The sequence below is a fragment of the Dyella sp. KRB-257 genome, assembly GCF_049445995.1.
Lineage (GTDB): Bacteria > Pseudomonadota > Gammaproteobacteria > Xanthomonadales > Rhodanobacteraceae > Dyella_A.
The window spans coordinates 56278-111548 of sequence record NZ_JBMSDZ010000002.1 but is presented as its reverse complement, the minus strand read 5'-3'; the positions used below and the strand labels follow the sequence as shown (position 1 = coordinate 111548).

The 55271-nt window shown below is 69.8% G+C and carries 55 protein-coding genes and 1 pseudogene (2 of these 56 only partly in view); 30 read left to right on the top strand and 26 right to left on the bottom strand.

Annotated elements, in window-relative coordinates:
• Both ACO2Q2_RS01975 and ACO2Q2_RS01970 read left to right on the top strand, forming a co-directional pair.
• On the top strand, positions 1–612 hold the final stretch of the coding sequence (locus ACO2Q2_RS01975) for an ATP-binding protein (protein ID WP_423254093.1). It extends 666 nt beyond the left edge of the window; 612 of the gene's 1278 nt are visible here — the last part of the coding sequence; its start codon lies off the left edge, out of view; it ends in the stop codon at positions 610–612.
• 70 nt (positions 613–682) lie between these two features.
• The gene (locus ACO2Q2_RS01970) at positions 683–1270 is read left to right on the top strand and encodes a response regulator transcription factor (RefSeq protein ID WP_423254092.1); all 588 of its coding nucleotides are present in this window, start codon (positions 683–685) and stop codon (positions 1268–1270) included.
• A 10-nt stretch (positions 1271–1280) separates the two neighbouring features.
• Here ACO2Q2_RS01970 and ACO2Q2_RS01965 read toward each other — a convergent pair whose 3' ends face one another.
• The 3 genes from ACO2Q2_RS01965 to ACO2Q2_RS01955 form a co-directional block, all read right to left on the bottom strand.
• Positions 1281–2330, bottom strand: coding sequence for an isoaspartyl peptidase/L-asparaginase family protein (locus ACO2Q2_RS01965; RefSeq protein WP_423254240.1), 1050 nt, complete (start codon positions 2328–2330; stop codon positions 1281–1283).
• Positions 2331–2395: 65 nt separating this feature from the next.
• On the bottom strand, positions 2396–3973 hold the full coding sequence (locus tag ACO2Q2_RS01960) for a M56 family metallopeptidase (protein WP_423254091.1): 1578 nt from the start codon (positions 3971–3973) through the stop codon (positions 2396–2398).
• Positions 3966–4328: a BlaI/MecI/CopY family transcriptional regulator gene (locus ACO2Q2_RS01955; protein WP_423254090.1), complete on the bottom strand. Its 363-nt coding sequence runs from the start codon at positions 4326–4328 to the stop codon at positions 3966–3968. The genes ACO2Q2_RS01960 and ACO2Q2_RS01955 overlap by 8 nt, the downstream gene beginning before the upstream one ends.
• A gap of 225 nt (positions 4329–4553) precedes the next feature.
• Between ACO2Q2_RS01955 and ACO2Q2_RS01950 the strand changes: the two are divergent.
• Together ACO2Q2_RS01950 and ACO2Q2_RS01945 are read left to right on the top strand one after the other, a co-directional pair.
• Positions 4554–5189 (top strand): annotated as a pseudogene (locus ACO2Q2_RS01950) (CoA transferase subunit A); the annotation flags it as partial.
• Positions 5190–5282: 93 nt separating this feature from the next.
• The gene (locus tag ACO2Q2_RS01945) at positions 5283–5912 is read left to right on the top strand and encodes a 3-oxoacid CoA-transferase subunit B (protein WP_423254239.1); all 630 of its coding nucleotides are present in this window, start codon (positions 5283–5285) and stop codon (positions 5910–5912) included.
• Positions 5913–5967: 55 nt separating this feature from the next.
• On the opposite strand, the gene ACO2Q2_RS01940 is transcribed toward ACO2Q2_RS01945, so the two are convergent.
• The 3 genes from ACO2Q2_RS01940 to ACO2Q2_RS01930 form a co-directional block, all read right to left on the bottom strand.
• On the bottom strand, positions 5968–6969 hold the full coding sequence (locus ACO2Q2_RS01940) for a sensor histidine kinase (protein WP_423254089.1): 1002 nt from the start codon (positions 6967–6969) through the stop codon (positions 5968–5970).
• A gap of 29 nt (positions 6970–6998) precedes the next feature.
• Positions 6999–7730, bottom strand: coding sequence for a response regulator transcription factor (locus ACO2Q2_RS01935; protein ID WP_423254088.1), 732 nt, complete (start codon positions 7728–7730; stop codon positions 6999–7001).
• 121 nt (positions 7731–7851) lie between these two features.
• On the bottom strand, positions 7852–8478 hold the full coding sequence (locus ACO2Q2_RS01930; RefSeq protein ID WP_423254087.1) for an arylesterase: 627 nt from the start codon (positions 8476–8478) through the stop codon (positions 7852–7854).
• Between ACO2Q2_RS01930 and ACO2Q2_RS01925 the strand changes: the two genes are divergently transcribed.
• From ACO2Q2_RS01925 to ACO2Q2_RS01910, 4 genes are all read left to right on the top strand, one after another.
• On the top strand, positions 8477–9178 hold the full coding sequence (locus ACO2Q2_RS01925; RefSeq protein ID WP_423254086.1) for an ABC transporter ATP-binding protein: 702 nt from the start codon (positions 8477–8479) through the stop codon (positions 9176–9178). The genes ACO2Q2_RS01930 and ACO2Q2_RS01925 overlap by 2 nt on opposite strands.
• Positions 9175–11658, top strand: a complete 2484-nt coding sequence (locus ACO2Q2_RS01920; RefSeq protein ID WP_423254085.1) for an ABC transporter permease — start codon at positions 9175–9177, stop codon at positions 11656–11658. The genes ACO2Q2_RS01925 and ACO2Q2_RS01920 overlap by 4 nt, the downstream gene beginning before the upstream one ends.
• A 66-nt stretch (positions 11659–11724) precedes the next feature.
• Positions 11725–11901, top strand: a complete 177-nt coding sequence (locus ACO2Q2_RS01915) for a hypothetical protein (protein ID WP_423254084.1) — start codon at positions 11725–11727, stop codon at positions 11899–11901.
• A complete protein-coding gene (locus tag ACO2Q2_RS01910; protein ID WP_423254083.1) occupies positions 11895–13034 on the top strand; it encodes an SLC13 family permease in 1140 nt (379 codons plus the stop codon). Before ACO2Q2_RS01915 ends, ACO2Q2_RS01910 begins: the two co-directional genes overlap by 7 nt.
• Positions 13035–13298: 264 nt before the next feature.
• Here ACO2Q2_RS01910 and ACO2Q2_RS01905 read toward each other — a convergent pair whose 3' ends face one another.
• The 3 genes from ACO2Q2_RS01905 to ACO2Q2_RS01895 form a co-directional block, all read right to left on the bottom strand.
• Complete coding sequence (locus ACO2Q2_RS01905) at positions 13299–13856, bottom strand: DUF4097 family beta strand repeat-containing protein (RefSeq protein ID WP_423254082.1); 558 nt, start codon at positions 13854–13856, stop codon at positions 13299–13301.
• A gap of 89 nt (positions 13857–13945) precedes the next feature.
• On the bottom strand, positions 13946–15760 hold the full coding sequence (recQ, locus tag ACO2Q2_RS01900) for a DNA helicase RecQ (protein WP_423254081.1): 1815 nt from the start codon (positions 15758–15760) through the stop codon (positions 13946–13948).
• Between the two features lie 74 nt (positions 15761–15834).
• Positions 15835–16197, bottom strand: coding sequence for an MGMT family protein (locus ACO2Q2_RS01895; RefSeq protein WP_423254080.1), 363 nt, complete (start codon positions 16195–16197; stop codon positions 15835–15837).
• A gap of 52 nt (positions 16198–16249) precedes the next feature.
• On the opposite strand from ACO2Q2_RS01895, the gene ACO2Q2_RS01890 reads away from it, so the two are divergent.
• Entirely contained in the window at positions 16250–16654 is a 405-nt protein-coding gene (locus ACO2Q2_RS01890) for a hypothetical protein (RefSeq protein ID WP_423254079.1), read from the top strand.
• Between the two features lie 63 nt (positions 16655–16717).
• A complete protein-coding gene (locus ACO2Q2_RS01885) occupies positions 16718–18055 on the top strand; it encodes a hemolysin family protein (RefSeq protein ID WP_423254078.1) in 1338 nt (445 codons plus the stop codon).
• A gap of 176 nt (positions 18056–18231) precedes the next feature.
• Here ACO2Q2_RS01885 and ACO2Q2_RS01880 read toward each other — a convergent pair whose 3' ends face one another.
• Positions 18232–19002, bottom strand: a complete 771-nt coding sequence (locus ACO2Q2_RS01880) for an RNA methyltransferase (RefSeq protein ID WP_423254077.1) — start codon at positions 19000–19002, stop codon at positions 18232–18234.
• A 167-nt stretch (positions 19003–19169) separates the two neighbouring features.
• Here ACO2Q2_RS01880 and ACO2Q2_RS01875 point away from each other — a divergent pair, with 167 nt between their 5' ends.
• On the top strand, positions 19170–19973 hold the full coding sequence (locus tag ACO2Q2_RS01875; protein WP_423254076.1) for an inositol monophosphatase family protein: 804 nt from the start codon (positions 19170–19172) through the stop codon (positions 19971–19973).
• A gap of 56 nt (positions 19974–20029) precedes the next feature.
• On the opposite strand, the gene hda is transcribed toward ACO2Q2_RS01875, so the two are convergent.
• From hda to ACO2Q2_RS01860, 3 genes are read right to left on the bottom strand one after another with little or no spacing between them, the layout of a single operon-like run.
• Positions 20030–20734, bottom strand: coding sequence for a DnaA regulatory inactivator Hda (gene hda, locus ACO2Q2_RS01870; protein WP_423254075.1), 705 nt, complete (start codon positions 20732–20734; stop codon positions 20030–20032).
• A complete protein-coding gene (locus tag ACO2Q2_RS01865; RefSeq protein ID WP_423254074.1) occupies positions 20731–21903 on the bottom strand; it encodes an AI-2E family transporter in 1173 nt (390 codons plus the stop codon). Before ACO2Q2_RS01865 ends, hda begins: the two co-directional genes overlap by 4 nt.
• A 44-nt stretch (positions 21904–21947) precedes the next feature.
• A complete protein-coding gene (locus ACO2Q2_RS01860) occupies positions 21948–22934 on the bottom strand; it encodes a DUF2066 domain-containing protein (protein WP_423254073.1) in 987 nt (328 codons plus the stop codon).
• 93 nt (positions 22935–23027) lie between these two features.
• Between ACO2Q2_RS01860 and purM the strand changes: the two genes are divergently transcribed.
• The 3 genes from purM to ACO2Q2_RS01845 all read left to right on the top strand — a co-directional run bounded on the left by purM (position 23028) and on the right by ACO2Q2_RS01845 (position 25639).
• Positions 23028–24062, top strand: a complete 1035-nt coding sequence (gene purM / locus ACO2Q2_RS01855; RefSeq protein ID WP_423254072.1) for a phosphoribosylformylglycinamidine cyclo-ligase — start codon at positions 23028–23030, stop codon at positions 24060–24062.
• A 104-nt stretch (positions 24063–24166) separates the two neighbouring features.
• A complete protein-coding gene (gene purN, locus ACO2Q2_RS01850; RefSeq protein WP_423254071.1) occupies positions 24167–24841 on the top strand; it encodes a phosphoribosylglycinamide formyltransferase in 675 nt (224 codons plus the stop codon).
• A 66-nt stretch (positions 24842–24907) separates the two neighbouring features.
• On the top strand, positions 24908–25639 hold the full coding sequence (locus tag ACO2Q2_RS01845; RefSeq protein ID WP_423254070.1) for a DUF3108 domain-containing protein: 732 nt from the start codon (positions 24908–24910) through the stop codon (positions 25637–25639).
• Between the two features lie 274 nt (positions 25640–25913).
• Here ACO2Q2_RS01845 and murA read toward each other — a convergent pair whose 3' ends face one another.
• Together murA and ACO2Q2_RS01835 are read right to left on the bottom strand one after the other, a co-directional pair.
• Positions 25914–27173 carry a UDP-N-acetylglucosamine 1-carboxyvinyltransferase gene (gene murA, locus ACO2Q2_RS01840; protein WP_423254069.1) on the bottom strand — a complete coding sequence of 420 codons (1260 nt, stop codon included), beginning with the start codon at positions 27171–27173 and terminating at the stop codon, positions 25914–25916.
• 39 nt (positions 27174–27212) lie between these two features.
• Positions 27213–27452, bottom strand: coding sequence for a BolA family protein (locus ACO2Q2_RS01835; protein ID WP_423254068.1), 240 nt, complete (start codon positions 27450–27452; stop codon positions 27213–27215).
• Positions 27453–27665: 213 nt separating this feature from the next.
• Here ACO2Q2_RS01835 and ACO2Q2_RS01830 point away from each other — a divergent pair, with 213 nt between their 5' ends.
• The 12 genes from ACO2Q2_RS01830 (at position 27666) to ptsP (ending at position 37760) form a co-directional block, all read left to right on the top strand.
• Positions 27666–28676 carry a KpsF/GutQ family sugar-phosphate isomerase gene (locus tag ACO2Q2_RS01830; protein ID WP_423254067.1) on the top strand — a complete coding sequence of 337 codons (1011 nt, stop codon included), beginning with the start codon at positions 27666–27668 and terminating at the stop codon, positions 28674–28676.
• 59 nt (positions 28677–28735) lie between these two features.
• Complete coding sequence (locus ACO2Q2_RS01825; RefSeq protein WP_423254066.1) at positions 28736–29281, top strand: KdsC family phosphatase; 546 nt, start codon at positions 28736–28738, stop codon at positions 29279–29281.
• Positions 29278–29874, top strand: a complete 597-nt coding sequence (lptC, locus tag ACO2Q2_RS01820) for an LPS export ABC transporter periplasmic protein LptC (protein ID WP_423254065.1) — start codon at positions 29278–29280, stop codon at positions 29872–29874. The genes ACO2Q2_RS01825 and lptC overlap by 4 nt, the downstream gene beginning before the upstream one ends.
• Entirely contained in the window at positions 29846–30400 is a 555-nt protein-coding gene (gene lptA, locus ACO2Q2_RS01815; protein ID WP_423254064.1) for a lipopolysaccharide transport periplasmic protein LptA, read from the top strand. Before lptC ends, lptA begins: the two co-directional genes overlap by 29 nt.
• 3 nt (positions 30401–30403) lie before the next feature.
• Complete coding sequence (gene lptB / locus ACO2Q2_RS01810; RefSeq protein ID WP_423254063.1) at positions 30404–31123, top strand: LPS export ABC transporter ATP-binding protein; 720 nt, start codon at positions 30404–30406, stop codon at positions 31121–31123.
• Between the two features lie 130 nt (positions 31124–31253).
• On the top strand, positions 31254–32726 hold the full coding sequence (locus ACO2Q2_RS01805; protein WP_423254062.1) for an RNA polymerase factor sigma-54: 1473 nt from the start codon (positions 31254–31256) through the stop codon (positions 32724–32726).
• 145 nt (positions 32727–32871) lie between these two features.
• A complete protein-coding gene (gene hpf / locus ACO2Q2_RS01800) occupies positions 32872–33201 on the top strand; it encodes a ribosome hibernation-promoting factor, HPF/YfiA family (protein WP_423254061.1) in 330 nt (109 codons plus the stop codon).
• A 175-nt stretch (positions 33202–33376) separates the two neighbouring features.
• Positions 33377–34327, top strand: a complete 951-nt coding sequence (gene hprK / locus ACO2Q2_RS01795; RefSeq protein WP_423254060.1) for an HPr(Ser) kinase/phosphatase — start codon at positions 33377–33379, stop codon at positions 34325–34327.
• Between the two features lie 5 nt (positions 34328–34332).
• Positions 34333–35238 carry an RNase adapter RapZ gene (gene rapZ / locus ACO2Q2_RS01790; RefSeq protein WP_423254059.1) on the top strand — a complete coding sequence of 302 codons (906 nt, stop codon included), beginning with the start codon at positions 34333–34335 and terminating at the stop codon, positions 35236–35238.
• Positions 35239–35242: 4 nt separating this feature from the next.
• A complete protein-coding gene (locus ACO2Q2_RS01785; RefSeq protein WP_423254058.1) occupies positions 35243–35635 on the top strand; it encodes a PTS sugar transporter subunit IIA in 393 nt (130 codons plus the stop codon).
• A complete protein-coding gene (locus ACO2Q2_RS01780; RefSeq protein WP_423254057.1) occupies positions 35628–35897 on the top strand; it encodes an HPr family phosphocarrier protein in 270 nt (89 codons plus the stop codon). Before ACO2Q2_RS01785 ends, ACO2Q2_RS01780 begins: the two co-directional genes overlap by 8 nt.
• Before the next feature lie 120 nt (positions 35898–36017).
• Positions 36018–37760 carry a phosphoenolpyruvate--protein phosphotransferase gene (ptsP, locus tag ACO2Q2_RS01775; RefSeq protein ID WP_423254056.1) on the top strand — a complete coding sequence of 581 codons (1743 nt, stop codon included), beginning with the start codon at positions 36018–36020 and terminating at the stop codon, positions 37758–37760.
• Between the two features lie 24 nt (positions 37761–37784).
• Here the strand turns inward: ptsP and ACO2Q2_RS01770 are convergent, their stop codons facing one another.
• Positions 37785–38657, bottom strand: a complete 873-nt coding sequence (locus ACO2Q2_RS01770) for a LysR substrate-binding domain-containing protein (RefSeq protein WP_423254055.1) — start codon at positions 38655–38657, stop codon at positions 37785–37787.
• A 91-nt stretch (positions 38658–38748) separates the two neighbouring features.
• Here ACO2Q2_RS01770 and ACO2Q2_RS01765 point away from each other — a divergent pair, with 91 nt between their 5' ends.
• Together ACO2Q2_RS01765 and ACO2Q2_RS01760 are read left to right on the top strand one after the other, a co-directional pair.
• Complete coding sequence (locus tag ACO2Q2_RS01765; protein ID WP_423254054.1) at positions 38749–39789, top strand: YeiH family protein; 1041 nt, start codon at positions 38749–38751, stop codon at positions 39787–39789.
• Between the two features lie 241 nt (positions 39790–40030).
• A complete protein-coding gene (locus ACO2Q2_RS01760) occupies positions 40031–40468 on the top strand; it encodes a hypothetical protein (protein WP_423254053.1) in 438 nt (145 codons plus the stop codon).
• A gap of 109 nt (positions 40469–40577) precedes the next feature.
• On the opposite strand, the gene ACO2Q2_RS01755 is transcribed toward ACO2Q2_RS01760, so the two are convergent.
• Complete coding sequence (locus tag ACO2Q2_RS01755; protein ID WP_423254052.1) at positions 40578–41912, bottom strand: IS1182 family transposase; 1335 nt, start codon at positions 41910–41912, stop codon at positions 40578–40580.
• A gap of 12 nt (positions 41913–41924) precedes the next feature.
• Here ACO2Q2_RS01755 and ACO2Q2_RS01750 point away from each other — a divergent pair, with 12 nt between their 5' ends.
• Entirely contained in the window at positions 41925–42863 is a 939-nt protein-coding gene (locus ACO2Q2_RS01750; RefSeq protein WP_423254051.1) for a molybdopterin-dependent oxidoreductase, read from the top strand.
• A gap of 10 nt (positions 42864–42873) precedes the next feature.
• Complete coding sequence (locus ACO2Q2_RS01745; RefSeq protein WP_423254050.1) at positions 42874–43224, top strand: hypothetical protein; 351 nt, start codon at positions 42874–42876, stop codon at positions 43222–43224.
• A gap of 178 nt (positions 43225–43402) precedes the next feature.
• Here the strand turns inward: ACO2Q2_RS01745 and tsaB are convergent, their stop codons facing one another.
• The 9 genes from tsaB to ACO2Q2_RS01700 all read right to left on the bottom strand — a co-directional run.
• Complete coding sequence (gene tsaB, locus ACO2Q2_RS01740) at positions 43403–44101, bottom strand: tRNA (adenosine(37)-N6)-threonylcarbamoyltransferase complex dimerization subunit type 1 TsaB (RefSeq protein ID WP_423254049.1); 699 nt, start codon at positions 44099–44101, stop codon at positions 43403–43405.
• Positions 44102–44236: 135 nt separating this feature from the next.
• Positions 44237–45658: a sugar porter family MFS transporter gene (locus ACO2Q2_RS01735; protein ID WP_423254048.1), complete on the bottom strand. Its 1422-nt coding sequence runs from the start codon at positions 45656–45658 to the stop codon at positions 44237–44239.
• Between the two features lie 145 nt (positions 45659–45803).
• Positions 45804–46022 (bottom strand): VOC family protein, encoded by a 219-nt coding sequence (locus tag ACO2Q2_RS01730; RefSeq protein ID WP_423254047.1) that lies wholly within the window; start codon positions 46020–46022, stop codon positions 45804–45806.
• 359 nt (positions 46023–46381) lie between these two features.
• Positions 46382–48346, bottom strand: a complete 1965-nt coding sequence (locus ACO2Q2_RS01725) for an ATP-dependent DNA helicase (protein ID WP_423254046.1) — start codon at positions 48344–48346, stop codon at positions 46382–46384.
• A gap of 252 nt (positions 48347–48598) precedes the next feature.
• Complete coding sequence (locus ACO2Q2_RS01720; RefSeq protein ID WP_423254045.1) at positions 48599–49129, bottom strand: tetratricopeptide repeat protein; 531 nt, start codon at positions 49127–49129, stop codon at positions 48599–48601.
• 5 nt (positions 49130–49134) lie between these two features.
• Positions 49135–51459: a penicillin-binding protein 1B gene (gene mrcB, locus ACO2Q2_RS01715; protein WP_423254044.1), complete on the bottom strand. Its 2325-nt coding sequence runs from the start codon at positions 51457–51459 to the stop codon at positions 49135–49137.
• 136 nt (positions 51460–51595) lie between these two features.
• Positions 51596–52450: an NAD-dependent epimerase/dehydratase family protein gene (locus ACO2Q2_RS01710; RefSeq protein WP_423254042.1), complete on the bottom strand. Its 855-nt coding sequence runs from the start codon at positions 52448–52450 to the stop codon at positions 51596–51598.
• Between the two features lie 32 nt (positions 52451–52482).
• Entirely contained in the window at positions 52483–54225 is a 1743-nt protein-coding gene (locus tag ACO2Q2_RS01705) for a tetratricopeptide repeat protein (protein WP_423254040.1), read from the bottom strand.
• 91 nt (positions 54226–54316) lie between these two features.
• A protein-coding gene (locus ACO2Q2_RS01700; RefSeq protein WP_423254238.1) for a RelA/SpoT family protein crosses the window boundary here: on the bottom strand, positions 54317–55271 show its end. 1181 nt of this gene lie beyond the right edge of the window; the window shows 955 of its 2136 coding nt (coding positions 1182–2136); the start codon falls outside the window, past its right edge; its stop codon occupies positions 54317–54319.

Genomic DNA, 55271 nt, shown 5'->3' with positions numbered 1-55271 from the left:
CCGCTGTCGACCATGCGCACCCTGCTGCCGGAGCTGCGCCGCGAACACGCGGCCAACACCGTGCTGGCCGAGGATCTGGCGCTGCTGCAGGAGCAGGTGGAGCGCTGCCGCGGCATCCTTCGCGAGATGGTGGCTTTCGGCAAGGCCCAGCTGTCGCAGGCGGACGAGCAGATGAGCCTGGGCGCCTTCGTGCGCGGCTGCCTGGAGCGCTTCCAACTGCTTCGCCCCGAAGCGGAGCTGGAACTGGAACTGGACGCCGCCACCGCCGACACCGTGCTGCGCAGTCCGCCCGGCATGCGGCACGCGCTGATCAACCTGCTCAACAACGCCGCCGACGCCTCCGCTGCGCGCGGCTCGCAGCGGGTGGCGCTGCGCGTGCGCCATCAGCACGGCTGGCTGGAACTGCGGGTGAGCGATCAGGGGCCGGGCTTCGTGGCGGGACGCCCCGGCAGTGTCCTCGGCCAGAGCCAGAAACAGGGCGGCCTGGGCATCGGCCTCACGCTGGCCGAAGCCACCGCCGAACGCCTGAACGGCGAACTGACCGTGGTGAATACGGCCGGAGGCGCCGAAGTGAGCATCCGCCTGCCGCTGTCGGCGATTTCCGCCGAATGAAACCCCGCGGCGCGTGCATGCGATGCGCTGCCCGGCGACAATAGGCGAGCCGATTCCCCTGGATGCCGCAATGACCGACTCGACCGCCCCCGTGTCTGCCCGTCCCCTGCTCATCATCGACGACGACGCCACCTTTGGCCGCGTCCTCGCCCGGGCGCTGGGCTCGCGCGGGTTCGAGGTGATCCATGCCGTCAGCGCCGACGAGGCCCGTGCGCTCACCCGCCGTCACCAGCCGCGCTACTGTGTGCTGGATCTCAAGCTCGGCGAGGAGAACGGCCTGCGCCTGATCCCCGACCTGCACCGCCTGGTGCCGGACATGCGCATCCTGCTGCTCACTGGCTACGCCTCGATCGCCACGGCGGTGGAGGCGATCAAGCGCGGCGCGCACGACTACCTGGCCAAGCCGGTGGATGCCGATGCGGTGGTCCGTGCGCTTACCGACGGCGACGGCCCGCACGCCGACGACGATGACGTGCTGGATGCCCCGGAAGCCCCGCTGGCGCTGCGCCGGCTGGAGTGGGAACACATCCACCGCGTGCTCACCGAGTGCGACGGCAACATCTCCGAAACCGCGCGCCGGCTCGGGATGCACCGCCGCACGCTGCAGCGCAAGCTCAGCAAGCATCCGGTGCGCGAGCGTCCCGACCGGGACGACTGATCCGCGCCGATCAGTCCTCGGACGCCGCGTCGTCCGGTGCCGGCGCAGGCAGCAACTCGCCGGTGCCATCGTCCTCGTCGCCATAGATCGCCACGTGCGGCTTGCCGCTGGCGTCGGTCCAGCCGCGGAACATGCCGTCGGTGTTGAACGGGATGGCGATGTGGCCCCGGTCATCCAGCGCGATCGCGCCGCCGCTGCCGCCCATGGCGGGTATCTCCTGGTTGATCACTTCGGCCGCCGCCCGTGCGATCGGCATGCGCAGCTGCGTCACCCGCGTGCAGATCGCGTGTGCCGCCACCGTGCGCATGTAGAACTCGCCCCAACCCGTGCCGGAGACGGCGCAACCGGCATTGGCATAGGCGCCGGCGCCGATGATCGGCGAGTCGCCGACCCGGCCGGGCATCTTGTCGTTCATGCCGCCGGTGGAGGTGCCGGCGGCGAGGTGACCGTACACATCCAGCGCCACCGCGCCCACCGTGCCGAAATGCCTGGCGGTATCCGCATCGGCATGCGGCCGGCCCGCGGCGTCTTCCTTGAGCGCCTGCTGCAGCTGCTGCCAGCGCTCCTCGGTGCGGAAGTACTCCGGCTTCTCGCGTGCGATGCCCTGCGCCTGGGCGAACGCCTCGGCGCCGGCGCCGACCAGCATCACGTGCGGGGTGTGCTCCATCACCGCGCGTGCCAGCAGGATCGGATTCTTCACATCCGACACCGCCGCCACCGAACCGGCGCGCAACGTATAGCCGTCCATGATCGCCGCGTCCATCTCCAGCGTGCCGTCGTGGGTGAACACCGAGCCACGACCGGCGTTGAACAGCGGATCGTCCTCCAGCACGGTGAGCGATGCCGTCACCGCGTCCACCGAGGGCTTGCCCGCCTTGAGCTCGGCATAGCCCGCCTCCAGCGCCTGGGTCAGCGCGGCGCGGATCGCCTTCTCGCGCGCCGGCGGCATGTCACGCCGCAGCACGCCGGCGCCGGCATGGATTACCAGCACCGGGCCGACCGCGTGAACCGCCGCCGAGAGACTGGCGGCGGCAAGAAGCATCAGCAGGCGCGGCGGCATCACGATCGTCTACTCCCCGGGGACGGCGAGAGTATAGCGATGCCGCCGTCTCCCTTTTGCCGCCGTCATTGCGGCTCGAAGCGCACCTGCTTGCCGTTGAACACCGGCTTCATGCCAACCAGGTTTCCGACCAGCCGCAGCGCTTCAGGGGCCGGCACGCCCTCGAAATTGCCGGCGACCGGCTGGGTGGCGTCCAGGCTTTGCGGATTGTCGATAGTGAACCCCGCCTGCTGCGCAATGCTCTGCACCACGGCCCGCGCCGAGTTGGTAGCGAAGTGGAACTGCACGCTGCTGCTTGCGACGGCCGCTGCAGGCTTCACACAGCCCGGCCAGGCAGTGACTTCCAACTTGAGCGTGCGATCGATGGAGCGACCGTCTTTGTCGGTCACGGTGTCGCCAGTCTGGATGCCGCCCGGCTGGCCCGGCTGCATGCGAATGCGCGGTGCTACCGGCTTGGCCAGCGAGCCACCGCTCAAGTCGGCGCGAACCTCCAGCTGGCCATGCTCAGCCGGCACTACGGTGATGCGGCCGTGCCATGGCGGCAGGTCGCCGTCAACCCGCTCGTCGAGCGCATAAAACTCGCCAGCGCGGTAGCAGGCCGTACTGCGCGGCTGCAGCGGCCGCTCATCCGCACTGACCGCCAAGCGCAGCGTGTACCCATCCGCGGTGGCGCCCGCCGGTAGATCATCGGCGGGAGGCTGCCCCACGGAGCGGGCTGATCCGGCGGCAAAGACCAACTGGCCCAGGCCGAGACCAAGGGTGACCAGCGCCGCCAGGCCATAGAGGCGACGGAGGGGACGGGGAGGGTTTTGCTTCAGCATGGCGATACGCTCCGTGATCGGGTGACGGGATGACCAGAGGCAGCCGACCGGCAAGGCGAGCCGGGACGACTGGGTTTTCAACATCGCTTGGGCGTACTGGCGCTTTCCGGCGGGGTGCTCACGCAGGACCGCGGCGTCGCAGGCCAGCTCCTGGTCGTAACGAAAGCGCACCAGCACCCAGCCGCTGAGTGGCAGAAACCAGAACGCGCTTGCGAGCAGCAACGCGAACAGGCTCAGCCAGATATCGCGGCGGCGCGCGTGCATGGCTTCATGCGCCAGGATCAGCACCTGCTCGGCAGTTGAATAGTGCGTATCGAAGTTGGCGGGAACGATGATCCTGGGCCGCAAAAGGCCTACCAGCGCAGGGCCAACATCCGGCCGCGCCGCGCGCCACACCGGCCACCGGTCGCTCTCGTCCCCCACTCGCCGAGCCCCCGCCAGTTGTCGGCGAAAGCGCGCCTGTGTCACGGCCGCCCGTGCCAGCATCATGAGTACGCCGGCGGCCCAACCGGCCAGCAGCAGCGTGCGCCAGTCCACCGAAGCCGTGACGGCTATCGGTGCGGAGAGCGCCGCCGGTGTCGTGACGATGCGCACGACTACGGGCGGCAGGCGCGATGCCGTCGCGCCCGGCATGCGCGGCCAGGCCGCCGTAAGCAGCATCAGCGGCACCAGTAACCACAGTTGAAGAGCCCGCCCTACACCGAACAGGCGCCGGCACGGCAGGCGCAGCGCCAGCACGATGGCGACGGCCGCCACAAATACCAGCATCGCACTCCAGGCTTGGCTGAGCAGCGTCGCGGTGAAGGATGCAAAGCTAGTCATCGCCGAGCTCCCTGAGCAGCTGGCGCAGCTCGGCGATGTCCTTCTTCGACAGCTTCTGCTGCTCGGAAAAATGCGCCACCAGCGGCGCCACGCGGCCGTCGAACAGGCGATCGAGCAGGCTCTTGCTGGTCTGGTGCACGTATTTCTCGCGCGGCAGCAGCGGGCTGTAGAGGTAGCGGCGGCCGTCGCGCTCGGCCTTCACCGCCTTCTTCTTGAGGAGCCGGTTGAGCAGGGATTTCACCGTGCCTTCCTGCCACTGCTGGGCCTCGCCGACCTCGGCGAGGATCTCCTCGGCGCTGCGCGGGGAGCCGCGCCACAGTACTTGCATCACGACGGCTTCGGCTTCGCTGATCATTCCGGCCTCACGTTTACGCGCGTAATCGATAATTGATGTTTACATGTGTAATCGGTTCCCGTCAATACACAGATCGCGGGCGCCGACCGTGCCTCGCGCGCCCAGGCGACCGCCGGATCGATCGCTGCCGGTACGGGCAGCGGCACATCGGACCTTTGTACGAGGCCGGGTGCGGGCGTTCCGTCGTATCCTTGTGCGCTGATTCCCACGCAGGCAGGCATCACAATGGACAAGGTTTACGCAAGCGCCGACAAGGCTTTGGACGGACTGCTGGTCGACGGCATGACGATCGCCGCGGGCGGCTTCGGCCTGTGCGGCATTCCCGAGAACCTGATCGGCGCCCTGCTCGCCGCCGGTACCAAGGGGCTGACCATCGTCGGCAACAACGCCGGCGTGGACGACTTCGGCATGGGCCCGCTGCTGAAGACCCGCCAGGTCAAGCGCGTGTACGCCTCCTACGTGGGCGAGAACAAGGAGTTCGAGCGGCAGGTGCTGGCCGGCGAGCTGGAGCTGCACCTGGTGCCGCAGGGCACGCTGGCGGAAAAGCTGCGCGCCGGCGGCGCCGGCATCCCGGGCTTCTACACGCGCACCGCGTTCGGCACCAAGCTGGCCGAGGGCAAGGAAATCAAGACATTCGGCGACAAGGAGTACGTGCTGGAGGAGGCGATCCACGCCGACGTGTCGATCGTCAAGGCATGGAAGGGCGACCGCCTGGGCAACCTGGTGTTCCGCAAGACCGCGCGCAACTTCAACCCGATGATCGCCACCTGCGGCAAGGTCTGCGTGGCCGAGGTGGAGGAGCTGGTGGAGGTGGGCGAACTCGACCCGGACCAGATCCACGTGCCGGGCATCTACGTCGATCGCATCATCCAGGGGGCCAGCTACGAGAAGCGCATCGAGTTCCGCACCATCGCCGGCGCCAACACCGGCAAGGAAAGCCCGATTCGCAGCGCGATGGCGCGTCGCGCGGCGAAGGAGCTGCGCGACGGCTACTACGTCAACCTGGGGATCGGCATCCCGACCCTGGTGGCGAATTTCATTCCCGCAGGCATGGACGTGATCCTGCAGTCGGAGAACGGCCTGCTCGGCATCGGCCCATTCCCGGACGATGCACACGTGGACCCGGACCTGATCAATGCCGGCAAGCAGACCATCACCACCCTGCCCGGTTCGAGCTTCTTCTCCAGCGCCGATTCGTTCGCGATGATCCGCGGCGGCCACATCGACCTGTCGATCCTCGGCGGGCTGGAAGTCTCCTGCACCGGCGACCTCGCCAACTGGATGGTGCCGGGCAAGATGGTCAAGGGACCGGGCGGCGCGATGGATCTGGTGAGTGGCGTGAAGCGCGTGGTGGTGCTGATGGAGCACACCGCGAAGGACGGCTCGCCCAAGATCAAGAACGAATGCGAGCTGCCGCTCACCGGCAAGCAGGTGGTGGACCTGGTGATCACCGACCTGTGCGTGTTCGAGGTGGCCAAGGGCCAGGGCCTGACCCTGATCGAACTGCACGAGGGGGTGACGGTGGATGAGGTGAAGGCCAAGACCGGCTGCGACTTCACCGTATCGCCCGCCCTGCGCGCATAGGCCGCGCCACGCGTCTACATGCACGCCGTGCCCGCAAGGGTGCGGCGTTTTGCTGTCAGGCCGCCTGGGTGTGGGGGAAGCGGATGCTGGCCACGTTCTGGCTGCCCGGCCGGGTCTTGAGCTCCAGCGGCCAGGCGAAGCGGTCGCTGATGCGCTGGGCGATGGCCAGCTCGAAGCCGTGACGATCGGCCCCGTACAGGGGCATCCCGCTGTCGTTGCCGCCCTCGAACAGGGGCTCGGCCTGGTTGGTCACCACCACCATGCCGGGCATCACGGTGACCACCACGCGGCCGCGCTCGGTCTGCTGGCAGGCGTTGCGGATCAGCTGCCAGAACAGCACCGCGAACACCCGCTGCGAGCCGCGCAGGGCGAAGCGCGAGGGCTCTTCCAACTGCAGCTCGATCGGCCGGCCCACCAGCATGTCGCGGGCGAAATCGAGCTCGTGGCGCAGCGCGTCGTTGACCACGAACAGCTCGTCCTCGATGCCGCTGTCGGTTTCCCGCGCCAGGATCAGCAGCGCCTCGACCAGCGCCTCCATCTCGCGGGTGGAACGTCGGATGCGCTGCAGCGAGCGATCGCCGAAATCGCTCAGCCCCCGCTCCTCGGCGAGCATGTCCACCGACATCTTGATCACCGTCAGCGGGCTGCGCAGCTCGTGGCTGGCGTCGCGGGTGAAGTTGCGCTCGCGTTCGCCGTAGTCGGCGATGCGCATGGCGAATCCATGCAGTCCGCGGGCCAGCGAGACGACGTCGGCGTCGGTGCGGCGCGAGAGGCGCTCGGGCGACAGCGCGTCGAGGTCAGGGTGCTGGTCCCAGCCGTCGACCAGCCGGGCCAGTGCCGTCACCGGCCGCCATTCGCGCCGCGCCGCCAGCCAGGCCAGCGTGGTGATGATCACGATCAGCAGCAGCACGGCCCACACCGGCGCCATGTTGTAGATACACATCATCACGCTGAGGCCCACTGCGATGAGCTGCAGCACGAAGATCAACGCAATGCGGCGCTGAAAGGCGCCGCTGCGGAAAACAGGCTGGGCCTGCGATGTACCCCTGCTAGTCATGACGCTGCTGCATGAAACAACTGGTCCTCTCAGGCCGGCTGCGTCGCGCTGGCCACCTCCGCTTCGAGATCGGCAAGGCGGTAACCCGCCGAGTGGATGGTGTGCAGCAACGGCTTGTCGAACGGCTTGTCGATCACGCGGCGCAGGTTGTACAGGTGCGAGCGCAGGGTGTCCGAATCGGGCAGCGTGTCGCCCCAGATCTCGCGCTCGATGTCGCGCCGGCTGACCACGCGGGGCGATTCGCGCATCAGGATCGCCAGCAGCTTCAGGCCAATCGGCGACACGGTGAGCTCCTGCCCGGCGCGGGTCAGTCGCAGTGTGGCGGTGTCCAGCGTCATGTCGCCCACGGTGAGCACCTCGGTGGACACCTGGCGGCGATCGCGGCGGATCAGCGCGCGCAGGCGGGCTTCCAGCTCGCGCACTTCGAAGGGCTTGACCAGATAGTCGTCGGCGCCCGCTTCCAGACCCACCAGCTTGTCTTCCAGCGTGTCGCGGGCGGTGAGCATCAGCACCGGGGTGGATTTCTTGGCGTCCTTGCGCAGCTTGCGGCAGACGTCCAGGCCGTCCATGCCCGGCAGCATCAGGTCGAGCACCACCACGTCGTAGCTGTTGGACACGGCCAGGTGCAGACCGCTCACGCCATCGGCGGCGTAATCCACCGAATAGCCACGGCGTTCCAGGAACTCACCCACCATTTCGGCGATCTGGCGGTTGTCCTCCACCAGAAGCACCAGACCCGACTGCTCGTCTCGTACGCTCATAGATCCGTCCTGCGGTTGCGCGATTTCACATTTGTGAAAGACTACCGAGCCACGCAGTGACCACGATGTGAAGGGCGCCGGCCACGTTCACTTGGCGGTCAAAAAGAAAGCCGCGCGGAATCTACCGGCGCGGCGCCTTGAGCAGAGGTTCCAGCGCCTTCCACACGTTGTCCAGCACGTGCGGTTCGCCGGCGGCCAGAGGGTGCAGGCCGTCGTCCTGCATCAGGGTGGGGTCGAGCGCCACGCCGTCGAGCAGGAAGGGCACCAGGGCGGTGCGCTTGCTGCGGGCTAACTCGGCATAGATAGCGCGCAGGCCGTCGCGGTACTGCGGGCCGTAGTTCACCGGCAGCTCGATGCCCAGCAGCAGCACGCGCGCGCCACGCCGGTGCGCCAGGTCGATCATCGCGGCGAGGTTGTCGCGCAGTGCGTCCAGTGGCAGGCCGCGCAGGCCGTCGTTGGCACCCAGCTCGATCACCACCACGCCGGGCCGCTCCTTCGCCAGCAGCCCGGGCAGGTGGTTGCGGCCGCTGAGCGACGTTTCGCCACTGATGCTGGCATTGACCACGCGCCATGGTGGCTCCATCTTGCCCAGACGCTCACCCAGCAGATGCACCCAGCCGGACTCCACCGGAATGTTGTGCGCGGCCGACAGCGAGTCCCCCAGCACCAGTACGCTCCGGGTCGGCGCCGCCTGCGCGACAGCCACTCCCCACAGCAGCAATCCCAGTGTGCAAAGGAAACGACGCATGAGCGATTCATCCCGTCCGGTGCTCGAAGCGATCGATGTTAGCAAGTCGGTCGCCGGGCCCGAGGGCGCGCTGGCGATCCTGCGCGGCGTGAGCCTGGCGGTGCACGCGGGCGAGAGCTTCGCCATCGTCGGAGCGTCCGGTTCGGGCAAGACCACCCTGCTCGGCCTGCTGGCCGGTCTGGATCTGCCGACCGGCGGCCGCATCCGCGTCGACGGCCAGGCGCTGGAAAGCATGGACGAGGAAGCCCGCGCCGACCTGCGCCGGCGGCTGGTCGGCTTCGTGTTCCAGTCGTTCCACCTGCTGCCGGCGCTCACCGCCGAGGAAAACGTGATGCTGCCGCTGGAGCTGGAGGGCGCACGCGATGCCCGCACCCGCGCTCGCGAGGCGCTCGATGCGGTGGGTCTGGGCGGGCGGCGGCGGCACTACCCGGCGCAGCTCTCCGGCGGCGAGCAGCAGCGCGTGGCGATCGCCCGCGCGTTCGTGCACGGCCCGCGCCTGCTGTTCGCCGACGAACCCACCGGCAACCTCGACCAGCGCACCGGCCACCACGTTACCGACCTGCTGTTCGCGCTCAACCGCGACCGCCGGACCACGCTGGTGCTGGTCACCCACGACGCCGCGCTGGCCGCGCGCTGCCAGCGGCGGATCGAGCTGGAGGAGGGCCGCGTGGTCGGCCGCCGTGAAGGCACCGCCGCATGAACATGCTCCCGCTCGCGCTGCGCAGCCTGCGCCGTGAATGGCACCTGCCGGAGCTGCGCACGCTGGCCGCCTCGCTGGTGCTGGCGGTGGTGGCACTGGGCGTGGTCGCCACGCTGGCCACGCGCATCGAGCGCGGCATGCTGGCCAGCGCGGCCGAGCTGATCGGCGGTGACATCGGCATCAGTGCACCGCAGTCGCTGCCCGCTGCGTTTGCCAACCAGGCCACGCGCGACGGCCTGCGCCAGAACCGCGTGGCCAGCTTCCCCAGCGTGGCCTTCGCCGCCGGCCGCAGCCAACTGCTGGACGTGCAGGCCACCGACGACGGCTATCCGCTGCGCGGCACGCTGGAACTGCGCGGTGCCGACGGCCGCACCCTCAACGGGCACGCGCCCGCGAGTGGAGACGTGTACCTGGACCATCGCGCACTGATCGCGCTGGGCCGCCATGTCGGCGACACCGTGCAAGTGGGCGGCCGCGACCTGCGCATCGCCGCCGAGCTGGTTCGCCAGCCCGACGGCGGCGAACTGTTCGCGCTGGCGCCGCGGGCGATCATGCACCTGGAGGACGCCCGCGCGGTCGGCCTGCTCGGCGTGGGAAGCCGCGCCCGCCATCGCCTGTTGCTGGCCGGCGAGCCGCACGCGGTGCAGCGCTGGCGCCGCTGGGCCGAGGCGCAGAAGTTGCCGCAAGGTGCGCAGCTGATCACCCCGGAGCAGACCCAGGAACGCATGCGCACGGCGTTCGACCGCGCTAGTGCGTTCCTGCGCCTCACTGCGTTGCTCTCCGCGCTGCTGGCCGGCGTGGCGATCGCACTGGCGGCGCAGCGCTACGCGCGGCGCAAGACCCAGGAAGTGGCGCTGCTGCGCGCACTGGGCACCTCGCGCAAGCGTGTGATGGCGCTGTTGCTGGGCACGCTGGGCGCGCTCGCCGTACCGGCCGTGGCCATCGGCATCGCGCTCACGCTGCTGCTGGCGCAAGGCGCCTGGCTGGTGGCCAGCTCGCTGTTCGGCAACGTGCCGACCCGGCTGCCGCTGCTGCCGGCGTTCGCCGCCGCCGCGGTGGGCATCGCCGTACTGGCCGGCTTTGCGCTGCCGCCGCTGGCGCGGCTGGCCGAGGTGCCGCCGGTGGCGGTGTTCCGCGCCAGCGTGGCGCGCCGCGTGCGCCGCTTCGACGCGCTGTACGTCATTCCCGCGCTGGTGGCGCTGGCGCTGATCTGGGGCCAGAGCGACTCGGCCAGGATGGCCGGCATCCTCGCCGCCAGCCTGCTCGGCGTGGCGGCGATCGCCGCCGGGCTGGCCGCGCTGCTGCTGGGGCTGGCGCGGCGCATCGCGCCGGGCGCGCATCCGGCGCTGCGGCTGGGGCTGGCGGCGCTGGCGCGGCGGCGGGGCCTGAGCCTGATCCAGGCCACCGCGCTCAGCCTGGGGTTGGTCGCCCTGCTGCTGCTCGCCGTGGTCGCGCCCTCGCTGCTGGAAGGCTGGCGCCGCGAGCTGCCCACCGACACGCCGAACTGGTTCGTGCTCAACCTGCAGGACGAGCAGCGCGCCGGCTTCGCGCAAGCGCTGGACCGGATCGGCGCGCAGCAGCTTAACGTACTGCCGCTGGCGGTGGGCAAGCTCATCGCGATCAACGGCACGCCGGTGGACCAGCTGCCGCTCACCGACCAGCGCGCCAGGGACTGGGCCGACCGCCAGCTGCGCCTGTCATGGACCGACGCGCTGCCGCCGGCCAACCGGCTCGTCGCCGGCGCGTGGTTCGCGCCGCACCCGGCGCAGGCGCAGGTGTCGGTCGACTCGATGTGGCGCGACATGTTCCACCTCAAGCTCGGCGACACGATGCGCTTCGGCATCGGCGAGAGCAGCATCGACGCCACCGTGAGCAGCGTGCGCGAGGTGGACTGGAGCTCGTTCCGGGTGAACTTCTTCCTGCTGCTGGACGCCGATCACGCCAGCGCGCTGCCGCACAGCTACCTGGGCAGTTTCTACCTGCCGCGCGGACGCGCCGATGCGCTGGCGAAACTCTCGCGCGACTACGCCAACCTCAGCCTGATCGACGTCGACGCCCTGCTCGACCGCGTGCGCGAGATCGTCGACCGGGTCAGCAACGCGGTGCGCTGGATCCTCGGCTTCAGCCTGCTCGCCGGCGCGCTGGTGCTGGCCGCGGCGCTGGCCGCCAGCGCCGCCGAGCGCCGCCACGAGGCGGCGTTGCTGCGCACGCTGGGCGCGCGCCGCGGCCAGCTGCGCGTGGCGGCGGCCTGCGAGTTCGCCTTGCTCGGCGCGGTGGCCGGGCTCACCGCGGCGATCGGCGCCGCCGGCACCGGCTGGTGGCTGGGGCGCGCGGTGTTCCACATCGAGGGTTTCATGCCGCCGCTGCTGCCGCTGGCGCTCTACGCGCTGCTCGCCGCCGTGGTGGTGATGCTGCTGGGCCTGGCCGGCACCCGCACGGTGACCCGCACCTCGCCGATGCGGCTCTTGCGCGAGGCCTGAACGCACGGCCAAGATCGCGGCGGCACGCCCTTGGTCGCCGTCGCGTCCGAACATCCCGGAGATTGCATGTACACGCTCCACTACTCCCCCGGCACCGCCAGCATGATGGTGCTGATGCGCTGGTCGCGCAACATGCCGCGCCCGGCCAGCCAGTGGCCGGCATTGGCGCGGTTGGCCGACCTCATCCGTGGCCGGGAGAGCTGGCAGCGCGTGTACGCCATCGAAGGCCTGAGCGGGTGGTGACATCCGTTCGGCCCGCGCTGCGCGCGAGGCTCGCGCACTGGCTCAAGGCGGAGTGGCTGCTGGTGCTGTTCGGCGCGCTCGCGCTGGGGCTGGCGCTGGCCGACCCGCAGCCGGCGGTGCGCTACCGGCATTGGCTGCAGTTGCCCACGCTGGCCGGATTGATGGGCCTGATGATCGCGATCCAGGGCATCCGCGACAGCGGCCTGGTGCAGCGCGCGGCCAGTGCGCTGGTGGCGCGTGCGCATTCGCTGCGCGGTCTGGGCCTGCTGCTGGTGGCGAGCACGGCGGTGCTGTCGATCGGGCTCACCAACGACGTGAGCCTGTTCCTGCTGGTGCCGCTCACGGTGGCGATCGGCGGCATGTCGAATCTGCCGGTGCTGCCGATGGTGGTGCTCGAAGCGCTGGCGGTGAACGCCGGCTCCACCCTGAGCCCGATCGGCAACCCGCAGAACCTGCTGCTGTGGCAGAACGCGCACCTGCCGTTCTTCGCCTTCGTGCGCGGCATGGCGCCGGCCTCGGCGGTGATGTTCTCGCTGGTGGCCGCACTCACCCTGGCGTGGCTGCCGAAGGGTCGCGTCACGCTGGATGCCGCGGCGCTGAACCACCGCCGCATCGACCCGCGGCTGGCCGCGATGTCGCTGCTGGCGCTGGCCTCGATGGTGGTGATGATGGAACACGGCCTGGCGCTGGAAGGCGCGCTGGGGCTGCTGATTCCGTTCGCGCTGATCGCCCGCGACAGCCTGCGCCGGGTCGACTGGGCGCTGCTGGCGACCTTTGCCGCGATCTTCCTCGGGCTGGGACATTTCGCCGAGCTGGGCTTCATCGACCGGGCGCTGGATCACTTCGACTTCCGCCAGCCGCTCACCGTGTTCCTCGGCGGCTTGCTCGCTTCGCAGGTGATCAGCAACGTGCCGGCCACCGTGTTGCTGCTCGATCGTGCCAGCGACCCGATCGCGCTGGCGGTGGCCGCCAACGTGGGCGGCTACGGGTTGGTGATCGGCTCGCTGGCCAACCTGATCGCGCTGCGCCTGGCGAAACAGCCGCACGGGCTGCGGCTGTTTCACCGGGTGTCGATCCCGTTCCTGCTGGTGTGTGCGCCGCTGGTCTACCTGGCGTGGCGCTGGCTGGGCTGAGAGGCTGAGAAAAAATCGCCCGCCTACTGCGACCGCCGCCAAACGTCCGTGCCGGCGGCGCGCTGCGGGCAAATCCGGGTCATTTGGTTCACCAAACTCCCCGGATTTGCCCCCAACGCACCTTGTCACGAACGCTTGGCGGCGCTCTCGCTACGGCGGGCGAATTTTTCTCAGCCTCTGATTCGCGCCGTTGCATCCGGCGTGCGGCGGCCTTTGGCTCCGGCCGGGCGCTGAGGCCATCGCGCACTGGGTGCGCTCCTACAATCAGTCGTCGTCGCGCGGCACACTGACCTTGCCCTTGACGCCGCGGTAGCCGACGTCGCCGCTGCCCTTGGCACCCAGCGACAGGTCGCCGCCCACGTCGCGCACCTCCAGGTCGCCCGAGCCGATCGTGTCGACGTGCACGCTGCCGCCGACCTGCTTGAGCGTGACGTCGCCCGAGCCCACGCTGCCGACCGTTGCATCGCCACGGACGCCGCTCACGCGGGCGTCGCCCGAGCCCACCGAGCCCAGTGCCAGGCTGCCCACGTCGCTGGCATCGATGTCGCCCGAACCCACGCTGGCGGCGAGGCGGCCGGCGATCCGGGTGACATGCAGGTCGCCCGAGCCGACCTGCGCAGCCAGCTGCTGCAGGCCGCTGACGTGGGCATCCCCCGAACCCATCGACAGCGTCACCGGCATGCTCGCCGGCAGCTGCACGTCGAGTTCGAGCGAGCGGTAGGAGCTGCCGAACAGGTTGAGGTGCGTGCCGCTGTGTCGGGCCACCTCCAGGATCAGCTGGTCGCCCTCGCGACGCTGCTGCACCTGCAGTTCATCCAGCATCGCCTGGCTCGAGGCACAGGCGCGACCCTTCAGCCGGGCTGGCGCTCCTCCTGGAAAAGCCGGCGCGATACGGGCGTAGTGTGAATCGCTTACTCGGCCGCGTTGATCACCGCAAGGAAGTCGCGGCCGTAGCGTTTGAGCTTGGCTTCGCCCACGCCGCTGATCGAGGCCAGTTCGTCCTCGTTGGCGGGCATGGCGCGCAGCATCGCCAGCAGGGTGGCGTCGTGGAACACCACGTAGGGCGGCACGCCGTGCTGCTTGGCCAGCTGCGAGCGGGTGGCGCGCAGGGCATCCCACAGCGGTTGCTCGTAGGCCTCGATGCCGATGCTGGCGCCGGTGACGATCTGGCTGTCGCGGCGGCGGCGGGCGCTGCGCACGGGGCGCGCATCTTCGCGCAGCAGCACGCGCTGGCCGCCGGTGAGTACGGCACGGCTGGCGGCGGTGAGGCGCAACGTGCCGTAGCCGTCCGGATCGGTGGCCAGCAATCCCGCGGCAAGCAGCTGGCGGAACACCGAGCGCCAGGCTTTCTCGTCCATGTCGGCGCCGACGCCGAAGGTGGTGAGCTTGTCGTGGCCGAGTTGGCTGACGCGCTCGCCGTCGATGCCGCGCAGGATGTCGATGACGTGGCCGGAGCCGTAGCGCTGGCCGCTGCGGTACACCGCCGACAGTGCCTTCTGCGCCGGCACGGTGGCGTCCCAGGTTTTCGGCGGGGCGACGCAGTTGTCGCAGTTGCCGCACGGCCCCTGGTAGGGCTCGCCGAACGCCCCCAGCAACAGCTCGCGCCGGCAGCGCGTGGCCTCGGCGTAGGCCAGCAGCGATTCCAGCTTCTGCCGCTCGATGCGCTTGCGCTCGTCGGCCGATTCGGACTGGGCGATCATCTGGCTCATCGTCACCACGTCGGCCAGGCCGTAGATCATCCACGCCTCGGCGGGCAGGCCGTCGCGGCCGGCGCGGCCGGTTTCCTGGTAGTAGCCCTCCATCGAGCGCGGCAGGTCCAGGTGGGCGACGAAGCGCACGTCGGGTTTGTCGATGCCCATGCCGAAGGCGACGGTGGCAACCATCACCACGCCGTCCTCGCGCAGGAAGCGCTGCTGGTTCTTCGCGCGCACGGCGGCATCGAGGCCGGCGTGGTACGGCAGCGCCTCGAAGCCGGCTTCGGCCAGCCAGCTGGCGGTGTCGTCGACCTTCTTGCGGCTCAGCGCATACACGATGCCGGACTCGCCGCGATGGCCGTCGAGGAACTGCATCAGCTGCGTGCGCGGGTTGTGCTTGAGGCTGACGCGGTAGCCGATGTTGGGCCGGTCGAAGCTGGAGACGAACTGCCGTGCCTGCTGCAGCGCCAGGCGCTCGACGATTTCCTCGCGGGTGCGCGGGTCGGCGGTGGCGGTGAGCGCGATGCGCGGCACCTGCGGGAAACGCTCGTGCAGCACCGCCAGCTCGCGGTATTCCGGGCGGAAGTCGTGGCCCCACTGCGACACGCAGTGCGCCTCGTCGATGGCGAACAGCGCCACCTCGGTGCGTTCGAGCAGGCCCAGCAGGCGCGGCGTGAGCAATCGCTCGGGCGCCACGTAGAGCATGTCCAGCTCGCCGGCCATCAGCTGACGCTCGACCTCGCGCTGGGTGTCGTTGTCCTGGCTGGAGTTGAGATAGGCCGCGGCCACGCCCGCTTCGTGCAGGGCATCGACCTGATCCTGCATCAGCGCGATCAGCGGCGAGACGACGATGCCGGTGCCCTGCCGCACGATGGCGGGAATCTGGTAGCACAGCGACTTGCCGCCGCCGGTGGGCATCAGCACGAGCGCGTCGCCGCCCTCGATCACCTGCTCGACGATGGCCTGCTGCGGACCGCGGAAGCTGGCGTAACCGAAAACGCTTTGCAGGATGTGGAGCGGGGAGGAAGGCATCCGGCAGATGGTAACAAACGCCCCGCCCTCGCCTGCCGGTGCAACCATGCCTGCGGCATCGGCGCCGGTCGATCTCAGAAGCCGGGCATGCCCCACACGGCGCGGTCCAGGTCGGCGTCCAGCCCGAACCGCGACAGCGGCACGCGGCCGTTCACCACCTCCACGCCCTCGGCCTTCAGCCGGCGCGCCTGCTCGCGGAATCCGCGGCTGCCCGGCGGCATCGCGATGTGCCCGCTGGCGCGCAGCACGCGGAACCACGGCAGCTCGATGTCATCCGGCACTTCGCCAAGCAAGCGGCCGACCAGCCGTGCCCGGCCGGGCAGCCCCGCACGTGCCGCGATGGCGCCGTAGCTGGCCACGCGGCCGGGCGGAATCGCCGCGATGGCGGCGTAGATGCGCTGCTGCGCCTCGGTCAGGGGCTCACGCGACGTGATCATGCAGTCGTGTCAAAGTAGAACGAACTCCAAGCCTGCCACGGAAGCCCCTGCCATGCGTCACTTCGAAGCCGTCCGCTCGCATCTCGGCGCCAAGCACGCGCTGCGCCACAACGATCCGTACCTGATCAGCTTCGACCTCGACGTCGCCAGCGGGCGCCAGCAGGGCATCTACCTGGCCGAGCTGGAGGGCGAATCGGACCGCCGCTACCTGCGCATTTCGACGCCGATCGGGCCGCTCTCGGGGATCGATGCGAAGCGCGCGCTGCGCTTCAACTGGGAGCAGCGCACCGGCTTCCTCGCGGTCACCGACCTGGACGGCTCGCCCTACCTGCACCTGTGCGAGAACCGCCCCTACGACGTGCTCGATGCGGCCGAGCTGGAGCGGGTGATCGCGGAGCTGGGCACGCTCGGCGACCAGCTGGAACGGGCGATCGCCGCGGAAGGCGACAATCTCTAGCGTGGTATTGCACGCCAGCGCCCTACACTTCTCGCCCATGGCCATCCAGTTCCAGCCCGCGCGATGCTGACCGAAATCGCGCTCGTCTTCGTGCTCTCGCTGTGCAACGGGTTCTTCGCGCTGTCGGAAATGGCGCTGGTGGCCTCGCGCAAGAGCCGGCTCAGGCATCTGGGCGACCGCAGCCGCCGCGCCCGCGTGGCGCTGGGCCAGGCCGAGGCGCCGGAGCGTTTCCTTTCCACTGTGCAGGTGGGCATTACCGTGGTGATGCTGCTCACCGGCGCGCTGGCCGGCGATGCGCTGGGCGGCCACATTGCCGATGCGCTGCATCGCGACGGGATCGCCTGGCTGGAGCCGTACGCCCACGCGCTGGGTTTCACGCTGGGCTTCGTGGCGATCTCGTTCATCCAGATCGTGTTCGGCGAACTGGTGCCCAAGCGCCTCGCGCTGGCCGCACCGGAGACCGCCTCGATGGTGGTCGGCATGCCGATGCTGGTGCTCTCGCGGATCTGCGCGCCGTTCGTGTGGCTGCTCAATGCGAGCAGTTCACTGGTGCTGAAGCTGCTGCGCGTGACCGACAGGGGCAACAGCGCGGTGACCGAGGAGGAGATCCGCCTGCTGGTGGCCGAGAGTGCCGAACAGGGCGTGCTGGATGCCGACGAGCACAACATGGTCAACCGCGTGCTGCGCCTGGGCGACCGCTCGGTGGACAGCGTGATGACCCCGCGCCGGCGCATCGCCTGGCTGGACATCGCCGCGCCGCTGGCGGAGAACCTGCAGGTGCTGCGCGAGACGCCGTACTCGCGCTATCCGGTGTACCGCGGCGACGAGAGCGACATCGTGGGCGTGGTGGAGGTGAAGAGCCTGCTGGGCGACCTCGGCCAGGGCATGCCGGACCTGTTCCGGCATCTGTCCAGGCCGCTCTTCGTGCCGGCCACCGGGCGCGCGCTCGACCTGCTGGAGGAATTCCGCGACGCCGAGACGCCGATGGCGCTGGTGGTGGACGAATACGGCGACATCGAGGGCGTGGTCACCATCAACGACCTGCTCTCGGCGGTGGTCGGCGTGGCCCAGCTCGGCCACGGCAGCGCCGGCGAGGAACACTCGCCGATCGTCAAGCGCGAGGACGGCAGCTGGCTGGTGGACGGCACGCTGTCCACCGACGACCTGCGCGAGCTGCTGCGCGTGGGCGAGCTGCCCGGCGAGGACGCGCACGATTTCCGCACCGTCGCCGGCATGGTGATGACCGCGCTGGGGCACATCCCGCAGGTGGGCGAGGTGTTCGCCTGGCGCGGCGTGCGCTTCGAGGTGGTGGACCTGGACGGCGCGCGCATCGACAAGCTGCTGGTGTCCCGCGCGGCCGCGCCGGACAACGCCGACGACGAGGCCACGCGCGGCGGCTGAGCCGATGGCGAACGGCCCTGGCAGGAGCGCGCCCTGCGCGCGATAAATGCAGCAACGAAGCGCGAGGCCGTTCGCGCACAGGGTGCGCTCCTACCGATCACCCGCCATAGGAGCCCACCTCGTGGGCGATGGATGCTGCGACAAGGCGCGAGGCCGCTCGTGCACAGGGTGCGCTCCTACCGGCGGGGAGGCGTGTTTTTCCCGGCCAGCGATGCCATGCGCTGGGCGTCCGCCAGGATGCCGTGCAGCATGCGCAGCTCGCGCTCGCTCATCTGCGCGCGCTGGAACAGCTTGCGCAGCCTGAGCATGATCGTGGTCGGCGTGCGGCCCTTGTGGAAGTCGATGTCGTCCAGCATCTGCGCCAGGTGCTCGTAGAAGCGCTCCATCTGCTCCGCATCGGCCGGCGGCTCCTCGTGCAGCGGCGGCGCCTCGGGCAACTCGTCGCCGAGCAGCGCCAGGCGCAGTTCGTAGGCCATCACCTGCACCGCCTGGGAGAGATTGAGCGAGCTGAAATCCTCCACGCTGGGAATGCGCACCATCGCGTGGCAGCGGGCCAGTTCCTCGTTCTCCAGACCGGTGCGCTCGTTGCCGAACACCAGTGCCACCTGCCCGCCGCGGGCGGCCGCGGCCAGCGCCTGCGCCACGCCTTCGCGCGGGCTGAGCTCGGGCAGATTGACACCGCGCCGGCGCGCGGAAAGGCCCAGCGCGAAGGTGCTGCCGGCCAGCGCGTCGACCAGCCCGCCGTGCACCGGCGCGGACGCCAGCACGTCATCGGCGCCGGCGGCCAGCGCCGACGCCTCGGGGTCGGGAAAACGGTGCGGCGCCACCAGGCTCAGCCGGGTGAAGCCCATCGTGCGGATCGCCCGCGCGGCGCTGCCGATGTTGCCCGGATGCGAGGTACGCACCAGCACGAAGCGGAACAGCGGGGTGAGATCGAGGGCGCTCATGCGGAGCCATCCGGACAAAAAACGGGCGCCAAGGATAGTCGAGATGGCGTCCCGCCCTTCCCCAGGCCCACTTCCCTGGGCAGAACGCGTGCCGCGACCTGTCGGCGGCGACCGCCTCTGCTAGAATCCACGGCCGCCTGCCCCGCTCTTTTCACAAAGCCGAAGCCATGCCAAGACCCGCCGTCACCATCGCGGCGCGCGCCGCGCGCGCTGCAGGAAACATCATCCTGCGCTACATGAACCGCATCGACGGGTTGAACGTCGTCGAGAAGCAGCAGCTGGACTTCGTCTCCGAGGTCGACAAGCTGGCCGAGGCGGAGATCATCAAGGAGCTGCGCCGCGCCTACCCCGACCACGCCATCCTCGGCGAGGAAAGCGGCGCCATCGGCAAGGGGCCGCTGCAGTGGGTGATCGACCCGCTCGACGGCACCCACAATTACCTGCGCGGCATCCCGCACTTTTCCGTCTCCATCGCCCTGCTCGAAAAGGGCGTGCCGGTGCATGGCGTGGTGTTCGATCCGCTGCGCGACGAGCTGTACACCGCCAGCAAGGGCGACGGCGCGTTCCTCAACGATCGGCGCATGCGCGTGAGCAAGCGCGAGAACCTGGGCGGCGCGATGATCGCCACCGGCTTCCCCTACCGCCAGCGCGCGCATCTCACCCCGCAGCTGGACATGACCCGTGCGATCCTCGGCCAGGCCGAGGACATCCGTCGTTCCGGTTCGGCCGCGCTGGACCTGGCCTATACCGCCGCCGGCCGCTACGACGGCTACTTCGAGATCGGCCTCAAGCCCTGGGACATGGCCGCCGGCGTGCTGCTGGTGCACGAGGCGGGCGGCCGCTACTGCGACTTCGCCGGCCGCGACGGTATCCCCACCAGCGGCAACCTGATCGCCGGCAACCTCAACGTGGCCAGGGCGATGGTCGACGCCATCGGTCAGCAGGCGACGCCGGCGCTGCTCAAGGCCTGAGCAGAGAACCGGCAGCAAGTGCTTCAGCATGACAGCGCCTCCCTGGTTAAAAGACCTCAGTGGACATTCCCCTGCCGCAGAAAACCCCGCAGGAACGGCACCGTGATGCGCCGCTGCGCGGCGAGCGAGGCCTGGTCGAGCCGATCGAGCAAGTCCAGCAACGCGTCCAGGTCGCGGGCGTAGCGGGCGAACAGCCAGTCCAGCACGGGTTCGTCCAGCTCGATGCCGCGGGCGGCCGCCTGCGCCTTCAGCACGTGGCGGCGCTCGTCATCGTCCAGCGGCTTGAGCGCGAACTGGGTGCAGGCGCCCAGGCGCGAGCGCAGGTCCGGCAGGGCGATGCCGAGGTCGGCAGGAGTCGCGGCCGCCGCGAACAGCATGGCGCCGCCGTCGGCGCGGGTGCGGTTGTAGAGGTCGAACAGCGCGTGCTCGGCCTCGCGTTCGCCGGCCAGTGTCCCCAGGTCGTCCAGCGCCAGCCACTCGCTGCCGGCCACGCCGCGCAGGGCGGCCGCGCGATCGGCCAGGGTGGCCAGCGGCAGGTACTGCACGCGACGGCCGGCGGCGCTGGCCGCCTGTGCCGCGGCGAGCAGCAGATGGCTGCGGCCGCTTCCGGTCGGCCCGTGCAGGTAGACCCAGGGCGATCCGGGCACGCCGGCCAGCGCCTGCAGCGCGGCCAGCGCGGCGGCGTTGTGCGCACCGGCGTGGAAATGCTCGAACCGCTGGCGGCGCGGCCAGCGCAGGGCAAGCGGAAGCTGGACGGTCATGGCGCGGCCGGCGGAGGGCCGTTTTGGTCGCCCGACGCCGGCCGATGCGCTTCGCTGCGGACTTCGCCCTCGACGGAGGTCACGGTGACCTCGACCCCGGCAATGCCGGGATCGGCCGGCCCGGTACCGGTGTACAACTCGCTCAGGCGGTAGCGCTCGGTGAGGTAGCGCAGCAGCACCAGGATCACCGAGGCCGCCGGCAGCGCCAGCAGCACGCCGAGGAAGCCGAACAGGTAGCCGCCGGCCAGCACCGCGAAGATCACCGCCACCGGATGCAGGCCGATCTTGCCGCCGACCAGCCTGGGCACCAACACGTAGCCTTCCAGCAGCTGGCCGATCACGAACACGCCGCACACCAGCAGCAGGTGCGCCCAGTCGCCGTACTGCACCAGCACCGCGATCACCGCGGCGCCGAAGCCGATGATGAAGCCCAGGTACGGCACGAAGCTGAGCAGGCCGGCGACCATGCCGATCAGCGGCCCCACCGACAGCCCGACCAGCGCCAGCCCGGCGCCGTAGAACATGCCCAGCGCCAGCATCACCAGCAGCTGGCCGCGCACGAAGGCGCCGAGCACCTTGTCCGACTCGCGCGCCAGATGCGCCACGGTCGGCTCGATCGAGCGCGGCAGCATGGTGTCGACCCAGGCCACCAGCCGGTCCCAGTCGCGCAGCAGGTAGAACGCCACCACCGGGATCAGCACCAGGTTGGTCATCCACATCAGCACGCCCACGCCGGAGCGCGAAAGCTTGCCGATCACGCTGCCGATGGAGCCGATGTGCTCCTTCACCGCGTCCATCACGCGGCCGATTTCGAAGGTGTGCGGGTCCAGCCGCAGCTTGGCCTGCAGCCACGGCACGGCGGTGTCGCGGATCCACTCGCCATAGCGCGGCAGGTTCTGGATGAGGCTGTCGACCTGGTGCGAGATCAGCGGGATCAGCAGCAGCAGCGCACCCACGGTGAGCAGCACGATCACCACGAACACGATGGTGACCGCCAGCGTGCGGCCGAGACCGAGCCGCTCCAGCCGGTCGGCCAGCGGATCGCCGAGGTAGGCCAGCATGCCGGCCATCGCGAACGGCATCAGCACCGGCGCCAGCAGATAGGTCAGGTAGCCGATGACGGCGACGATGGCGAGCAGTTGCCAGCGGCGGGATTCCTGGGCATTCATCGCCGTACTCCGGGTGCGCGCCCAGTCGATCGCAGCGGGCGCATTCAGTGCAGCCAGCGCAGGCTGGCGTCCGCGCCGGCGTGCGCCGCCGGCGCCTGCAGCAATCGACCGCCGGCGGCGAGGTTGGATGCCAGCGCGTCGATCGGCAGCGCCGAGGTCACCTGCAGCAGCACGCCGTCGTCCCTGGCGCCCACCGTGCCTACCTTGCGCACCGCCGGATCGTTGCGCAGCAGGTTGAGCAGCTGCGCGTAGTCCATCGCCGAGCGCACGCCCTCGACCCACAGCAGGCCCTCGCTGCTGCCGGCACCGATCACGTTGAGCTGCTTGCCCACCCTCGCGGCCATCGCGCCGCCGGCGACCGCGAACATCGCGTCCTCGGTGGCACCGGTGCCGCTCCAGCTCTGCGCCACGCCGCCGGAGACCAGGGTCCAGTCGACGCGGCCCGGATGCAGCCGTCCGATCAGCACCAGGCCGGTCTTGTAGCGCGCGGTGAGGTCGGCCATGGCCACCGGATCGACCGCGGCCACGCGATCGAGCGGCGGCGGCCGGGTGGGATCGGGGTAGACCACCCCATAGCCCTGTGCCGCGGCGGATTTGGCCAGCGCGTCCAGCGAGTCGCCGCCGAGCAGTCTGCCGTCGGTGCCCTGCACCAGCAGCAGCACGGGCGGTTTGACGCCCGCGGCCGGCGCGCCGAGCTGGCCGATCAGGTGGTTCACCGCGCCACGGTCGAAGGTGACCTGCAGGGCCAGGCCGTCGCCCACACGCAGGTACTGGAAGTTGCTCACCAGCCCGCTGGCACTCTTGATGGCATCGTCGTAGCCGGGCTTGCCGCGCAGGTCCTGGCCGCCGGCGACGCGCGCCAGCACCTGGCCCAGCGCGTTGGTGAAGGTGGCGTCGCGCTGCGCCTCGCCGGTATCGGTCACCGGCAGGGTCACCGTGTAGGGCGAAGTGGGCACGCCCTGCGCGTGGGCGGACGACAGCCCGATCAGGCTGAGCACGAACAGGACCGGCAGCAGGCGAAGCAGGCGCATGGGCGGGGCGACATCCTTGAAAGCGTCCCGGAAGTCTGCCCAATCCGGTCCCCAGCGTCTATCATTGGACGTTTATCGACGCGGGTTGCAACCATGTCCGACGCCCTCACCTACCGCGCCGCCGGCGTGGATATCGACGCCGGCAACGCCGTGGTCGAACGCATCAAGCCGCTGGTCAGGCGCACCTTCCGGCCGGAGGTGATGGGCGGGCTGGGCGGCTTCGGCGGCCTGTTCAACCTGGGCACCCGCTACCGCGAGCCGGTGCTGGTCTCCGGCACCGACGGCGTGGGCACCAAGCTCAAGCTGGCGCAGGCGCTGGGCCGCCACGACACCATCGGCATCGACCTGGTCGGCATGTGCGTGAACGACGTGCTGGTGCAGGGTGCCGAGCCGCTGTTCTTCCTCGACTACTTCGCCACCGGCAAGCTGGACGTGGACGCCACGGTGGCCGTGGTCGGCGGCATCGCCCGGGGCTGCGAACTGGCCGGCTGCGCGCTGATCGGCGGCGAGACGGCCGAGATGCCCGACATGTACCCGCCGGGCGAGTACGACCTGGCCGGCTTCACCGTCGGCGCGGTGGAAAAGGCCGACCTGATGAACGGCGACGCCATCGTGGCCGGCGACCTGGTGCTGGGCGTGGCGTCCTCCGGTCCGCATTCCAACGGCTATTCGCTGATCCGCAGGATCCTCCAGCGCGCGGGCAACCCGCTCGAGCTGGACCTGGGCGGCGTCACCCTGGCCGACGCCCTGATGGCGCCCACCACGATCTACGTCAAACCCATGCTGGCCCTGCTGCGCGAGCACGCCGGCCAGATCCACGGCATGGCGCACATCACCGGCGGCGGGCTGAAGGAAAACGTCATCCGCGTGGTGCCGGAAGGCCTCGGCCTGGCGCTGGAAGCCTCGTCGATCGTGCTGCCACCGGTATTCGAGTGGCTGATGCGCGAAGGCAACGTGGCGCGCGAGGAAATGTGGCGCACCTTCAACTGCGGCGTCGGCTTCACCGTGATCCTGCCGCCGTCGGCGGTCCGTGCCGCCGCGGCGCTGCTGGAACAGCATGGTCTGGCGACCTGGGTGATCGGCGAAGTCGTGGCCGCGCGCGGCGACGAGCGCGTGCATATCGGCTGAAGCAGTGAGGAGTGAGTGAGGAGCGAGGTGCGAGGAGTGAGAGACGGACCGTCTGCGCAACGCCCTCGTCGCCTCGTCCGGTGCGCGCCTCCCGTGTGATGACCATGTCCGAGCTGCCGTCCTCCCCCCTGCGCATCGCCGTGCTCGCTTCCGGGCGCGGCAGCAACTTTGCCGCCCTGCTGGAGGCGCGCGCGCGCGGCGCGCTGCCGGTGGAGTTCGTGCTGGTGGGCAGCGACAAGGCCGACGCCGGCGCGCTGGCGCTGGCGCGCGACGCCGGCGTGCCCACGCTCGCGCTGTCTCCGCACGACTACCCCGACCGTGCCGCCTTCGACCATGCCCTGTTCGAACGCGTCGGCCAGTCCGGCGCCGAGCTGCTGGTGCTGGCCGGCTTCATGCGCATCATCGACGGTGCGGCACTCGCGCCGTGGGTCGGCCGAATGATCAACATCCATCCCTCGCTGCTGCCCAGGTACCGCGGCCTGCACACGCATCGCCGCGCGCTCGCCGCCGGCGACGCCGAGCACGGCGCCAGCGTGCACTACGTCACCGCCGAACTCGACGGCGGGCCGGTGATCGCGCAGGCGCGCATCGCCATCGCGCCGGACGACGACGAGCAGACGCTGGCGGCACGCCTATTGGCCCACGAACACCGGCTGCTGCCGGCGGTGGTGTCGCACATCGCGCAGGGGCGCCTCGCGCTGCGCGACGGCCGGGTGTGGCTGGACGGCGTGCCGCTGGACGCCCCGCTGCAGTGGTGCGACCACGCCTTGACGCGCTGAACACGAGGCGTGACATCCGCCCGCGCGCCACGGCCGGTTCAGGCGCGGCCGGTAGACTCGGGCCGCATGACTGACCTCCTGCACACCCGCTTCTCCCGCTCCGCCGGCGCGCTGCTGGCCGGCCTGCTCCTGATTGGCATCGTGCCGCCGGCCGCGGCAGCCAGCGCACCGGCGCCGTTCACCGCCACCTACCAGGTGCAGCGCGACGGCGAGACGATCGGCGAGGCGACCATCACCCTCAGCGCAGCGGGCGGCGACACCTACGCCTACCGCAACTGGACCCGCGGCACCGCCGGCCTGGCCGCGCTGCTGGGCGCCAGCTCGGACGAGACCACCCGCTTCCGCTGGCACGACGACGCGCCCGAGACGCTGACCTACGACTACCGCATGAACGCGGCGATCAAGCAGAAACATCGCCACCTCGAGGTCGACTGGGCTGCCGGTCGGGTGACCGTGGACGAGGGCAAGGGACCGATCCGCTACGCCAGTGCGCCGGGCATGGTCGACCGCAACACCCTGCCGCTGGCGCTCGGCCTGGCGCTGCGCGAAGGGCGCAAGAGCGTGGTGCTGCCGGTGGGCGTGAAACAGCGCGTCGAGCAGCAGCAGTACGCGGTGCAGGCGACCGAGCCGGTCTCGGTGCCGGCCGGCGAATTCAAGGCAGAACGCATCACCCGCACCGATGCCGACAAACCGTTCAGTGCCTGGTACGTGCCGGCGAAATTCCCGCTGCCGGTGAAGCTGGCCCAAGGCGACGGCGACCATCTCACGCTGCAGCTGGTGAGCTTCCGTTCGCCCTGAGCGAGGCCTCGACCAGCCGACATCTTCAGCGAACGCGGGAAGATCGGGGATTGTTCAGAAACATTGCGCGGCGCACTCCTTCTCCCTCCCAGGGAAAGAGGCGGGCGTCGACAGGCGGCTGGAATGAGAGCGTTCCGCACCGCGTGTGAGCGAACGCCGGGATGACGGGCGAAGGCCTGCTCGAAGCTGCCCCAAGGGATCGGATGGCCCAGAAAATGGTCCGTCCCGGGTCCCGGGTCCCGAGTCCCGAGTCCCGAGTCCCGAGTCCCGCGCCTCAGTTCGGCAGGCGACGGATCTTCGCGCCGAGCACGCCGAGCTTTTCCTCGATGTTCTCGTAGCCGCGATCGATGTGGTATACGCGGTCCACCGTGGTGTCGCCCTCGGCGACCAGGCCGGCCAGCACCAGACAGGCGGAGGCGCGCAGGTCGGTGGCCATGATCGGCGCGCCGCTCATCTTGGGCACGCCCTGGATGATCGCCGCGTTGCCTTCCAGCCGGATGTCCGCGCCCAGGCGCTGCAGCTCGTGCGCATGCATGAAGCGGTTCTCGAACACTGTCTCGGTGATCACGCCCACGCCCTCGGCCACGCAGTTGAGCGCGGTGAACTGCGCCTGCATGTCGGTGGGGAACGCCGGATATGGCGCGGTGGTGATGTTGACGGCCTTTGGCCGGCGGCCCCGCATGTCCAGTTCGATCCAGCCTTCGCCGGTGGAGACGTGGGCGCCGGCCTCCTCCAGCTTGGCCAGCACCGATTCCATGGTGTCGGCGCGGGCACCGCGGGTGCGCACCTTGCCGCCGGTCATCGCCGCACCGACCAGGAAGGTGCCGGTCTCGATGCGATCGGGCAGCACCTCGTACTCGGCGCCGTGCAGGCGCTCCACGCCATGGACCACCATGGTGGCGGTGCCGGCGCCCTCGATCTGCGCGCCCATCGCGTTGAGGCAGTGGGCCAGATCGACCACCTCCGGCTCCTGCGCAGCGTTCTCGATGATGGTGGTGCCCTGCGCCAGGGTCGCCGCCATCATGATGTTCTCGGTACCGGTGACGGTGACGATGTCCATCGAGATGCGCGCGCCCTTGAGCCGCCTGGCGCGCGCCTTGATGTAGCCGTTCTCCACCACGATCTCGGCGCCCAGCGCCTGCAGCCCGCGGATGTGCTGGTCGACCGGACGCGAGCCGATCTGGCAGCCGCCGGGCAGCGAGACCTCGGCCTGGCCGAAGCGGGCCACCAGCGGGCCGAGCACCAGGATCGAGGCACGCATGGTCTTCACCAGCTCGTACGGGGCGAAGTAGCGGTCGGCCGGACGCGGATCGACGTGGATCTTCATGCGGTCGTCCAGCACCAGCTGCACGCCCATCTGGCCGAGCAGCTCCATGGTGGTGGTGACGTCGTGCAGGTGCGGCACATTGGAAATGGTGACCGGCTCGTCCGCCAGCAGGCAGGAGGCGAGGATCGGCAGCACGGCGTTCTTGGCGCCGGAGATGCCGACTTCGCCGTTGAGCGGCTGCCCGCCGCTGATGAGGATCTTGGCCATGGAGGTCCTTCGGAAAAGTCGGAGCGGCGGGCGGCGCGATCAGGCGCGCGCGGCGGCTTCCGCGGGAGTGAGGGTTTTCAGCGCCAGCGCATGGATGGCGCCGCCCATCAGGTCGCCGAGCGTGGCATAGACCAGTCGATGGCGGGCCAGCGGCAGCTTGCCGGCAAACTGCTCGGCCACCACGGTCGCCTCGAAATGCACGCCGTCGGCGCCACGCACGTCCGCCCGGGCACCGGGCAAGCCGCTCTCGATCAAAGCCTGGATGCGCTCTGCGTCCATCGGAAAATCCACTGCAAGGAGGGCGTCGCCGGTACGGAGTCGCCCGGCGGGCGGCGTCCAACGCGCTGTCATATGAAGGTAAACTGCAAGTCGGCCATGGTAATGGAAAGTCGCTGGCTCAGAAATGACGGGACATCATTCAGCCAGCGGCTGCAAAGCTATCCCGTGGACTTCCTCCCGCCTCCGCATCCTGGCGCCGCCGCCGAAGGACCCATGAACGCACGCATCGCCCCATCTGCCGAAATCTGCGTCGATCCCGATGCCATCGCCCGCAGCGCACGCACGGTCATCGCGACCGAGGCCGCCGCGATCCGGGCGCTGGAGCCGCGGGTCGACGGCGGCTTCGTGCAGGCCTGCCGGCTGATCCTCGGCTGCCAGGGGCGGCTGGTGGTCAGCGGCATGGGCAAGTCCGGCCACATCGGGCGCAAGATCGCCGCCACCCTCGCCTCCACCGGCACGCCGGCGTTCTTCGTGCATCCGGGCGAGGCCAGCCACGGCGACCTGGGCATGATCCTGCCGCAGGACGTGGTGCTGGCGCTGTCCAACTCCGGGGAAACCGACGAGCTGCTGTTCATCCTGCCGGTGATCAAGCGCCAGGGCATTCCGCTGATCGCGATCACCGGCAACCCGCGCTCCTCGCTGGCCGGCCAGGCCGACGTGCATCTGGACGCCAGCGTCTCCAGCGAGGCCTGTCCGCTCGGTCTGGCGCCAACCGCCAGCACCACGGCGGCGCTGGTGCTCGGCGACGCGCTGGCGATCGCGCTGCTGGAAGCGCGCGGCTTCACCGCCGACGATTTCGCCCGCTCGCATCCGGCCGGCAGCCTCGGCCGGCGCCTGCTGCTGCACATCAGCGACGTGATGCACGGCGGCGACGAGGTGCCGCGCGTCGGCCCCGGGGCCAGCCTGACCCGGGCGCTGATGGAAATGACCCGCAAGCACCTGGGCATGACCGCCGTGGTCGACGAACACGACCGCCTGCTCGGTGTGTTCACCGACGGTGACCTGCGCCGCGCGCTGGACGACGACGGCGTGGATTTGCGCGGCGCCTCGGTCGCCAGCCTGATGAGCCGCACGCCCAAGACCATCACCGCCGACAAGCTGGCCGTGGAAGCCGCCCAGTTGATGGAGAAGCACCAGATCCACGCGCTGATCGTGGTCGATCAGGAGCATCGCGTAGTGGGCGCGCTGAACATCCACGACCTGCTGCGCGCCCGCGTGGTCTGACGCCGCCGGGTGGCCGCGGTGCCGCCCGCCCCTCCCACTTTCCCATCGATGCGACTGCCGTGACCGCGTACCTCGCCAACCTCCCCGCCGACCTGCTCGCCCGCGCGGCAAATATCCGTCTGGCCGCGTTCGACGTGGACGGCACGCTGACCGACGGCCGTCTGCACTACGGCGAGGACGGTCACGAGACCAAGGTGTTCCACGTGCACGACGGGCTGGGCCTCAAGCGCCTGCAGGCCCACGGCATCCACGTGGCGATCATCACCGCGCGGATCAGCCACACCGTGGCGCTGCGCGCCGAGGAACTGGGCATCACCCACGTCTACCAGGGCCAGGGCGACAAGCGCGCCTGTCTGCGCGACCTGCTCGACGCCCTCAACCTCGCCCCCGGGCAGGTCGCCTTCACCGGCGACGACCTGCCCGACCTGCCGCCGATGGGCATCGCCGGGCTGGCCATCGCCACCGCCAACGCCCATCCGTGGGTGGTCGAGCGGGCGCACTGGCAGACCCGCCGCGCCGGCGGCGAGGGTGCGGCGCGCGAGGTCAGCGACCTGCTGCTGCTTGCCCAGGGCAAGGCGGACGCCGAACTGGCGCGCTGGCAATGAAGTGGCTTGCCTGGCTGCGCGAACGCCGGCTGTCCGTCGGCATCGTGGTGATCGGCCTGCTGGCCGGGCTGACCCAACTGGTGCTGTGGTGGACCGCGCCGGCGCCGGGCCGGCACGATTTCGTCGGGCCACCGCGCTCGGGCTACACGCTGACCAACTTCCAGTTGTCCAGCTATGACCGCGCAGGCCTGCCGGCCTTCAACGTGAAAGCGCCGCAGCTGGAGCGGCGCGAGGGCGACGAGTCGCTATACATCAACTCGCCGCAGTTCGATCTGCCGTCGAATCAGACGGACGTGCCGGACTGGCGCGGCGAGTCGCTCTACGGCTGGGTCGACAAGGATGGCGACCTGCTCAAGCTGCTCGGCCCGGTGCACATGCACCGCGACGCCTTCGCCGACACCGCCGCCGCCCGGCTCGACACCGCCGACCTGACCATCTGGCCGAAGGACAACCGGATGGAAACCGCCGCCGCGGCGCGGCTGGTGCAAGGCGCCCTTACAATGAGCGGGGTTGGCATGCGCGCCAACCTCACCGACAAACACCTGGAGCTGCTCGATGACGTCCATGTCACGTTCCCGCCGCGCAAACGCTAGCGCCCGGTGGCTGCTGGCCGCCTGCGGCCTGCTTGCCCTGTCCCCGGTCGTCGCCAAGCAGGGCGACCGCGACCAGCCGATGAAGGTCGACGCCAAGTACTTCGAGGGCTTCCAGAAACCCAACACGGTCAGCACGCTCAAGGGCTCCGTGGTGATCCGGCAGGGCACGCTGAAGGCCACCGGCACGCTGGCCAAGGTCTACTTCGACGCCCAGAGCCAGATCAGCCGTGTGGTGCTCACTGGCAGCCCGGCGCACATCGAGCAGCTGGACGACAGCGGCAACCGGATGCTGGGCGACGCTGCCACAATCGACTACGACAACCTCAAGGGCATCGCGGTACTCACCGGCCACGCCTCGGTGAAGCAGCAGGGCCGCGGCGAAGCGCACGGCGACAAGCTCACCTACGACACCGCCAGCAGCCAGATGACCGGCGAGAGCGGCGGCACCGGCACCGTGCACATGATCTTCCAGCCGAAGAAAAAGCCGGCCGCACCGGCACCGGCCGCCAGCAGCAAGCAGCCCTGATCGATGCTCTCTGCCGAAGGCCTCCAGAAGCGTTTCCGCTCGCGCCAGGTCGTGCGCGACTTCGGGTTCTCCATCCGCCAGGGCGAGGTGGTGGGCCTGCTCGGCCCCAACGGCGCCGGCAAGACCACCTGCTTCTACATGGTGGTGGGCCTGATCGAGGCCGACGCCGGCTCGATCAAGCTCGACCGCCAGGACATCACCGGCCTGCCGATGCACTCGCGCGCCAGGCTGGGCATCGGTTACCTGCCGCAGGAGCCGTCGGTATTCCGCCGCCTGAGCGTGGCCGACAACATCATGGCGGTGCTGGAGCTGCGCGACGGATTGGGCGCCAGGGAGCGCGCCGCCGAGCAGGAAAACCTGCTCGAAGAGCTGAAGATCGCCCACATCGCCGACCAGAAGGGCATCAGCCTGTCCGGCGGCGAGCGGCGCCGGGTGGAAATCGCCCGGGCGCTGGCCGCACAGCCGCGCTACATGCTGCTGGACGAACCCTTCGCCGGCGTCGATCCGATCTCGGTGGGCGAGATCCAGCGCATCGTGCGCCACCTCAAGGAACGCGGCATCGGCGTGCTGATCACCGACCACAACGTGCGCGAGACGCTGGGCATCTGCGACCGCGCGTACATCCTCAACGAGGGCGAGGTGCTGTCCCGCGGCACCCCGGCGCACATCCTGGCCGACGAAAAGGTGCGCGAGGTCTACCTGGGGCGCGAGTTCCGCCTCTGAGTCCGCCGGAGCCGCCCGGACGGCACGTGGCCATTGGTCGTTTATCGGGGCGCCGATCCCGATCCGCAAGGCTGTTCGACCCCGCGGGCTGGGGTTAGGATGGGGTCGCGATCCACCTCCCCCGGTCGGTATGAAACCCGGACTCCAGTTCCGCCTCCATCAGCAGCTGACCCTGACGCCGCAGTTGCAGCAGGCGATCCGCCTGCTGCAGCTCTCGCAGCTGGAGCTCGAGGCGGAACTGCGCCAGATCGCCGAGGGCAACCCGCTGCTGGAGTTCGCCGAAGAAGCGGAATCGACCGAGGAAGGCGAGGAAGCCGAAGGCAGCTACCTGCCCGAAGGCGGCAGCCATACGTCGAGCAGCACCGGCGACGAGCCTGACACCGGCGACGCACCCGAATGGGCCGACGGCGACGGCGCCAGCGAGCGGCCGATGGACTTCTCCCTCGGCAGCAGCGTCGGCAGCGGCAGCGGCTCGCGCGGCGACGAGGATTTCGAACCGCAGAACGCGGCCGTCGAGACGCTGGCCGAACACCTGCTGTGGCAGCTGAACCTGTCCGGCTTCGACCCGCGCCAGCGCGTGATCGCCGCCGTGATCATCGACGCGCTCAATCCGGACGGCTACCTCACCGAAAACGCCGAAGCCCTGCTGGCGGCCCTGCCGGCCACGCTGCAGGTCAGCGAGGAGGAACTCGAAGCGGTGCGCCGCCGGGTGCAGACCACCTTCGACCCGGTGGGCGTGGCCAGCCGCGATCTGCGCGACTGCCTGCGCGTGCAACTGGAGCAGTTCGACCCGGCCGCCACCCCGCAGCGCGAGCTGGCCCTGCGCATCGTCGAGGGCGAGCTGGACCTGCTGGCCCGCAACGACGTCGGCAAGCTCGCCCGCAAGCTGCGCGCGGACGAAAACGACGTGGTCGCCGCCTCGGCGCTGATCCGCAGCCTCGACCCGCGCCCCGGCGCCGCAATGGATGCCACCCCGGTCGAGTACGTGGCACCCGACGTGTATGCCTACAAGGACGGCAACCGCTGGAAAGTCAGCCTGAACGCCGATTGCCAGCCGCGACTCGGCCTTAACCAGCACTATTGCAACCTGATCGCCAAGGCCCGCGGCGAGGACGCGAGCTGGATGCGCGGACAGCTGCAGGAGGCGCGGTGGTTGATCAAGAGCCTGGAATCGCGGGCCGAGACCCTGCTCAAGGTGGCCGAGGCGATCGTGCGGCGGCAGAGCGCGTTCCTCGACTACGGCCCCGAGGCGATGCATCCGCTGGTGCTGCGCGAGGTGGCCGAGGAAGTGGGCATGCACGAGTCGACCATCTCCCGTGTGACGACGCGCAAATACATCCACACGCCACGCGGTACATTCGAGCTCAAGCACTTCTTTTCCAGCGGCGTGTCCACCGAGGACGGCGGCAGCGCCTCGTCCACGGCGATCCAGGCCATGCTGCGCAAACTCGTCGACGCGGAGGACCCGCGCAAACCCTTGTCCGACCAGGCGCTCGCCGAGGAACTGCACCGCAAGGGCATCCAGGTGGCGCGCCGCACCGTCGCCAAATACCGGGAGGTCCTGCGCATACCCAGCTCCAGCGAACGCCAGCGCGCCGGCTGAACGGTTCGCGCCAGCCGCGGAACCTTGGCGAGGCGACGGCGTCGGAAGGGGCAGCACCAGATGACTGTGGATGCGCACCGGGCATGCGGCCCGGCCGACGCATCGAATCACGCCGCGAAGGCGGCAGTACCAGAGGAGGCGCAACATGCAATTCCAACTCAGCGGCCAGCACGTCGATATCACCGAAGCCATGCGCGCGCATGTCACCGACCAGCTCGACCGCCTCACCCGCCTCGATGACCGATTGACCAGCCTGGCCGTGGTGCTCTCGCTGGACAAGCTGCAACAGAAGGCGGAAGGAACGTTGCATACCTCCTCCGGCGCCCTGCTCCATGCCGAGGCCTTCGAGCCGGACATGTACATCTCCATCGACATGATGTTCGACAAGCTGGTGACCCAGTTGCGCAGGCACCGCGAGAAAGTGTGCGACAAGCACAAGGCCGAAGTGCGCCGCGACGAGCGCCTGTACGGCTGAGCCGCTCCTGCATCGGCACGATCCACCCGCGGCCCGCCCCTTCGGCGGGCCGCTCCCGTTTCGACCCGGGCACGTTCGACCCGGGCACGCTGCGCCGCCGCGGCACAAGCTGGCACAATGGCCCTTGCGCTCCGGCGGCCACAGCGGCCGCCGGCCCGGCGAAAGGACCCATGACGTGGACCGGCTCACTGCCCGACAACTCTTCGATGGCGTGCATGAGCGCATGGCGCTGCGCTGGGTGGCCGGCATGCGCGGCGAGGGCCGCGTGCTGGAACGCGGCGTGACGCAGACGCGCCGCCCCTCGCTGGTCGGCTACCTCAACGTCATCTACCCGAACAAGATCCAGATCATCGGCACCGAGGAGCTGAAGTACCTCGACGAGCTCGACTCGCGCCAGCGCTGGGAGGCGATCAACAAGATCGCCGCCTACCAGCCGGTGGCGCTGATCGTCACCAAGGACCAGACGGTGCCCTCGGACCTGCGCGAAGTGGCCGAGGAAACCAACACCCCGCTGTGGATCAGCGCCAAGCGCGGCCATGAACTGCTGACCTGGATGCAGTACCACCTGGCGCGCATGCTGGCGCCGCGCATCACCCTGCACGGCGTGTTCCTGGAGGTGTTCTCGATCGGCGTGCTGATCACCGGCGAGTCCGGTTCAGGCAAGAGCGAGCTGGCGCTGGAGCTGATCAGCCGCGGCCACCGGCTGGTCGCCGACGACGCCACCGAATTCACCCTGATCGCGCCGGACGTGATCGACGGCACCTGCCCCGAACTGCTGCAGGATCTGCTGGAGGTACGTGGCCTGGGCGTGCTCAACGTGCGCGAGATGTTCGGCCACACCGCAGTCAAGCCGTCCAAGTACCTGCGCCTGGTGATCCACCTCAAGCCCCTGCGCGACGGCGAGGACACCGACGCACTGACCCGCCTCACCGGCGACATCGGGCATCGCGAGGTGTTCGAGGTACCCGTGCCGATGATCACCATCCCGGTGGCACCAGGGCGCAACCTCGGCGTGCTGGTCGAGGCGGCGGTGCGCAACCACGCGCTCAAGAGCAAGGGCTTCGATCCGGCGCAGACCTTCATCGACCGCCAGGCGCACCAGATGCGCCGCCTGCCCCCATGGTGACGTGTGTGGACCCTGACGACACCGCAGTGATTGCCCAGGCCGGAGCCAACGCCGTGCACCTGGCGGTACTCACCGGCATGTCCGGCGGCGGCAAGACCGTCGCCCTGCGCGCGCTGGAAGACCTCGAGTTCTACTGCGTGGACAACCTGCCGGCCAGCCTGCTGCCGCGGCTGGTGAATGCCGTGCTGGAAGACCGCGGCGGCCAGCGCATGACGCGCATCGCGGTGGGCGTGGACGCGCGCAACCGCGAGCACGACATCGAGATCATGCCCAGCGTGCTGTCCGAGCTCGCCGACGCAGGCGTGCAGGTACACCTGATCTTCCTCGACTGCCGCGACGAGGTGCTGATCAAGCGTTACTCCGAAACCCGCCGCCGCCATCCGCTGGCCATGCGCAACGTGTCGCTGGCCGACGCCATCGCGGCCGAGCGGCGCCTGCTGCGCCCGCTGATGGGCATCGCCGAGAAAGTGATCGATTCGAGCACGCTCAACGTGCACCAGTTGCGCCGGCTGGTCGCCACCGACTACGCGCGCGCCACCGAAGGGCTCACCGTGATGTTCCAGTCGTTCGCGTTCAAGCGCGGGCTGCCGCTGGATTCGGACTTCGTGTTCGACGCGCGCTGCCTGCCCAATCCGCACTGGCAGCCCAGGCTGCGGCCGCTGTCGGGCAAGGACGTGCCGGTGCGCGAGTTCCTCGACGCCGATCCGCTGGTGGGCGAATACTTCGCAGACACCGTGCGCTGGCTGGAGGACTGGTTGCCGCGCTTCGAGGCGGACGACCGCAGCTACGTCACCGTCTCGATCGGCTGCACCGGCGGTCGCCACCGCTCGGTCTACCTGGTGGAGCAGCTCGCCACGCATTTCCGCGCGCGGCGCGACGGCGTGCTCACCTTCCATCGCGAGCTGGAGTGACGGGGTGAGCGTCGGCGTACTCCTGATGACCCACGAAGCCGTCGGCAAGGCGCTGATCTCCGCCGCGCTGCACGTGATGCCCAAACTGCCGCTGTGCGTCGACGCGGTGGAAGTGCCGCCGCAGGCCGATCCGGAGGTGATGCGTACGCTCACCGCCCGCCACGCCCGCGAGCTCGACCAGGGCGAGGGCGTGCTGGTGCTGGCCGATCTCTACGGCGCCACGCCGTGCAACATCGGGCTGTCGCTGGCCTCGCTCGGGGTCCATCTGCGCTGCGTGTCGGGGCTCAACCTGCCGATGCTGCTGCGCGTGCTCAACTATGCGGACAAGCCGCTGGACGAACTGGTGGAAATCGCCGCCAGCGGTGGCCGCGGAGGAATCTTCATCGACCATGCTTGAAAAAGAAATCGTGGTATCCAACCGGCTCGGCCTGCACGCGCGCGCCTCGGCCAAGCTGGTGCAGCTGGTGCAGGGCTTCAAGTCCACCGTGTGGCTGATCAGCAAGGGGCGCGAGGTGAATGCCCAGAGCATCATGGGCGTGATGATGCTGGCGGCCGGCATCGGCACCACGCTGACCGTGCGGACCGACGGCCCGGACGAACAGACCGCGCTGGACGCGGTCATCGACCTGTTCGAGCGCAAATTCGACGAGGGCGGATGAGATGAACGCAGGGACGAACACACCGCAGGCGCAAACACCGGGGGCGGCGACGATGACGCGCAGGCGCAGTCGCGTCCTGCCCGCGCCAGGCGCGCCCATCCCCGGCGATGGTGGCCACGCATGAGGCAGAGCCTGCCCGGCACCGTCGCCGCCCGGGGCATGTGCCTGGGCCGCGCGCGCCTCGTGCAGCCGAGCCGCTACGCGGTGGACAACCGTCCGCTGGGCGAAGACGAGGTCGACGCCGAACTGGAACTGCTGCACCTGGCGCTGGACACCGCCCGGCAGGAGCTGCGCGAGCTGCGCACCAAGCTTCACGGCGCGCTGGCGCGCGAGGTGAACGAGTTCATCGACGCGCACACCCTGCTGCTGGACGATCCGGAGATGCTGCGCGGGCTCGACGACATGATCCGCATCGGCCACTACCGCGCCGGCGCCGCGCTGAAGAAGCAGCGCGACCGCATCGCCGCCGTGTTCGAGGCGATGGACGACCCCTACCTGCGCAGCCGGCGCGAGGATGTCGACCAGGTGATCAACCGGGTGATCTCCGCACTGCAGCGCCAGACCACCGCCGAGGAGCGCAAGCTGGCCGCGCGCGTGGGCGAGATCCTGATCGCCGACACCATCGCGCCGGGCGACATGGCACACCTGGCCGGCCACGGCCTGCTCGGCGTGGTCGCCAGTTCGGGCAGCCCCTACTCGCACAGCGCCATCCTGGCGCGCAGCCTGGACCTGCCGATGCTGGTGGGCACGCGCGACGCGCTGTCGATCATCTGCGACGACGACCTGATCCTGCTCGACGCCGAGCAGGGCGAGGCGATCGTGCATCCCACCGCGCAGGACCTGGCGCGCTACCGCGCCTGGCAGCGCGAGGCGGCGCTGGAAGGCCGGCGCCTGGCCAAGCTGGCCAACGCGCCCTCGCGCACCCGCGACGGCGTGGAGATCAAATTGCTGGCCAATGCCGAATCGGCCACCGACGTGGCCATGGCCCGTGCGCGTGGCGCCGACGGCGTGGGCCTGTACCGCACCGAATTCCTGTTCCTGCGCCACAAGGGGCTGCCCAGCGAGGAGGAGCAGTTCGTTGCCTATCGCGACCTGGTGATGGGCATGGGCGGCCTGCCGGTGACGATCCGCACGCTGGACCTGGGCGCGGACAAGGCCGATGCGGCCGGCATCGCCCTGCGCGGCGAGGACAACCCGGCGCTGGGCGTGCGCGGCGTGCGCCTGTCGCTGCGCCATCCGGCGGTGTTCACCACGCAGATCCGCGCGATCCTGCGCGCCGCCTGCTACGGCCCGATGCGCGTGCTGGTGCCGATGATCACCCAGCCGGACGAGATCATCGCCGTGCGCACGCTGTTCAAGCTGGCCCGGCAGGAGCTCAAGCAGGAAGGCGTCGACCTGCCCGAGAAGCTGCCGCTGGGCGCGATGATCGAGGTGCCCGCCGCGGCGATCAACGTGCGCGCGCTGCTGGAACACGCCGACTTCCTCGCCATCGGCACCAATGACCTGGCGCAGTACGTGCTGGCCGCCGACCGCGGCAACGACGCGCTGGAGAACGTCTACAACCCGCTCAACCCGGCCCTGCTGCGGCTGATCTGCCACGTCATCAGCGCCGGTCGCCGGGTCGGCAAGCCGGTGAGCCTGTGCGGGGAGATCGGTGGCGACGTGCATTTCACCGCGCTGCTGCTGGCGCTGGGCCTGGGCGAGTTCAGCATGCACCCCAGCCAGATCCTGCAGGTGCGCGACCGCCTCGGCGAGCTGGATCGCAGCGAACTGCGGCGTCTGGCACCACGGCTGATCCGTGCGCACACCCACGAACAGGTCGAGGCGCTGCTGGCCACGCTCGATACCGCCCTGCCCGCCTGACCGCGCACCGGTTCCGGCGAACGGTCACAGCGTCCGCAGGAACGCCTCCAGCACCGCACTGCGGTAGCGCTGGCGATGTACCAGCAGCGACAGCCGGCGCTCCAGGTCGAGGAACGGCGTCCTGAGTACCTTCAAGCGGCCGGCGGCCACCGCATCACTGATCGCCACCGCCGGCAGGCAGGCGATGCCCAGACCGGCCACCACCGCCTGCTTGATCGCCTCGATCTGGTCCAGCTCCAGCACGGTCTCGCCGCCGGGCAGCTGGCCCAGCGCCCGCTCGCTCAGCACGCGGGTGGCCGAACCCGGTTCGCGCAGCACCCAGCGCGCGCCGGCGAAGTGTTCGGCAGCCAGGCGACGGCGACGCGCCAGCGGATGGTCCGGGCGCGCGCACACTACCAGGCTGTCCACGCGCCAGGGGCGCACTTCCAGCTGCGGGTGGGTCACCGGCCCCTCCACGCAGCCCACGTCGAGGCCGTGATCGAGCATCGCCGCGGCGATCGTCTCGGTGTTGGCCACGCGCAGGCGGACCGTCACCTGCGGGTGCGCCTCGACGAAGCCGCCGAGCAGCTCGCCCACGCGGTAATTGCCCACCGTGTTGCTGGTGCCGATGCGCAACTCGCCGCCGAGCGTTGCATCATCCTTGCCGCGCCGGCCGAACTCGGCATAGCGCTCAAGCAGTTCCTGCGCCAGCGGCAGCAGCTCGCGCCCGCGCGCGTTGAGGTGCAAGCGCCCGCGTTCGCGGTCGAACAGCGGCGCGCCGAGCTGGTGCTCCATGTCGCGCAGCGCCATGCTGGCGGCGGGCTGGGTGAGATGCAGTTGCCCGGCTGCCGCGCGCACGCTGCCCCGCGTGGCCACGTGCACGAACACTTCGAGCTGGCGCGGACTGATGTTGATCATCAGCACATCTTATAGGCCAAATAAGATATTCGAAGTTTTCCTGATGCATCGATGGACCGATGATGACGTCCTGTCCCCACCGGCCCGCGCCATGTCCCACCCCCCCGCTGCCGCCGCCGATGCACCTGCTTCCGTGGTGCACCACCTTGCCGCCCGCCTGCCCGGCCTGCTGCTCACGGTGCTGATCGCCGCGGCCGCCTTCGCGCTGGGGCGGCGCTTCACCCTGATCGGCGGCCCCGTCATCGGCATCGTGCTGGGCATCGTCATCGCCAACGCGATCAGCCTGCCGACGCGGCTGCGTCCCGGCATCCAGTTCGCCTCCAGGCAGGTGCTGCAGTGGTCGATCATCGCGCTGGGCTTCGGGCTGAGCCTGGACCAGGTGGCCAGGACCGGCCTGCAGTCGCTGTCGGTCACCCTGGTGACGATGAGCGTGGCGTTCGTCGCCGCCTGGGCGCTGGGGCGCTGGCTGCGCGTGCACGACGACCTGAAGATCCTGATCGGCGTGGGCACCGCGATCTGCGGCGGCTCGGCGATCGCCGCGGTGACGCCGATCCTGCGCCCGGACGAACACGACACCGCGTTCGCGATCTCCACCATCTTCCTGTTCAACCTGGTCGCGGTGCTGCTGTTCCCATTGCTCGGCCACCTGCTGCACCTGTCCGACCTCGGCTTCGGCATGTGGGCCGGCACGGCGATCAACGACACCTCGTCGGTGGTCGCCGCCGGCTACAGCTACAGCCGCGCCGCCGGCGACTTCGCCACCATCGTCAAGCTGACCCGCGCCACGCTGATCATTCCGGTGTGCATCGTGCTGGCGATCGCCGTGGCGGTGCGCGAGAAGCGCCGCGGCGGCGGCGACTTCAGGCTGTCGCGCATCTTCCCGTGGTTCATCGCGTGGTTCCTGGTCGCCTCGGCGGTGCGCTCGGCCGGCTTCGTGCCCGCAGCGCTGCAGGCGCCGCTGCACGAGGCCGCCGAGTTCCTGATCGTGGTGGCGCTGACCGCGGTGGGCCTGTCGGCCAACCTGCGCCGCATGGCCTCCACCGGCATGCGTCCGATCTTGCTCGGACTGGGCGTATGGGTGGCAGTGTCTGTGAGCAGCCTGCTGGTGCAGTTGGCCATCGGTCAAATGTGAGAGCCCGGATCGAGGGATCGCGACGACAAAACTCGCGTGGTCGCGTCTACGCATCGCATACTCTCAGGAGAGTGTTTTAGCAACGCATACACTCAGGAAAAGCTTCTTACTTGAACAAAATGTCGATCAAGCCTGTCGATCAAGCCTTGGCAGCTTTCGACGCCAGTGCTACACCGTGCCAGGCCGAGGCCCCGTAGCGATGAGCCCGTAGCGATGAGCCCGTAGCGATGAGGAAGCAACCATGACCGATGAACTCGATTCCAGCGCAAGTTCGCGCCGACACTTTCTGCAAACGGCCGGCCTGGTCGGCTCGGCTGGATTGTTGGGCAGCGGTGCCGCGCTGGCAGCAGCAACGAACACCATCCGCCTGCCTTTTGCCAATGGTCAGCGAGAGATCACCAGCGCGTTTCCGCAAAAGGGCCCCATGCTGCTTCTGCGTGACCGCTCGCCTCTGCTTGAAACGCCGTTCGACGTCTTTGACCACGGCGTGTTCACGCCCAACAATCGCTTCTACGTCCGTTGGCACCTGCCCAGCGTACCCACGACAGTCGACGCCGATGCGTTTCGACTGAAAGTGCACGGGCACACCGACAAACCCCTTTCGCTGAGAGGCTGTGAAAAATTCGCAATGGGGAGCGAAAAGCGTGGTTGCGCCGGGGAGGCCGGCGGCTCGCCGTAAAGCAGCGAATGACGGGGTGTGATCTTTTGAAGGGTTCCCAACGGTCCCAAAGGACCGCAAGTGCGCGATTCAAAGCGTCCGACGGCGCTGGAGCCCGTCCAATGCAACTTCAGACAGGCTCCGCAGACAGCGGGCGCGCGAGTGCGAGTCCTCGCATCAGGTTGTGTGCCAGCGCGTACCACAGCGCGACACACTTGACCTTGGCCAGACCGCGTACGTTGAAGCGGAGCAGGCCGCGGTTGCGTGCGAGCGCGTTGACGCATTCGGCCGTGGCCGCGCGCTCTTTGTAGATCGTCTTGGCCTCGTCGGTGCCCATGCGTTCACGCCAGGCGGCGATGGTCGGGCTGTCGCCCGGGCGTGCTGCATACGGATCGCGCGTCTTGTCTTTGGGGTGCTGGACGGGCGCATACACGGTGGTGGCTGGCGCCAGGTGTTCGATGGCTTCATGCTTGGCGAAACCGCCATCCACCAGCATCTCTGGCGGGCGGCAACCGTGACGTGCTTCGATCTGTTCGACCATCGGGACCATCTGACCCAGGTCGCTGCCCGTGTCGACCACGTCGACGCCGACGATGACCTGGCTGGCCGTGTCGGTGGCCAGCTCGACGTTGAATGCGGGGCGGAAGCCGCCGTCAGCCATCTTCATCACGGTCGCTTCGGCGTCGGTGGTCGATGCCCGCGCACGGTCCGTGGGTTTGCCTTGGGCCTGTTTGATCGCTTCCATCTGCGGCAGCCGGTTCAGGGCCTGCGCGATGCGCTGCTCGCGTTCGCGCGCCGCCCGCTGCCGGGCCGCTTGCTGGCGCCGGTTCGTCGCGTCGGGATCGTCGGCGATTTCGCGCTTGAGCGCGTCGACTTGCTGCCGCGCCTGGTCGTGAAATTCCTGCAGTCGCGCCTTGCGACGGAATGAGGCAGCGCCAGCATGTGCCCGCACCCGCATGCCATCCTGCGCCACCCGCTTCATCGTCACCGCCCCGCAGGCCAGCAGGCTTGCGACGTTCGCTGTCAGCAGTTGATCCAAAAAGTCACCCTGACCGACGCGGAAGTCGGACAGCGTGTGGTGATTGACGCGCACCCCACCACACAACCAGCGATAGGCGTCCTGCGATTCGCACAGCCGCGCCAGGGCGCGGGCGCTGCCGACACCTTCCAAGGTCGCGTACAACCACAGTGACAGCAGAATCTCCGGGGCGATGGCGCTGCGCCCCGATCCGCCTTCCAGTGCTTTGATCTGGCGATACAGCGCCGACAGGTCCTGCCGCTCGACATAGCCCCCCACCAGTCGCGCTGTGTGGTCTTCCGCCAGCAGGCTTTCCAGGTCGCTTGGCCGCAGCTCGACCTGCTTGCGATTGGGCGTCAGTACGCGCGCCGGTAACACCACCGCCGCCTTCACCACCGGCTCCGGTATGGGAAGATCTTCAAACAGTTCGCCGACCTTCGCCATCATCGCCTACCCCCTATGTCACCGTGCCGCTATTTTCTCATGCGACGGCCGACAGCTGGGGTTTTTTCACAGCCTCTGAGCCTGAAACAGCTGATGACCGAGTTCGAGCCGGTTGAGCTGGCTGCGGTCAACCAGTGCTCGGGCAACTCGCGCGGTCTGTTCAACCCGCGCGTCGCCGGGGGCCAGTGGGGCAACGGCGCGATGGGTTGTGCTAAATGGACTGGAGTACGCCTCAAGGACGTGCTCGACCGGGCGGGCGTCAAGCCTGGTGCGGTGCAGGTCCGCTTCAACGGCATGGACAGCGGCACCCTGCCGGGCACGCCCGATTTCCTGAAATCGCTTGACCTGGATCATGCGCGTGATGGCGAGGTGATGATTGCCTACGGCATGAACGGCGAGGCCCTGCCCTTACTCAATGGCTTTCCCACACGCCTGGTGGTACCGGGCTGGTTTGCCACGTACTGGGTCAAGATGCTCAACGACGTCGAGGTGCTGGACAAGCCTGACGACAACTTCTGGATGGCTACGGCCTACCGCATTCCCGACACGCCCCACGCCAGCGTCAACCCCGGCCAGACTGGATTCAAAACGGTGCCGATCAACCGCTTGGTGCCGCGCTCGTTCATTACCAATCTCAGTGACGGCAGTCAGGTTCCGGCCGGTCATGCCGTCGCCGTGCGCGGCATCGCCTTCGGCGGCGATACCGGATTGGCCAAGGTCATGTGGTCCAGCGATGGCGGTGCCCATTGGAAGGAGGCCGCACTAGAAGAGGACTACGGCAAGTACAGTTTCCGGCGCTGGAACGCCCAGTTCACGCCTTCGTCCAAGGGCGAAAAGGAACTGATGGTCAAGGCGGTCAACAGCGATGGCGTGGTGCAGCCGAGCACCGCGAACTGGAATCCGGGTGGATACATGCGCAACGTCATCGAATCGATCAAGGTCACCGTGGTCTGAGGAGATCGTCATGAAGAAGCTGCACATACTCGGCACCGCGATCGCGCTGGCAACCCTGACGGCAGGTGCCATCGGCGCTGAGCACGCGCGGCCGGCACCGATCGCGATTCATTCGGTCAGCGTGGATCTCCCGGTCAGTACGGCTCAATTTCCATCCGGCCCGGGTTCCGAGCTGTCCGGCAAATGCCTGATCTGTCACTCCGCCGACATGGTGCTGCTCCAGCCCAAGCTGTCGGAAGCGGAGTGGCGTAGCGAGATCATCAAGATGCGCAAGGTTTACGGCGCACCGCTCCTGGACTCGGACATCGAACCGCTCACGCTCTACATGACCAAGGTCAACGCGTCGCAGCCATCCGACTAACAGGCCATGCCGGGTGGTGGTGTCGTTGCGGTGACCGTCATGATGGGGGCAAGCCCGATTCGTCATGGAACTGAGCAGGTCATGGATGATGGAGCGAGCGTTTAGCTGACTTTTGGCCAAGTGTGTCCGAAAGCCTATGGCACATGTTGTTGTCAACGGGCGGCAGGCAGAGACGGAGTCAGCGTTTGCCCTGCTCCGCCAGCGTCAACGCCACCTTGTCGCGCAGGTACACCGGCAGCGCCAGCTCGGGCGCCTGCGCCCGACCGGCGGCGCACTCGCGCACCGCGAGGCTCGCCACGTGCGCGGCCTGCGGAAAGCGATCGCCGTGCGCCGATCGCACGACGCGTCCGGCCAGCCGTTCGCCCAGCACCTCGGCGTAGGTCGCCCAGCCGCTGCCGACCACATGCCAGGCATCGCTGGGAGGCAGCAGCAGCGACTCGGCGGTGACGACCCGCTCGTCGTCTAGCGCGATCAGGCCGCAAAGACCATCGCGTCGGTAGCAGGCCACGTAGAGCTCGCCCATGCGGGCGTCGATCACGGCGAGGATGGCCGCGTCGCTGTCGTCGTCGGGCGCCTCCAGCGCCAGCGCCGCGAGCGAGGACACCGTCACCACAGGTACGTCCAGCGCCAGCGCCATGCCCTGCGCCAGCGACACGCCCAGTCGCACGCCGGTGAAGGCGCCCGGCCCGCGGCCTACGGCAACCGCGTCCAGCGCGTGGCGTCCGATGCCGGCCTCGGCCAGCAGCGCATCGGCCATCGGCAAGACCAGTTCGGCGTGGCGGCGCGGCGCCAGTTCGCTGCGCGCGATCACCTCCTCACCATGCACGAGGGCGACGGAGCACGATTCGGTGGAAGTTTCGATCGCAAGCAGGTTCATGCGCGCATTCTCGCATCGGCGGAACGGGCATGACAGCGCGGCCGGATGGCTGCGCCCGGGCGGTGCGCCGCGGGCGCGATGACGATATCGGGCCGGACGCAGGCGCGCCGGCCCGATCCTGCAAGAGCGCGTGCCTCAGCCCTGCATGTCTTCCAGCTCGATGCCCTTGGTCTCGCGCACGGCCTTGAGCACGAAGAACAGCGAGATCAGCGCGAAGGCGGCATACAGGCCGTAGGCGAAGGTCAGGCCGATCTGCGCCAGCGCCGGGAAGGTGGAGCTGATCACGAAGTTGGCCAGCCACTGCGCCGAGGCCGCCACCGCCAGCGCGATCGCGCGGATGCGGTTGGGGAACATCTCGCCCAGCAGCACCCACACCATCGGACCCCAGCTCAGGCCGAAGAACACCACGTAGGCGTTGGCCGCCACCAGCGCCACCGGACCCACCGAGTGCGGCAGCACCAGGTTGGCGCCGCTGCCGGTCGCCTGCGAGAAGCACCACGCCATCACGCCGAGGGTGAGCGCCATGCCGGCCGAGCCGACCACCAGCAGCGGCTTGCGGCCGATCTTGTCGACCAGCGCGATCGCCACCAGGGTCACCAGCACGTTCACCACCGAGGTGGCCACGGTGATGGTGAACGAGTCGGCCTCGCTGAAGCCCACCGAATGCCACAGCGTGGACGAGTAGTAGAAGATCACGTTGATGCCCACGAACTGCTGGAACACCGACAGCAGGATGCCCACCCACACCACCGGCAGCAGACCCGCCGCCGGACCGCGCAGGTCGCGCAGGCGCGGGCGGTATTCCACCTTCAGGCTATGCGCGATGTCGTCCACCTTCTTGTCCAGCGCGCTGTCGCTGCTCATGCCCAGCACCTGGCGCAGCACGTCCTTGGCCTCGGCCAGCCGGCCCTTGGCCACCAGGTGGCGCGGCGACTCCGGCAGGCCGAGCACCAGCGCGCCGTAGATCAGAGCCGGGACCACCGCCACCAGGAACATCCAGCGCCACGCCGCGAGACCGAACGCGAACTTGTTCGCTGCACCGCCGGCCGCCCCGGCCAGCCAGGCGTCGCTGAGCAAGGCGACGAAGATGCCGAGCACGATCGCCAGCTGCTGCATCGAACCGAGCCGCCCGCGCACCCGCGCTGGCGAGACTTCGGCGATGTAGGTGGGCGCGATCACCGACGCCATGCCCACGCCGACGCCGCCGACCACGCGCCACAGGATCAAATCCCACACGCTGAAGGTCAGGCCCGAACCGAGTGCGCTGGCCGCCAGCAGCAGCGCCGCCACCTGCATGGTGCGCACGCGGCCGAAGCGGTCGGCCAGCGGACCGGCGTACCAGGCACCGGCGGCCGAGCCGAGCAGCGCGCACGAGACGGTGATGCCGATCTCGCCCGCGTTGAGGGCGAACGCGCCACGCACGGCATCCACCGCGCCGTTGATTACCGCCGTGTCGAAGCCGAACAGGAAGCCGCCCAGCGCGGCGGCCGCCGCGATCACCACCACGCGCAGCGTGGCGTGCTGTTCGGCGTCCGCCGTGGTTTCAGTCGTTGCCATCGTGTGTTCCCACCCCTGATGTTGAAGTCCCGCCGATTCTGCGACGCCGTCGGCGCCGGCTCGACCTGAATACGTATGTACCTTGCACTGCACCAAGCGCCGGCGCGACCGTCTGCAACGCGGCTGCGTACGACGACGCCCGAGCTTATCCCAGCGGCTGCCACAACTCGACGCGATGGTCTTCCGGATCGCGAATCCAGCCGAAGCGGCCGTATTCGCCGTCCTCGCGCTGCTCGTCCACCCAGACGCCGGCCGCACGCAGCTGGGCCAGCAGCGCATCGAGATCGTCCACCCGGAAATTGAGCATGAACGGCTGCGCCGGGTCGCCGAAATAACCGGTGCCCTGCGCGAACGGCGTCCACACGATGGCGCTGGTGCGGACGCCGGCAGCAGCACGTCGCGATACCGCTTGGGCGTCGATGTCATCCGCGACGCGCCCTCTGCCACGACACCCGCGACTCCCGTCAATTTCTCGGCGTCATACCCGCGAACGCGGGAATCCATTTGGCTCTACCGCAAAAGCACAATGGATTCCCGCATTCGCGGGTATGACGGCATTGAGGATGCCTGCAGGCCGGAAAGTCCAGCGCCTCACCGACCCTTCCGTGGCGCTCGGCTGCAACGGCCGACGACTCCGAGGAATTCGACTCGGCCATGGCGATCCCGAAGTGCAAGCCTGCCGGAACGCACGCAGTACGGCCGAGCAAAAGGTCCGACAGGCTGCTATAGATCCTCGCCCGCCGCCGGCGCCGCGAAGAACGCACGCACATCGCCCAGTTCGCGCGTGCGCGGCATCGGCGGCAGGCTGGCGAGGAACAGCTTGCCGTAGCCCTTGCTCATCAATCGCGGATCGCACAGCACCAGCACGCCGCGATCGCGCACGTCGCGGATCAGCCGCCCCGCGCCCTGCTTGAGCGCGATCGCCGCGCTGGGCACCTGCCAGGCCATGAACGGATTGATGCCGGCCTGCTCCAGCGCTTCCAGCCGGGCCTGCAGCACGGGATCGTCGGGGGCGGCGAACGGCAGCTTGTCGATCACCACCACGCTGAGCGCCTCGCCGGCGACGTCCACACCTTCCCAGAAACTCGCCGCGCCCAGCAGCACGCCGTGGCCGCTGGCGCGGAACTGCTCCAACAGCCGGTGCCGCGGCGCCTCGCCCTGCACGAACAGCGGCCACGGCACGCGCGTGCGCAGCAACTCGGCGGCGCGGCGCAGCGCGCGGTGCGAGGTGAACAGCAGGAATGCGCGACCGTGCGACGCCTGCAGCACCGGCAACACGGCCTCGACCACCCGGTCGGTGTAGTCGCGCGCGGCCGGATCGGGCAGCCCGGACGGCAGGTAGCACAGCGCCTGGCGCGCATAGTCGAACGGGCTTTCCAGGCTCAGCGTCTGCGGATCGTCCAGCCCCAGCTGGCGCGCGAAGTGGCCGAAGTCGCCGCCCACCGACAGCGTGGCCGAGGTATGGATCCACGCCGCCCGGGTGCGCTCGCGCATCGCGCGCAGCGGCGCGGCCAGGTCCAGCGGGGTGGCGTGGATGGCGAAGCCGCGCGGGAACAGCTCGTACCAGCGCACATCTTGCCCGCGCGCCTCCCCCGCCTGGCCTTCGACGATGCGCCCCAGCCGCTCGCTGATCGCCAGCGAGCGTTCGTAGACGTTGGCGAAGCCGCGCGAGCGCTCGGCCTGCGAGGCCAATTGGTCGGACAGCGTGGCGACCAGTTCACTCACCTCGCGCAGGCCGTCGCGCACGGCGGCGCGGCGCTCCAGCTCGGCGAACGGGCCGCGCGCGGGCAGCGACTCCATCGCCGCGCGCAGCTTCTTCAGCGCGCCCTGCAGCGCTTCCACCGGCTCCAGCAGCAGGCCGACTGCGCCGGTGATGCCGGCACATTCGGCCAGCGTGTCCTGGCCCAGTTCGGACAGCTGCCGGGCGCTCACGCTCTGCGAGAAGAACTGCCCGGCCAGCTCCGGCACCTGGTGCGCCTCGTCGAGGATGAACGCCTGCGCGCCGGGCAGGATTTCGCCGAAGCCCTCCTGCTTGAGCGCGAGGTCGGCGAACAGCAGATGGTGGTTCACCACCACCACCTCGGCCTCCTGCGCCTCGCGCCGTGCCTTCACCACGTGGCAGTCGTCGTAGAACGCGCACTCCACCCCCAGGCAGTTCTCCGGCGTGGAGGTGACCCGCGGCCACAGCGGCGATTCCTCCGGCACCTCGGCCAGCTCCATGCGGTCGCCGTGGCGCGTGCGCGCCGACCAGGCGCGGATGGCGGCGAGCTGGTTTGCCTGCACCGCGTCCACGCTGCCGCCGTCGCGCACGGTCTGGTCGAGCCGGTACAGGCACAGGTAGTTGGCGCGGCCCTTCAGCAGCGCGGTCTTCAGCCGGCTGCCGAGCACCGAGCGCACCCGCGGCAGATCGCGGAAGAACAGCTGGTCCTGCAGCGCCTTGGTGCCGGTGGAGACGATTACCCGCGCCCCGGACAGCAGCGCCGGCACCAGGTAGGCGAAGGTCTTGCCGGTGCCGGTGCCGGCCTCGGCGATCAGCGTCTCGCGCTCGGCGATGGCGTGCGCCACCGCGCGCGCCATGTCCTGCTGCGCGGCGCGCGCGGCGAAGTTGGGCAGCTCGCGGGCGAACGGACCGTCGGCGCCGAGCAGCGCGCCGACGTCGTCGGACGCGGCGTCATCGGGATCGATCATCCGCCAAGTATGGCGGAGGGTAGGTTGTGCGACGAGAGGCCGGCTCCGTCGAATCAGGGGAGATTCGATCGCGGCTGAAACCGCTCCCACAAGATCAAAACCATGCGGAACGCTGTGGGAGGGGCTTCAGCCCCGACAGCCCGACGGTGTCGATGACCACCACACGACGCCCGAGCTACCGGTTCGACAAGGGCAACGGCCCACTCTGGCGTCCTTGCGAAGAGCACGAGACAAACCGGTGGGCAGAACCTTTCAGTAGCGGTTGACGCCGGCCTTGTGGCAGGTCTGCATCCACTTGCGTGCGCTGGCGGCACCGGCGCGGTCGTCGGCCTGCAGGCGCATTTCCACCACGGTCTGCCAGTTGCGCGCGCACAGCGGGCCGAGCCTGGGGCCGAGCGACCACGACTGCTGCGCCAGCTTTTCGGCCAGCGGGAAATCGCGCATGCGCACGGCGATCTCGGCGCGATCCTGCAGCAGGTCGGGCGACTCGGGGCTGAGCCTGAGCGCCTGGTCGAGCTTGGCGGCGGCGGCGGGGTAGCGGCCGGCGCGCTCGTCCGCCCGTGCTCCTTCCTGCAGCGTCGCGACCGCCGGATCGCGCAGCGGGGTCACGTCGATGATGGATTGTTCGCGCGCGCCGGCCGCGCGGATCGAGGCCACCAGATCGTAGTTCGGCCGCGGCGCGCGGGCCGGCGTGGGCGGTGGCGGCGCGGCGAACAGGGCGCAGCCGCCCAGCACGATGGCGGACGCGGAAACCAGCAAACGCAGGGAACGACGCACGGACATGGGATCTACGGCACGGGAGCGGGATTGGGCGGCGGCGGATGGTCGTGGCCGCCGCCGAAGAAATCACCGATGCGCTGCCAGAAGCAACCCTCGGTATCCGGCGGCAGGCTGCCGGCCACCACGGCAAACTGGCGCGCCCCCTCGCACTGCGGGTCGGTGCGCTTGCCGTCGGACGGATTCATCCACGCCAGCTCCAGCCCGGGGCCGGGATCGGCCGACAGCGGACGCGTGGGCAGCCTGGCGAACAGATCGCGCCACACGCGCAGCGCGCCGGTGGCGCCGAACAGGCCGGTGGGCCTGTTGTCGTCGCGGCCGATCCAGAACACCGCCAGGCGGTCACCGGTGAAGCCGGCAAACCAGCTGTCGCGCGTGTCGTTGCTGGTGCCGGTCTTGCCGGCGGCGTTGAGCCAGGCCAGGCCCGAGTCGCCGATCGAGTGCGCGGTGCCGGACAGCGCCACCTGCTGCATTGCCCAGGTAGTGAGGCGCACCGCGCTCTGGTATTCGCCCGGCCCCTGCTGCACCTCGTAGCGCTTGATCGTGCGGCCGTTGCCGTCGAGCACGCCGCGCACCGCCAGCAGCGGCAGCGCGTGGCCGTCGGAGGCCAGGTACTGGTACAGCTGGGTCAGCTGCAGCGGCGCCATGTCCTGCGCGCCGATCAGCAGCGACGGGCTGGGGTTGATGTCGGTGAAGCCGAACGATTCGAGGAATGCCTTGATGCGCGGCAGGCCCACTTCCAGCCCCAGATGGATGGTGGCGAGGTTCCACGAGTGCGCCAGCGCGTCGACCATCGGCAGCATGCCGTGGCTCTGATTGTCGTCGTTGTGCGGCTCCCACATCGAGCCGTCGGGCTGGCGCATGCTGATCGGGCCGTCGTCGAGCAGCGTGCCGAGGTTCCAGCGCGAGGGATCGGTGAGCGCCACCAGGTAGACGAACGGCTTGATCGTCGAACCGACCGGGCGCTGCGCGTCCATCGCGCGGTTGAAGCCGGTGTCGCCGGGGATCTTGCTGCCGATCACCGCCAGCACGCTGCCGGTATGCGCATCGGTGACCACGCCGGCGGCCTGCAGCGGATCGCCGCGCCTGCCCAGCGCCTTCATCGTGCGGGTCACCGCCTGCTCGGCGTAGAGCTGGGCGGCCGGATCGAGCGTGGTGAAGATCGACAGGTTGCCGGCGCGCAGCGTGTCGTCGTCGAAGTCGGCGGTGATCTGGCTGCGCACCAGGTCCATGAAGGCGGGAAAACGGTTGTGCGGCAGTTGCGCGTTCCGGGCAATGCCCAGCGGCGCGGCCTGCGCCGCGCGGGCCTGCGCGGCGTCGAGCAGGCCGGTCTGCTGGAACTGCTGCAGCACCAGGTTGCGCCGCTGCAGCGCATGCCGGGGATAGCGCCGCGGATCGTAGTAGCTCGGCCCCTTCACCATGCCCACCAGCAGGGCGATTTCCTGCGGCCGCAGCTCCTCCAGCCGGCGACCGAAGTAGAACTCCGCCGCCGCCGCGAAGCCGTGCACCGCCTGGCTGCCCCGCTGGCCGAGAAACACCTCGTTGATGTACGCCTCGAGGATGCGCGACTTCGGATAGTGCGCCTCGATCAGCAGCGAGAGGATCGCCTCGTTGAACTTGCGGGTGAAGTTCTGGTTGCGATCCAGGAACAGGTTGCGCACCAGCTGCTGGGTCAGCGTGGAGCCGCCCTGCACGGTGTGGCCGGCACGCAGGTTGGCGAACGCCGCGCGCGCGATGGCGGTGAAGTCCAGACCGATGTGGTGCTTGAAGTCGCGATCCTCCACCGCCTGCAGGCCGCTGACCAGCAGCGGCGGCACGTCGGCGAGACGCACGATGCGCCGCTCTTCCTGCTGCGCGCCGTACACCGTGGCGATGCGTGCGGGATCGAGATGGGCGAGTTTGATCGGCTGGCCGCTGTCGGCATCCACCAGCGAGCCCACCTGTCCGCGCCCCAGCGTCACGCGGATGCGCTTGGGCAGTTCGCCGCCGTCCGGCCCGGCATAGCCGCGCGAGGCGATCGTGTAGCGCGTGCCCTGCTTCGCCCAGCGGCCGGCCACCTCACCCTTGCCGTCGTTGCTGTAGCCGGCGAAGGTCAGCTCCAGCTCCAGCGCGGCGGGCGTCATCGCCACGCCCGGCGCCAGTTTCAGCGGCCGCGCATAGACGCGGGTGGGCACGGCGAACACCAGGTCGTTGAAGCGGTCCTGCACGCGCTTGTTGAGGATCAGCGTGTACGGCAGCAGGAAGCCGAAGAACAGGCCCATGCCGATCCAGAACGGCACCCGCACCCACGGCCACGCGGTGCGGGCGAACGATTGAAGTCGGGTCAGTAAGGCCAACGCGTGGGGTTCCGGATCAGGGCGAAAAACGATGATAGGTCCTGCCGCCCGGCGCGAATATGAATGCGCACCGGGTTTGTGGGGCGCCACGCGGGCAGCATCGGGCGCGTGCGATGACGGGCGCGTGCGATGACAATCAGCGCGCCGCCATGCCCCAGCAGCGCGCGTCGGGATGGAACGGCCGCGGCTCGACGCCGAGCAGTCCGATCAGCTCGGCGTTGTCGGCCACCAGATCCTGCTCCAGCCGGGCCAGCGGACCGCGCAACGATGGCGCGAGCCGTTGCCCCAGGGGCAGCAGCACGCGCGGGATCGGCAACGGCAGCGTGGCCACCGGCAGGCTGGCGCGCACGCGGGCGAACATCGCCGCGGCGCTCAGCCGTTCGCCGCCGCCGATAGCCAACACGTGGCCGCTCGGTGCGTCGTGGCGCAACGCGGCCACGCTGGCCTGCGCGACGTCGTCCGCATGCACCGGCTGGCGCAGGCCGCGTCCGGCCGGCAGCGGGAACACGCGCAGGCGCGCCGCGCGCCGCGCGATCGGCGTCAGGCTGCGATCGAGCCCGGCGCCGTAGACGAGGGTGGGCCGCAGCACGTTCCAGCGCAGGCCGCGCCGGTGGCAGGCCTCGGCCAGCGCCGCCTCGCCGTCGCGCAGCGTCTGCGCGATCGCGCGCTCGGCCGGCACCTCGGAATCGCGCTTGGTCTGCGCGCTCATCGAGCTGGTCGCCACGATGCGCGGCGTGCCGGCAAAGCTCGCCCGGTCGAGCCACTGCGCGAACGGCAGCAGCGGGCCATAGCTCACGATGCCGGTAAGCGCGGGCAGTTCCGCCGGCATCGCGTCGGGCAGCCGGCCCACGATCCAGCGCATGCGCTCGCCCGCCTCGCCCACCTCGTGCGCCTGCCGGCTGACGGCGAGCACGTCGTGGCCGGCCGCATGCAGGCGCGGAAGCAGGCAGCGGCCGATCTGGCTGCTGGCGCCCAGCACCAGGATCGTCATGTCAGGACCGTCATGTCAGGATCGTCATGCGTTCACGGCTCCGCATTCAGCCGTGCCGTCAGCTCCGGCAGGCGCGGATGCTGCGGCGCCAGCTTGCGCACGCGATCGAGCGACTGCGCCGCGCCAGGGCGATCGCCGGTATCGAGCTGCTGCTCGGCGCGATCGAGCCACGCGGTGGCGAGGCGATTGCGCAGCTGGTCCTGGCTGGGATCGCCGGGTGCCAGATCGCCCAGGTTGTCGAGCATGTCGCCGGCGCTGGCGAGGCGGCCGTCGTCCAGCGCCTGGTTGAACAGCCGCACCACCACGGTCGGCAGGTTCTGCAGGCCGGCGCGCGCCGCGGTGTTGTTGCCGTCGATGGCCAGCGCGCTGCGGTACAGGTCGTACGCGCTGTCGCCGGGCGGCAGCATGATGTCGCCGCGCTGCGCCGCATCCCTGGCCCGGCTCACCAGCGCGTCCACCCTGGCACGCTGCTCGGGCGAAAGCATCGCCGGCAGCAGGCTGGCGTCCTGCTTCGGCGTCGCGGCATCCGGCGCGCCGGCCGCGGTGCCGGCCGTGCTCGCCGAAGCCGAAGCGGCCGGCCGGTCGTCCTGGCGCAGGCGCGCGCGCGCGGCGGCGAGATCGGCCGACTTGGGCGCCAGCGCGTCGGCCTGGTCCAGCAGCGCCCTGGCCTGGTCCGTGTCGCCGCTGTCGATCAGCGCGTTGGCCTGCACGGTGAGCGCCTGCACCACCTTGCCCAGGCCGGCGCGCGCGTCGGGGTTCTGCGGATCGAGCGCGAGCGCCTTCTGGAACAGCGCCAGCGCGGTGTCGTCGCCGCTGCCGGTGATGTGGCCGGCGCGCAGCGCGTCCATGCCCTGGCTCACCGCCTGGTTCACCGCGTCGTCGTGCGCGCGCTGCACCTGCGCCTGCTGTGCGCGCAGCGACGGCAGGTCGCCGTAGCGCGGCAGCAGCGAGGCGAGCTTGTCGATCGCGCTGGCGGCGTTGGCCGCGTCGCCGGCATCGAGCGCCTTGCGTGCCTGGTCGGCATACGCGCCGCCGACCTGGTCCAGCCCGTGCGCGGCCACCGCGTTGCCGGGATCGACGGCAAGCACCCGGGCGAACAGCGCGGCGGCGCCATCGTTGCCATCGAGGCGGCCGGCGGCCAGCGCCGCGCGCGCGCGGTCGACCAGGTCGTCGGCGTGCACGCCGTTGGTACGGGCCTGCGCGATGCGGCGATCGAGCCGGTCGACCTCGTCGCCGCCGCCGAGCAGTTCGCGCGCCGCCGCCGCCGAGCGCGTGGCCGCGTCGAGCTGGCCGGCGGCCAGCTGCTTCTGCGCCTGGGCGAGTTCGGCCTGCCCCACGCTGCGCAGGCCGGCCAGCGCGCGGTCGTTGTCCGGCTCCAGCGCGCGCGCGGCCTGGAACAATTCGCGCGCGCTGGTGCCGTCGCTGCCGTCGAGACGGCCGGCGTCGAGCGCGGCGGTGGCGCGCGCGAGCACGTCGTTGAAGCTGGTGCGCGGCACCAGTCCGCGCAGCGAATCCTGGTTGAGCCAGAGCACCGTGATCAGGCCGACCAGCAGCAGCAGCGCCAGCGGAATCAGCCAGCCGCGCCGCGGCGATGGTTCGGGCGACGATGGTCGGGACGGCGGCGGCACGCGCCGTGGCGACGGATCGATGGCGATGCGCGGCAGGTCGTCCGCGGGCGCCGGCACCGGGGCGGCCGGGCGATCGAGATCGTCGAGGTTGCCCAGGGTGGGCTCGGTGCGCCCTTGCCGGCCGCGCGGGTCGTTGCGTCCGCTCATGATCTGCCGCTGTGGATGAAACCGCCGAAGCTTAGCATCGGACCCCGGCCGCACCGCCCCGGTTCGCCGCGCCGTTCAACTGCCAGCCGGCTCAGCGGCCACCGACGCGCCGTGCATCGACCACGTTGGGCAGCGCCCCCAGCCTGGCCAGCAGGTGCGAGAGCTGCTCGTAGTCGCGCACGCGCAGGGTGAAGCGCATCTCCACCTCGCCGGTGCGCACGAACATGCGGCTGGAGGAGGCGATGATCGGGATGTTCGCGTTGCTGATCGCCGCGGTGACGTCCTTCTGCAGGCCCTTGCGGTCGTAGCCGTGCAGCTCGATGTCGACCTGGTAGGCCTGCGCCGCCGCGCGCCCCCAGCTGACGTCGATCACCCGCTCGGGATCGCGCCGCGCCAGTCGCGCCAGCGCGGCGCAGTCGGCGCGATGCACCGACACGCCGCGCCCGCGGGTGACGAAGCCGCGCACCGGATCGCCCGGCAGCGGCTGGCAGCAGCGCGCCAGCACGGTGAGCAGGTTGCCCACGCCCTCGATGCGCAGCGCGCTCTGGTCGATCGCCGGCGCGCGCGATGCCGGCAGTGCGGGCGTCGCCTCGGGCGGCGTCGGGGGCTGCGCGGCCTCCTGCAGCAGGCGCGAAATCTGTCCCGGGTTCACCTCGCCCAGCGCCAGCGCGATCAGCAGCTCGTCGTGCGTCTTCAGGTGGAACTGCGCGGGCAGGCCGGCGAGATCGGCGTTGGGCATCGCCAGGCGCTTGAGTTCGCGCTCCAGCATGGCGCGGCCGGCGGCGAGGTTGGCGTCGTGCGCGATGCGGCGGAACCACGCGCGCACCTTCTCCCGCGCCCGCGCCGTGTTGAGGTAGCCGTGATGGGCGGAGAGCCAGTCGCGGCTGGGCTCGCCGACCCGGGTGGTGAGGATCTCCACCCGGTCGCCGCTGCGCGGCTGGTACGTCAGCGGCACGATGCGGCCGTTGACCTTGGCCCCGCGGCAGCGATGCCCGACCTCGGTGTGCACGTGGTAGGCGAAATCCAGCACGGTGGCGCCGTGTGGC

Bases quoted from the DNA above. Each gene is read 5' to 3' on its own strand.
- recQ (WP_423254081.1), bottom strand. From the start codon at position 15,760: ATGCCTTCCTCCCCGCTCCACATCCTGCAAAGCGTTTTCGGTTACGCC.
- hpf (WP_423254061.1), top strand. From the start codon at position 32,872: ATGCAATTCCAACTCAGCGGCCAGCACGTCGATATCACCGAAGCCATG.
- ACO2Q2_RS01890 (WP_423254079.1), top strand. From the start codon at position 16,250: ATGCGTCACTTCGAAGCCGTCCGCTCGCATCTCGGCGCCAAGCACGCG.
- lptC (WP_423254065.1), top strand. From the start codon at position 29,278: ATGAAGTGGCTTGCCTGGCTGCGCGAACGCCGGCTGTCCGTCGGCATC.
- ACO2Q2_RS01940 (WP_423254089.1), bottom strand. From the start codon at position 6,969: ATGACTAGCAGGGGTACATCGCAGGCCCAGCCTGTTTTCCGCAGCGGC.
- ACO2Q2_RS01965 (WP_423254240.1), bottom strand. From the start codon at position 2,330: ATGCCGCCGCGCCTGCTGATGCTTCTTGCCGCCGCCAGTCTCTCGGCG.
- hda (WP_423254075.1), bottom strand. From the start codon at position 20,734: ATGACCGTCCAGCTTCCGCTTGCCCTGCGCTGGCCGCGCCGCCAGCGG.
- ACO2Q2_RS01750 (WP_423254051.1), top strand. From the start codon at position 41,925: ATGTCACCGTGCCGCTATTTTCTCATGCGACGGCCGACAGCTGGGGTT.
- ACO2Q2_RS01925 (WP_423254086.1), top strand. From the start codon at position 8,477: ATGAGCGATTCATCCCGTCCGGTGCTCGAAGCGATCGATGTTAGCAAG.
- ACO2Q2_RS01920 (WP_423254085.1), top strand. From the start codon at position 9,175: ATGAACATGCTCCCGCTCGCGCTGCGCAGCCTGCGCCGTGAATGGCAC.
- ACO2Q2_RS01845 (WP_423254070.1), top strand. From the start codon at position 24,908: ATGACTGACCTCCTGCACACCCGCTTCTCCCGCTCCGCCGGCGCGCTG.
- ACO2Q2_RS01735 (WP_423254048.1), bottom strand. From the start codon at position 45,658: ATGGCAACGACTGAAACCACGGCGGACGCCGAACAGCACGCCACGCTG.
- ACO2Q2_RS01780 (WP_423254057.1), top strand. From the start codon at position 35,628: ATGCTTGAAAAAGAAATCGTGGTATCCAACCGGCTCGGCCTGCACGCG.
- ACO2Q2_RS01725 (WP_423254046.1), bottom strand. From the start codon at position 48,346: ATGATCGATCCCGATGACGCCGCGTCCGACGACGTCGGCGCGCTGCTC.
- lptA (WP_423254064.1), top strand. From the start codon at position 29,846: ATGTCACGTTCCCGCCGCGCAAACGCTAGCGCCCGGTGGCTGCTGGCC.
- ACO2Q2_RS01805 (WP_423254062.1), top strand. From the start codon at position 31,254: ATGAAACCCGGACTCCAGTTCCGCCTCCATCAGCAGCTGACCCTGACG.
- ACO2Q2_RS01880 (WP_423254077.1), bottom strand. From the start codon at position 19,002: ATGAGCGCCCTCGATCTCACCCCGCTGTTCCGCTTCGTGCTGGTGCGT.
- ACO2Q2_RS01895 (WP_423254080.1), bottom strand. From the start codon at position 16,197: ATGATCACGTCGCGTGAGCCCCTGACCGAGGCGCAGCAGCGCATCTAC.
- ACO2Q2_RS01915 (WP_423254084.1), top strand. From the start codon at position 11,725: ATGTACACGCTCCACTACTCCCCCGGCACCGCCAGCATGATGGTGCTG.
- ACO2Q2_RS01905 (WP_423254082.1), bottom strand. From the start codon at position 13,856: ATGCTGGATGAACTGCAGGTGCAGCAGCGTCGCGAGGGCGACCAGCTG.
- ACO2Q2_RS01960 (WP_423254091.1), bottom strand. From the start codon at position 3,973: ATGACTAGCTTTGCATCCTTCACCGCGACGCTGCTCAGCCAAGCCTGG.
- ACO2Q2_RS01865 (WP_423254074.1), bottom strand. From the start codon at position 21,903: ATGAATGCCCAGGAATCCCGCCGCTGGCAACTGCTCGCCATCGTCGCC.
- ACO2Q2_RS01760 (WP_423254053.1), top strand. From the start codon at position 40,031: ATGACCGATGAACTCGATTCCAGCGCAAGTTCGCGCCGACACTTTCTG.
- ACO2Q2_RS01770 (WP_423254055.1), bottom strand. From the start codon at position 38,657: ATGATCAACATCAGTCCGCGCCAGCTCGAAGTGTTCGTGCACGTGGCC.
- lptB (WP_423254063.1), top strand. From the start codon at position 30,404: ATGCTCTCTGCCGAAGGCCTCCAGAAGCGTTTCCGCTCGCGCCAGGTC.
- purM (WP_423254072.1), top strand. From the start codon at position 23,028: ATGTCCGACGCCCTCACCTACCGCGCCGCCGGCGTGGATATCGACGCC.
- ACO2Q2_RS01765 (WP_423254054.1), top strand. From the start codon at position 38,749: ATGTCCCACCCCCCCGCTGCCGCCGCCGATGCACCTGCTTCCGTGGTG.
- ACO2Q2_RS01875 (WP_423254076.1), top strand. From the start codon at position 19,170: ATGCCAAGACCCGCCGTCACCATCGCGGCGCGCGCCGCGCGCGCTGCA.
- ACO2Q2_RS01745 (WP_423254050.1), top strand. From the start codon at position 42,874: ATGAAGAAGCTGCACATACTCGGCACCGCGATCGCGCTGGCAACCCTG.
- ACO2Q2_RS01705 (WP_423254040.1), bottom strand. From the start codon at position 54,225: ATGAGCGGACGCAACGACCCGCGCGGCCGGCAAGGGCGCACCGAGCCC.
- ACO2Q2_RS01955 (WP_423254090.1), bottom strand. From the start codon at position 4,328: ATGATCAGCGAAGCCGAAGCCGTCGTGATGCAAGTACTGTGGCGCGGC.
- tsaB (WP_423254049.1), bottom strand. From the start codon at position 44,101: ATGAACCTGCTTGCGATCGAAACTTCCACCGAATCGTGCTCCGTCGCC.
- ACO2Q2_RS01755 (WP_423254052.1), bottom strand. From the start codon at position 41,912: ATGATGGCGAAGGTCGGCGAACTGTTTGAAGATCTTCCCATACCGGAG.
- ACO2Q2_RS01835 (WP_423254068.1), bottom strand. From the start codon at position 27,452: ATGGACGCAGAGCGCATCCAGGCTTTGATCGAGAGCGGCTTGCCCGGT.
- ACO2Q2_RS01930 (WP_423254087.1), bottom strand. From the start codon at position 8,478: ATGCGTCGTTTCCTTTGCACACTGGGATTGCTGCTGTGGGGAGTGGCT.
- ACO2Q2_RS01860 (WP_423254073.1), bottom strand. From the start codon at position 22,934: ATGCGCCTGCTTCGCCTGCTGCCGGTCCTGTTCGTGCTCAGCCTGATC.
- ACO2Q2_RS01830 (WP_423254067.1), top strand. From the start codon at position 27,666: ATGAACGCACGCATCGCCCCATCTGCCGAAATCTGCGTCGATCCCGAT.
- ACO2Q2_RS01935 (WP_423254088.1), bottom strand. From the start codon at position 7,730: ATGAGCGTACGAGACGAGCAGTCGGGTCTGGTGCTTCTGGTGGAGGAC.
- purN (WP_423254071.1), top strand. From the start codon at position 24,167: ATGTCCGAGCTGCCGTCCTCCCCCCTGCGCATCGCCGTGCTCGCTTCC.
- murA (WP_423254069.1), bottom strand. From the start codon at position 27,173: ATGGCCAAGATCCTCATCAGCGGCGGGCAGCCGCTCAACGGCGAAGTC.
- ACO2Q2_RS01970 (WP_423254092.1), top strand. From the start codon at position 683: ATGACCGACTCGACCGCCCCCGTGTCTGCCCGTCCCCTGCTCATCATC.
- ACO2Q2_RS01720 (WP_423254045.1), bottom strand. From the start codon at position 49,129: ATGTCCGTGCGTCGTTCCCTGCGTTTGCTGGTTTCCGCGTCCGCCATC.
- ACO2Q2_RS01885 (WP_423254078.1), top strand. From the start codon at position 16,718: ATGCTGACCGAAATCGCGCTCGTCTTCGTGCTCTCGCTGTGCAACGGG.
- ptsP (WP_423254056.1), top strand. From the start codon at position 36,018: ATGAGGCAGAGCCTGCCCGGCACCGTCGCCGCCCGGGGCATGTGCCTG.
- ACO2Q2_RS01710 (WP_423254042.1), bottom strand. From the start codon at position 52,450: ATGACGATCCTGGTGCTGGGCGCCAGCAGCCAGATCGGCCGCTGCCTG.
- ACO2Q2_RS01945 (WP_423254239.1), top strand. From the start codon at position 5,283: ATGGCGCGTCGCGCGGCGAAGGAGCTGCGCGACGGCTACTACGTCAAC.